General features: G+C 69.9%; 34 protein-coding genes and 1 pseudogene (2 of these 35 running past the window's edge). 21 read left to right on the forward strand and 14 right to left on the reverse strand.

The annotated features are described in order from the left end of the window. From JW592_RS13090 to JW592_RS13115, 6 genes are all read right to left on the reverse strand, one after another. On the reverse strand, positions 1 to 1,473 hold the 5' portion of the coding sequence (locus tag JW592_RS13090; protein WP_209265207.1) for a SagB/ThcOx family dehydrogenase. It extends 258 nt beyond the left edge of the window; the window shows 1,473 of its 1,731 coding nt (coding positions 1–1,473); its start codon is at positions 1,471 to 1,473; its stop codon lies off the left edge, out of view. A gap of 64 nt (positions 1,474 to 1,537) precedes the next feature. Further along, positions 1,538 to 3,514 carry a TOMM precursor leader peptide-binding protein gene (locus JW592_RS13095; RefSeq protein ID WP_209265208.1) on the reverse strand — a complete coding sequence of 659 codons (1,977 nt, stop codon included), beginning with the start codon at positions 3,512 to 3,514 and terminating at the stop codon, positions 1,538 to 1,540. Further along, the gene (locus JW592_RS13100) at positions 3,511 to 5,883 is read right to left on the reverse strand and encodes a YcaO-like family protein (protein WP_209265209.1); all 2,373 of its coding nucleotides are present in this window, start codon (positions 5,881 to 5,883) and stop codon (positions 3,511 to 3,513) included. Before JW592_RS13100 ends, JW592_RS13095 begins: the two co-directional genes overlap by 4 nt. A gap of 226 nt (positions 5,884 to 6,109) precedes the next feature. Continuing rightward, positions 6,110 to 6,535: a sensor histidine kinase gene (locus tag JW592_RS13105; protein ID WP_209265210.1), complete on the reverse strand. Its 426-nt coding sequence runs from the start codon at positions 6,533 to 6,535 to the stop codon at positions 6,110 to 6,112. Between the two features lie 82 nt (positions 6,536 to 6,617). Further along, entirely contained in the window at positions 6,618 to 7,130 is a 513-nt protein-coding gene (locus JW592_RS13110) for a Rossmann-fold NAD(P)-binding domain-containing protein (RefSeq protein ID WP_209265211.1), read from the reverse strand. Between the two features lie 153 nt (positions 7,131 to 7,283). Next, on the reverse strand, positions 7,284 to 8,204 hold the full coding sequence (locus JW592_RS13115) for an NAD-dependent epimerase/dehydratase family protein (protein WP_209265212.1): 921 nt from the start codon (positions 8,202 to 8,204) through the stop codon (positions 7,284 to 7,286). A gap of 573 nt (positions 8,205 to 8,777) precedes the next feature. Here JW592_RS13115 and JW592_RS13120 point away from each other — a divergent pair. After that, positions 8,778 to 9,734, forward strand: a complete 957-nt coding sequence (locus tag JW592_RS13120) for a helix-turn-helix transcriptional regulator (protein WP_209265213.1) — start codon at positions 8,778 to 8,780, stop codon at positions 9,732 to 9,734. A 184-nt stretch (positions 9,735 to 9,918) separates the two neighbouring features. Here the strand turns inward: JW592_RS13120 and JW592_RS13125 are convergent, their stop codons facing one another. Beyond that, positions 9,919 to 10,878: a quinone oxidoreductase family protein gene (locus tag JW592_RS13125; RefSeq protein WP_209265214.1), complete on the reverse strand. Its 960-nt coding sequence runs from the start codon at positions 10,876 to 10,878 to the stop codon at positions 9,919 to 9,921. A gap of 198 nt (positions 10,879 to 11,076) precedes the next feature. Between JW592_RS13125 and JW592_RS13130 the strand changes: the two genes are divergently transcribed. Then, positions 11,077 to 11,697 carry a TetR/AcrR family transcriptional regulator gene (locus tag JW592_RS13130; RefSeq protein WP_307805397.1) on the forward strand — a complete coding sequence of 207 codons (621 nt, stop codon included), beginning with the start codon at positions 11,077 to 11,079 and terminating at the stop codon, positions 11,695 to 11,697. Positions 11,698 to 12,152: 455 nt separating this feature from the next. Here the strand turns inward: JW592_RS13130 and JW592_RS13140 are convergent, their stop codons facing one another. After that, positions 12,153 to 12,809, reverse strand: a complete 657-nt coding sequence (locus JW592_RS13140) for a maleylpyruvate isomerase family mycothiol-dependent enzyme (protein WP_209265216.1) — start codon at positions 12,807 to 12,809, stop codon at positions 12,153 to 12,155. 72 nt (positions 12,810 to 12,881) lie between these two features. On the opposite strand from JW592_RS13140, the gene JW592_RS13145 reads away from it, so the two are divergent. Further along, the gene (locus JW592_RS13145) at positions 12,882 to 13,235 is read left to right on the forward strand and encodes a hypothetical protein (protein WP_209265217.1); all 354 of its coding nucleotides are present in this window, start codon (positions 12,882 to 12,884) and stop codon (positions 13,233 to 13,235) included. Positions 13,236 to 13,299: 64 nt separating this feature from the next. Here JW592_RS13145 and JW592_RS13150 read toward each other — a convergent pair whose 3' ends face one another. Then, complete coding sequence (locus tag JW592_RS13150) at positions 13,300 to 13,911, reverse strand: HAD-IA family hydrolase (protein WP_209265218.1); 612 nt, start codon at positions 13,909 to 13,911, stop codon at positions 13,300 to 13,302. A gap of 497 nt (positions 13,912 to 14,408) precedes the next feature. Here JW592_RS13150 and JW592_RS32740 point away from each other — a divergent pair, with 497 nt between their 5' ends. Genes JW592_RS32740 through JW592_RS13160 form a run of 3 tightly spaced genes read left to right on the forward strand, consistent with a single transcriptional unit; the run spans position 14,409 to position 15,924 of the window. Beyond that, entirely contained in the window at positions 14,409 to 14,579 is a 171-nt protein-coding gene (locus JW592_RS32740; RefSeq protein ID WP_229375960.1) for a hypothetical protein, read from the forward strand. Continuing rightward, positions 14,576 to 15,052: a GNAT family N-acetyltransferase gene (locus JW592_RS13155; protein WP_229375929.1), complete on the forward strand. Its 477-nt coding sequence runs from the start codon at positions 14,576 to 14,578 to the stop codon at positions 15,050 to 15,052. The genes JW592_RS32740 and JW592_RS13155 overlap by 4 nt, the downstream gene beginning before the upstream one ends. Beyond that, entirely contained in the window at positions 15,049 to 15,924 is an 876-nt protein-coding gene (locus JW592_RS13160; RefSeq protein WP_209265219.1) for a PaaX family transcriptional regulator C-terminal domain-containing protein, read from the forward strand. Before JW592_RS13155 ends, JW592_RS13160 begins: the two co-directional genes overlap by 4 nt. A gap of 127 nt (positions 15,925 to 16,051) precedes the next feature. Here the strand turns inward: JW592_RS13160 and JW592_RS13165 are convergent, their stop codons facing one another. Further along, on the reverse strand, positions 16,052 to 17,059 hold the full coding sequence (locus JW592_RS13165) for an NAD(P)/FAD-dependent oxidoreductase (protein WP_209265220.1): 1,008 nt from the start codon (positions 17,057 to 17,059) through the stop codon (positions 16,052 to 16,054). A 98-nt stretch (positions 17,060 to 17,157) separates the two neighbouring features. Here JW592_RS13165 and JW592_RS13170 point away from each other — a divergent pair, with 98 nt between their 5' ends. From JW592_RS13170 to JW592_RS13200, 7 genes are all read left to right on the forward strand, one after another. Then, on the forward strand, positions 17,158 to 17,781 hold the full coding sequence (locus JW592_RS13170) for an XRE family transcriptional regulator (protein ID WP_209265221.1): 624 nt from the start codon (positions 17,158 to 17,160) through the stop codon (positions 17,779 to 17,781). A 117-nt stretch (positions 17,782 to 17,898) separates the two neighbouring features. Next, positions 17,899 to 18,792, forward strand: a complete 894-nt coding sequence (locus tag JW592_RS13175) for a class I SAM-dependent methyltransferase (RefSeq protein WP_209265222.1) — start codon at positions 17,899 to 17,901, stop codon at positions 18,790 to 18,792. 335 nt (positions 18,793 to 19,127) lie between these two features. Then, the gene (locus JW592_RS33345; RefSeq protein ID WP_209265223.1) at positions 19,128 to 20,885 is read left to right on the forward strand and encodes a Hint domain-containing protein; all 1,758 of its coding nucleotides are present in this window, start codon (positions 19,128 to 19,130) and stop codon (positions 20,883 to 20,885) included. An 83-nt stretch (positions 20,886 to 20,968) separates the two neighbouring features. Then, positions 20,969 to 26,896 (forward strand): hypothetical protein, encoded by a 5,928-nt coding sequence (locus JW592_RS13185; RefSeq protein WP_209265224.1) that lies wholly within the window; start codon positions 20,969 to 20,971, stop codon positions 26,894 to 26,896. After that, positions 26,893 to 30,429: a hypothetical protein gene (locus JW592_RS13190; protein WP_209265225.1), complete on the forward strand. Its 3,537-nt coding sequence runs from the start codon at positions 26,893 to 26,895 to the stop codon at positions 30,427 to 30,429. The genes JW592_RS13185 and JW592_RS13190 overlap by 4 nt, the downstream gene beginning before the upstream one ends. After that, the gene (locus JW592_RS13195) at positions 30,426 to 31,916 is read left to right on the forward strand and encodes a ComEC/Rec2 family competence protein (protein ID WP_209265226.1); all 1,491 of its coding nucleotides are present in this window, start codon (positions 30,426 to 30,428) and stop codon (positions 31,914 to 31,916) included. Before JW592_RS13190 ends, JW592_RS13195 begins: the two co-directional genes overlap by 4 nt. After that, entirely contained in the window at positions 31,913 to 43,276 is an 11,364-nt protein-coding gene (locus tag JW592_RS13200; RefSeq protein ID WP_209265227.1) for a LysM peptidoglycan-binding domain-containing protein, read from the forward strand. The genes JW592_RS13195 and JW592_RS13200 overlap by 4 nt, the downstream gene beginning before the upstream one ends. Before the next feature lie 283 nt (positions 43,277 to 43,559). Here JW592_RS13200 and JW592_RS33585 read toward each other — a convergent pair. The 3 genes and pseudogenes from JW592_RS33585 to JW592_RS13210 form a co-directional block, all read right to left on the reverse strand. Continuing rightward, positions 43,560 to 43,717 (reverse strand): annotated as a pseudogene (locus tag JW592_RS33585) (DUF1801 domain-containing protein); the annotation flags it as partial. A gap of 232 nt (positions 43,718 to 43,949) precedes the next feature. Beyond that, the gene (locus JW592_RS13205; protein ID WP_229375893.1) at positions 43,950 to 44,726 is read right to left on the reverse strand and encodes an ABC transporter ATP-binding protein; all 777 of its coding nucleotides are present in this window, start codon (positions 44,724 to 44,726) and stop codon (positions 43,950 to 43,952) included. Beyond that, positions 44,723 to 45,811 carry an ABC transporter permease gene (locus JW592_RS13210; RefSeq protein ID WP_209265228.1) on the reverse strand — a complete coding sequence of 363 codons (1,089 nt, stop codon included), beginning with the start codon at positions 45,809 to 45,811 and terminating at the stop codon, positions 44,723 to 44,725. The genes JW592_RS13205 and JW592_RS13210 overlap by 4 nt, the downstream gene beginning before the upstream one ends. A gap of 171 nt (positions 45,812 to 45,982) precedes the next feature. Here JW592_RS13210 and JW592_RS13215 point away from each other — a divergent pair, with 171 nt between their 5' ends. Then, positions 45,983 to 47,203 (forward strand): sensor histidine kinase, encoded by a 1,221-nt coding sequence (locus JW592_RS13215; protein ID WP_209265229.1) that lies wholly within the window; start codon positions 45,983 to 45,985, stop codon positions 47,201 to 47,203. Beyond that, entirely contained in the window at positions 47,200 to 47,838 is a 639-nt protein-coding gene (locus JW592_RS13220) for a response regulator (RefSeq protein WP_209265230.1), read from the forward strand. Before JW592_RS13215 ends, JW592_RS13220 begins: the two co-directional genes overlap by 4 nt. A 391-nt stretch (positions 47,839 to 48,229) precedes the next feature. Here the strand turns inward: JW592_RS13220 and JW592_RS13225 are convergent, their stop codons facing one another. Further along, a complete protein-coding gene (locus tag JW592_RS13225) occupies positions 48,230 to 48,838 on the reverse strand; it encodes a GNAT family N-acetyltransferase (RefSeq protein WP_307805399.1) in 609 nt (202 codons plus the stop codon). 383 nt (positions 48,839 to 49,221) lie between these two features. Here JW592_RS13225 and JW592_RS13230 point away from each other — a divergent pair, with 383 nt between their 5' ends. From JW592_RS13230 to JW592_RS13255, 6 genes are all read left to right on the forward strand, one after another. Beyond that, complete coding sequence (locus JW592_RS13230; protein WP_372446502.1) at positions 49,222 to 50,889, forward strand: adenosine deaminase family protein; 1,668 nt, start codon at positions 49,222 to 49,224, stop codon at positions 50,887 to 50,889. A gap of 413 nt (positions 50,890 to 51,302) precedes the next feature. Next, positions 51,303 to 52,682 (forward strand): MFS transporter, encoded by a 1,380-nt coding sequence (locus tag JW592_RS13235; RefSeq protein WP_209265231.1) that lies wholly within the window; start codon positions 51,303 to 51,305, stop codon positions 52,680 to 52,682. 551 nt (positions 52,683 to 53,233) lie between these two features. Next, positions 53,234 to 54,733 (forward strand): cryptochrome/photolyase family protein, encoded by a 1,500-nt coding sequence (locus tag JW592_RS13240; protein WP_209265232.1) that lies wholly within the window; start codon positions 53,234 to 53,236, stop codon positions 54,731 to 54,733. A gap of 820 nt (positions 54,734 to 55,553) precedes the next feature. After that, a complete protein-coding gene (locus tag JW592_RS13245; RefSeq protein ID WP_209265233.1) occupies positions 55,554 to 56,627 on the forward strand; it encodes a DNA polymerase III subunit beta family protein in 1,074 nt (357 codons plus the stop codon). Between the two features lie 22 nt (positions 56,628 to 56,649). Continuing rightward, positions 56,650 to 57,159: a hypothetical protein gene (locus tag JW592_RS13250; protein ID WP_209265234.1), complete on the forward strand. Its 510-nt coding sequence runs from the start codon at positions 56,650 to 56,652 to the stop codon at positions 57,157 to 57,159. A gap of 335 nt (positions 57,160 to 57,494) precedes the next feature. Continuing rightward, a protein-coding gene (locus JW592_RS13255; RefSeq protein ID WP_185015900.1) for a hypothetical protein crosses the window boundary here: on the forward strand, positions 57,495 to 57,671 show its 5' portion. 198 nt of this gene lie beyond the right edge of the window; only the first 177 of its 375 coding nucleotides appear in the window; it begins with the start codon at positions 57,495 to 57,497; its stop codon lies beyond the right edge, outside the window.

The raw sequence follows: 57,671 nt of genomic DNA on the forward strand, positions 1-57,671 counted from the left end.
CTGCGCGACGGCGCCCGCCTCGGCGTTGAGCAGCCGGTGGCCGCGCGGCCCCGCGGCGGCCACGACGGCGTGCGGGCGGGCCAGTACGACCAGGACAGCGGCGGCCTGTTCGAGGTTGTAGTTGTTGAGCGTGTAGCTCCGCTGGAGGAAGGGGTGCGGGGCCGGTCCGGGCAGCGGGACCAGGGCGTGCGCGGCGGAGTCGTACAGGTGGAGGCCCGCCGGTGCTCCGGCCACATGCTGGGCGAAGACGGCGAGCCGGGTGAGCGCGGGCGCGGGGCAGGACGACGCCCGGCCGCCGTCCCCGTCCGCGCGCAGCTGCCGCCCGGCCGCGGCTGCCTGCAGCAGCGCGGCCAAGTCGGCGGCCGACAGCGGGCGGTGCGCGGAGAACCGGCCGAAGCTGCTGCGCCGGGCGGCGAGTGCTTCGGCGACACCCGCGCCGAGCGGCGAAGGGGCGGGGAGCGGAACCGGAGCAGGCGCGGACGCGGACGCGTCCGGCTGCTCTCCGGCGGGCGGGTCCGGCTCCTGGCCGGCGGCCTCGGCGAGCGCCTCCGGGCCCGGGGGCGGTCCCGTGTCGTACGTCGCCGCCAGGTGGGCCGCCTCGGCGGCGGGGAACCGCAGGACGGTACGGGACCGTTCGGGCAGGGGCGCGGCCACCCGTGGCGCGGGAGCCCGTGAGGGGGCGGGCCCGTCGCTCCCCGCCTCGGCGGCACCCCGCCAGGGCAGCGGGACCACCGCCAGCACGCTCTCGGTGACGGGATCGAGACCCAGCAGGCGGTCCAGCGCCGGCTCGTCGTACCACAGGCGGGGGCGGAGCCCGATGCCGCAGGCCGCCGCCCAGGTCTGCCAGGTCCGCAGCAGACAGCCGAGGTCCATGGTCACGCAGTGGTAGCTGAACTCCCCGTACTTGAAGGCGTTCTGCCAGAAGCGGACGGTGACGAGGAGGAATTGGCGGCCCGCGGTCGGCACGCCGCCCAGCGCCTCGCGTACCCGGGGCGAGACGTCGCCCGCGGCGAGGCGGCGCAGCGCGTGCGCGGGCTGGTTGTAGTGGTACACGCCGGGCAGCGGGCCCGCACCCGGACCGCACACCCAGTAGATCTCGCACGGGTACAGGCCACCGCCCGCCGCGCTGCCGCGCGCCCACGCGGCGTGTGCGTACGCCTCCCGGCCGCCCTGGCCCGGGTCCGCAGTGACCTGGAGCCGGCGGGAGAGCCAGCCGTAGGAGTGGCGGAGCATGCCGCCGAGCAGCGGCACGGTGAAGCCGGCCCCGGCCCCAGCCCGCGGCTCCGGGGGCCGGGCGAGCAGGGCCACCCCCAGTGGGGCCGCGGAGTGCGGCACCTCGTCGGGGAGCGGGAAGCCGGGTGCCCCGGGATAGATCTTGTGGCTCCGCGGCTGGTCCTGCCAGTCCGGCTCGAACGGCTCGGCTTCCATCGGCACCGAGGCCCGCCGCAGCACCGCATCCAGATAGCGGGTCACCGGGAGGGTGCGGTCTGCCGCTCCTCCCGGACCCGGTCGTCGGCACTGGGACACCTTCTCCCCCTCACATGAACGGGTGCGGAGCCGGGTTGAGCTCCGCCGCCGTCAGGTCGTCGGCACGCAGCCCGGCGCTCCGCAGCGCGGTGCGGGCCCTGGGCATGCCGGGGGCCCGGTGCCGCCGGGCCCCGAAGTCGAGCGGGAGCAGCCCGGGCACCAGTACCCGCACCACTCGGGTGGCGACCGCCCGCTGTTCCGGTCCCGTCTGATCGACGACAACCGTGTCGAAGCCCCGCGCGGCGAGCAGGTCCCGGCAGTGGCGCACGGCGGCGGACAGATCACCGGCGGGTGGTGCGGCTCCGTCCCGGAAGGCCGCAGCCGGTGGCCGTGCTCGGTCGTCCGGGCCGAGGAGGAACGCGGCGTGCCGCTCCATTTCCGGGAGACCGTACAGCGCGGCGTGCTCGGACAGTTCGCGGACCAGGGAGAAGTCCCGTGCCATGGCGCGCAGCCGGTCGCGGTTGTCCACCGTGCGCTCGGGAAAGCCCGACAGATAGCTGGCGACCTCGCGTACGGCCGACTCGGCGGCGCGCTCCGGGTCGAGCGCGGCGGCGGAGGACAGGCACAGCGCCCCCGGCCCGCCGTCCTCGCGGGTCGCGACGGCGGTCACGACGGGAACGGGCAGATCGATCCGGTTGTCGAAGAGCCGGAGCCGATAGCCGCCGCGCCGCATCCGCTCGGCGAGGTGCAGGGTCGCCGGGGACCGGCGGTCGTCCACCGCGATCCGCGGCAGCCGGGCCCGCCCGAGCCAGGCCACCAGGAACGCGTCCCGCTCCACGAGCTCCAGCAGCCCGTGCAGCACGGCCTCCTCCACGCACGAGCCGCCCGCGCAGCCACTGGAGGTCCCGGCGGCGAAGAACGGGCCGGGGCCGGCCGACCGGTAGTGGACCAACTGCTCGGGAACCAGCACCGGCCGCTCGTCCCGCAGCGACCAGCCCCACAGCCAGGGCAGAACGAGGTCCTCGTCGTACGGCGCGAAGTGCGGCGGCGCGCCGTCGAAGAACGCCGCCGGCGGGAGTCCGCACTCGCGCGGGTCCACGGACGGGTGGCGTAGCGCCGAACGAGCGGCCCGGATCCGCCCGGGTCCGCCCTCGCGCAGCCCCGCCAGCCGCTCCAGCCCCTCGCACAGGGCCAGGGCCGCGCTGTCCCGGTAGGTGTCGGCGTGCCCGCTCCAGTGGACGTCCATGAGGCGGGGTGTGCCGCGTACCGCGAAACGTCCACCGGCCGGGGCGGTGTTGGCCGCTTCCCGGTCCGGCCGTACCCCCGTGCCGAGTGCGCCGCAGACGGGGTTGGCGAGTGCGTCGGCGGCCCGCTCCGGCACCGCTTCGGCGGCGCTCAGCAGCCGGGCGGTGCCGGGGCGCGGTACGAGACCGGGCCGCAGCCGGACGGCGCTGCGCGCGGGGTCCACGGCAGCCCGCTCCCCCGCCCCGCACCGAGGACACGCGGGGTCGGCCAGCAGCCGGGCACGCTCCACACGGAGGGTGTCGAGCGCGAGCCGGTGCACGGTGCCGGTCGGGGGCGGGGTGCCGGTACCGGGCGTGATCGGCTCCTGACGGCGCATCGTGTCGAGTGCGGCTCTCGCCAGGTGGGCGAGCATGTCGAGGGCGAAGGAGGTCAGATACGGGTTCGGAGCCGCCGCATGGACGCGGGCCTGAGGCCCGAGCTCCAGCGCGTCGCGCTCGACGGCGGGGCGGAGGGCCTGCCAGCGGGTCGCCACACAGTGGAAGCACGGATGGCCCGGCAGCGGCTGCGGCGGGCCGAGCGGCCCCAGCAGGGCGTATGCGCCGTGCAGTTGGACGGGGACGAGTGTCGCGCCGGGCGCGGGGGCGGGCGGCCGGTCCGGCTCCGCGTAGGCGTCGCGCGTACCCAGCAGTCGTACGTGGACGGACAGCGGCTGCTGCGCGGTGTCGTGCAGACGGGAGGCCAGCGCGCGCTCGACGCGCAGCCGGTCGGCCTCGGGCAGTCCCTCGGTGGTGGCGGTACTCACGCCGGTGCCTCCCGCGGCCTGCGCAGCAGGACGCGTACGGTCTCCACGCCGCCCGCACGCAGGTCGGGAGGGGTCGTCAGCACGACGAGGGCTTCTTGTCCGCGCTCCGCCGACATCCGCCCCGACAGGTGCTTCCCGGCCGTCGGCTCCTCCGCGGCTGTCGCCGCGGCTCCCGGTTCGGCCGCCGCTTCGGCCCCCGGTTCCGCCGCCGGTTCGGCCGCCGGTTCGGCCGCCGCCAGCAGCGCCGGTGCGTCGAAGCCCGGCATCAGAGGGTCGCCCAGGTCCGTTCGATGGCCGTGCGCCGCGAGTTGCAGCGTGCCGACCAGATCGCGGAGGGCGTGTGCGACGGCTTCGGCGCGAGTGGTGCCATAGCCGAGCGCTTCGGCGGCGTGAGCGGTGGGTCCGTCGCCGGCGAGGGCGACGACCGCGTGTGCGGGTGCGGCGCCGGGAAGTTCGAGAAGGGTGACCTGCCGGTCGAGGTGGGCGGCGGCGCGGAGCAGGAATCCACAGTCGTCCTCGGCTGCGGCGTCCGCGGGCGGCGTCGGAAGCACCCGCGGCGCTGCTTCCGCGCGCAGCGCCGCCACGACGCCCTCGCGGGCGAGCGCCGACAACAGGCCCCGGCGGGCTGCTGCATCGAGGGTGGCGCCCGCTCCGGCACCGGCACCGCCCGGTTCGAAGCGGCCGTCCGGGTCGAGCGCGCCGCCGGGGTGCACGGCCGCCGCCGGGACGGCGACCGTCCGGCCGTGACCGGGGGCCGCGTCCCGCGTGGGCTCCCACTCCCACGCTCTCAGCCACGGCCCCTCGGCTGCGCGCTCGTCCGGCCCGCCCGGTGCCACCGCGCCGTCGGCGCCGTCGGTGTCGCGGAGGCCGCTCCAGTTGCTCAACTCGGCGCCGGGCACCCGCTCCACCGCCCCGTCCGCGACGTACGGTGCGGCGCTGCGCGGCAGGCCGTGCGCGTGCAGCAGCCTCTCGTACACCAGAGCGGCCGAGTACCGGGCGGTGGTTCTGGCGTCGGCCTGGCTGCCGAGGGCGAAGGCGGTGACGGAGCGGGGAGGTACGGCGGACGGCCCGGGCGCCGCGACCTCGATACAGGCGGCGCGTACCGGTGACTGCGGCAGCGCGTCGTCGGCGTAGCGCCGGAAGACCCCCGCGTACGCGCCGAACAGCACCCCCTCCCCCGCCGGGTCGGCCCCGTCCCGGGCTCCGGAAGCGGTCCGTCGGCCCGCCCCGCCCCGTGCCGTCCTCGGTGCCCGGCCGCACGCCGCACAGTCCGGGTGCGCGAGCAGCGTCTCCCGCGAGGTCGCCAGTGTCGTACGGTCCTGGAGGACCAAGGCGCCGGCGCACTCCGCCGGGAGGGCGCCCGTGCGGTAGCGGAAGACCTCGAAGGCGAGCACCGTCCCGAGCATGCGCCCGAGCTGCGTGGCCGGACCGGTGGCCGACCGCTCCGTGTGCACGGCCCGCAGCAGCGCCGCGGCGTCGGTCGGCTCCAGGTTGGCGGCGAGCCGCAGCACGGCGCACTGCCAGCAGCCCGCGATCTGCCGGCCGCCGCCGGCCCCCTCGTCGCCGTCGCCACCGCCGCCGTCACCGCTGCCGCCGTCACCCCCGCGTCCGTGCACCAGGGGCCCGAGCACGGCGCTACCGTCCAGCACCGTCAGCGGCAGCAGTGCCGGGCCGCCGTCGAGCGCCGCGCGGTTGCGGCGGACGAGCTCGCCGTAACCCGTACCGCACGCGACCACGACATCCGCTGCGGCGGCCACCTCCCCCGGCCCGCCGCCACCCTCCGCTGCCGCAAGCACCTCCACCTCGGCTTCGCACCGCGCATCGCGCAACGCGTCCCGCTCCAGCAGGAGTTGGCGCGGCGGCTGCTGATACGGGCCGGTGAGCGCGACGGTCCGCAGCCCGTTGCGCAGCAGGGTCACGGCGCAGCTCTCCGCCACCGGGCCGTGGCCCGCGATCAGCACGCGGGTGGCGCGGAAGCGGGCGAAGGCGGCGGTCGCGCCTCCGCCGAGCCGGTGGTCGAGGTAGCCGAGCTGGTCGGCGAAGCGGTCCCGGACGGCCTCGGGGAGCCGAGAACTCCCCTGCCCGGACGGGGAGTCGTCCGGCCTTACGTCCTGCGCCACCCCGCGCGCCAGCAGCGTCCGCACCATCGCGGTGACGGTGGCGCGGCGCTCCTCCGGCAGCCCGTGGCACAGTTCCGCCAGCGTATGGGCGCCGGTCAGATGCGGTGCGAGGCGGCACATCCACCGGTAGGCGGTACGACCCTTGAGTACGAACCGGCCTTCGGGGTACTGGAGGAGGACCCCGTCGTCGGTCGCCGTGAACAGCGCGTCCGCCCGCAGTCTGGGGCGTACGTCGTGGGTGGGGTCCACGTGGCGGCCTCCCGCGCACTGCGCGCACACCGGGCACGGCCGCCCTCGCGCGCACGTTGATCGTACGGATGGTGAGCAGGGACGGTACCCGGTCATCCGGCGCGGTGTCAGCGAAGATCGGAAGAAGGTCGAAGATCCGAGCAGCGACCCCGATGCCTTGCCCCAGTTGGCCCGGAGTTTGCGCAGGTAGGAGCGGGCCGTACGGCCCGGCCGAACCCCGCGTGCGTCAGCCGTCCACTCCTGAGCCCCCGTGCTCCCGGGGTACGTGGAAACGGTGACGGTGACGGCCAGGCCGCCCTCGGGTCCGGGCAGGGGCGTCAGTTCGGCGCCGTGTGCCTGCGCGAACGGCGGCCACGATGGGGGGCATACCCCAGACCGTGCCCCTCCCGGCACCGCGCGGCGCGAGCCGCTGGAAGGGCTGGTGGAGCGCGGGGGTGCGGCTGCGCGGTATCGGCTCTCCGCTGTTGGCGACGTGCAGCCAGGGCCGGCCGCCGCTGGTTCCGGCCGCGACGTGGATCCAGTCGTCGCCGGGGGTGTAGCGCCGCGCGTTGTCCACCAGGTTGACCGCCGGCCGCTCCACCAGCGCCGCGTCGCCGTGCACCGTTGCGGGTCGGGTGGCGACGGTCGTGCGCGCGCCCTCCCGGTCGCGCACGACCGCCGTCGCTGACCACCCCGTCGTCCGGGTCGTCGTTCTTGCCGGTGAGCTTGAGCTTCGCCTTCGGCGTGCCGTCGCGTCAGGCCATCAGTGCTTCGCGGAGCGTCGAAGGCTTGAGTTTGAAGGTGCCGCGGATATCGCTGTCGTCCACGATGAACGGGCGCTCGGACATGTAGCTCATCTCGGTGAACTCCCGCCACAGCGGATCGGTGAAGGACAACAGCGTCAAATCCCGTTCGGTGAGCGGCTCCAGCCGCGGTTCGGCGGCTCCGTGCAGTTCGGCGAGTTCGGTTGCGGCCTGACGCAGGGCAGTGGTGATGACCGGGGCATGCCAGGCCCTCCCCCAGGCCCGTTCGTCACGGCTGACCGCCACCAGCGCTGCGGCGACGTCCTCGGTGCAGGAGAACGAATGCGCCGCATCGGGGTTGCCGTGGACGAGGGCCAGTTCGCCGTCGCGGACTCGGGGTGCGACCAGCAGTGTGAACGCTGAGACTGCGCCTGGGCCCAGGTACTGGCCTGCTCGCACTTCGGTGGCCCGCAGCCGCCCTCCATCGTGGGCCTCCTTGGCCTGCCGCCACAGCTCGGCCCTCACCCGGCCTTCGCAGGGGCGTCGTGGGGGCAACCGCTCATCTGCCGGGGGTAATTGGGCCTGGACACAGCTCTCCGGACCAGCACTCTTGGGACTTCGCCCGTACGCTCCGATCCGGGAGGCCGGAGCCGCACAGGCGGGGAATTGCGGCGGGAATCAATGGGCGGTGGGCTGACTCGGTTGGAAATAGTGCCCCTGGTCGAGATCCTCGAGCAGGCCGATCTCGGTCGGAGCCCAGCCGGTGACCTCTCGGGTGAGGGTGTTGGAGACGGGGCTGTCGGGCTTGAGGAACATCCCGACGAACCCGAAGTGCTCGTCGACTTGGTCCATCGGTACCGATCGTGTCGGAATGCCGAGGTGGCGCCCGATGGCCGCGGCGATCTCGCGGATCGCGATACCCTCCTCAGCCACGGCGTGCAGGTATCCCGTCGGTGCGGCCTCGATCGCCAGCCGGAAGAGCCGGGCGGTGTCCCGGACGTGTACTGCAGGCCAGCGCAACGACCCGTCACCTGGGTATCCCGAGAACCCGGCCCGGCGAGCGGTCGCGATGAGATGCGGGACGAAGCCGTTGTCCCCCTTGCCGTGGTTGGTCGGAGCCAAACGCAGGACAGCGGGCCGCGCCCCCTGCTCGGCGAGCGCGAGCGCGGCGTCGTCCGAGGGCTGTCGCACGGCAACCAGCGCGTCGGGCGAGGGGCGATCGTGCTCAGTGGCAGGCACCCCGTGCCGCGACAGTCCCACGGTGCCGGAAGCGACAGCGATTGCCCCGCCAGAAGCGAGCCCCTCACCGAGCGTCTGGATGGTCGTGACGTCGGAGGCGACTGCCTCAGCCATCCCTCCGCTCAAGGAACGCTCGACCGGAAATGCGAGGTGGACTACGGCGTCGACGCGGGCGGCGGCGTCGCGCAGCACGTCGAGGTCCTCGACGGTGCCGCGGACGCTCGCGGCGCCGGCGGCCTCGACGGCGGCTGCCGACTCCTCCGAGCGGGCCAGCCCGGTGACATGGTGTCCGGCTGCGAGGAGCTCGGGTACGACGGCGGAGCCGACCCAGCCGGATGCGCCGGTGACAAGAACGCGCACGAGAAGAACCTCCATACAGTGGTAGTGGTCGCTCACCGCGGTAGGGAGACGGACGCTCCACTTGATCGCCCGTCTCCGCCCTGTCTTCCAGGGCCCGAGTCGTGGACCGATTGCCTTCCCCATCGGCTGCTCCCGGAGAAGCGGGCGAGGCCCGCCGCGGCGCGACTGCCCAAGGTCGACGGGGCGTCTCCTCACCGGCGCGTGACGGGAGGGGTCACGCTTACTGGCCACAGCGGCGAGTGCCCCACTCACCTGTCAGTTCGTCGAAGCGGATGGCGTCGAGGATGCGGCCACTCCGGCCGCACATCCGGACGCTGGTCCATTCAGGCACAGGATTCTCCTCGTGGGGCGGGGCTGCCTGGGAAGCACCGTGGGGGAGGCGCTTCGTCACAAGCATCACGGCAACGTGCGGTGACAACCACGGCGCATCTATCGTCGGACTCAGAGACCGTGGACAACCCGCCGTGGCCGCCCGACACTGAAGGAACCGGAGGACCGAGCCGTACCGTCCGGATCGGCGTCCGAGCCCTTGGCCAACGCCTCGCCCCGACCTGCACCCCGGAGCACACCGCGATGACCGACCGAACTGAACTCGGCCACTTTCTGCGGGCTCGCCGTGCGGCCCTGCGACCGACCGACGTCGGGCTGATGCCAGGTGGTCGCCGACGTACGCCCGGTCTGCGCCGCGAAGAGGTGGCGATGCTCGCGAACATATCCACCGACTACTATGAGCGGCTCGAGCAGGCCCGCGGCGTCAATCCGTCGGAAACCCTGCTCGCCGCGCTCGCCAGGGCGCTGCGCCTGTCGACCGACGCACGCGATCATCTCTACGCGGTTGCCGGGTATCAGCCGCCCCCGGGCCTGTCCCACGACGGTTACGCCGATCCCGGCCTGACGCACATCCTCGACTCCCTCAAGGACGATCCGGCCCAGATCGTCGATGACCTCGGCACGGTCGTCATCCAGAATCCGATGGCCGTCGCTCTGCTCGGCCCGCTGGTCGACCGCCCCGGCCACGAGGCCAACGGCGCCTGGCTCTGGTTCGTGCGGCCCGAGCATCGCGGTATCTACGCCGAGGAGGAGCACGAGGCGATCGGGCGCACCATCGTCGCCGACCTGCGTGCGTCCGTCTTCCGTCACGGCCACCACCCGGCTGGGCAGGCCCTTGTCGACGAACTCCGCGAAAAGAGCACGGAGTTCGCTGCGCTCTGGGAGCTCGGCGAGGTCGCCACCGTCAGGTCGACCCGCAAGTCCGTCCTGCATTCCCAGGCCGGCCGGCTGGATCTGCACTGCGACATCGTCCTCAGCCCGGGCACCAGCAAGCGGCTCTTCCTCTACCGGCCGCGACCCGGCACCGAAACGGCCGAACGCCTGGAGTTCCTCCGGCCGCCGCCTCGCCCGGGCGGAGAGAGCCGGTCCGGAGCGGGTTCCGCTGCTCAGCTCCCCGGCGGGGCCAAGGCGCTCTCCCCCACCGGAGCGGGCCGGATGAGCCGCGTCCCGCCTTCCTCGGGGCAGAGGATCTCCATGTGACCGCGGAGCTGACCCCCACCCTCTTCCCCGACATCGACGCATCTGGCCAACCGGCCACCGCAGATCAACCGTTCAAGGAACGGACGTCCGCGCCGGACGTACCCGACTGCCTCGACGGCTTGGCCGTCCGGCCGTGGGACACTCCGGCGGTACCCGGGCCTCGGGGCGGGTACCGGCGGCGTGGTCACAGGAGGATGACGGTGCGCTCGCCCGGTGCGTCCTGGTGGGCCCAGGCCGCCTCGACCTGGTCGAGCGGGAACGGGTGCGGGTGCACGGTCATGCCGCCTGCGGCGATCGCCGCGACGAGTTCGGTGAGCTCCCGCTGCATGATCTGCATCTCCACCGAGCCGAAGCCGCTGCCCAGGATGCGGAACGCGTTGGAGCGCAGGGTGTGCCCGGACAGGGTGATCGAGTCTCCGCCCACGCCGCCGATCTGCACCCAGTCGAGCAAGCGGGTGTGCTGGGTGCGTGCCCCGAGGACGGCACGCATGGCGAGTTCGGTGGGTGGGCCCCAGATGTAGTCGAGGACCACGTCGACCTCCGCGGCGGCCTCGGCGAGCGAGGCCGCGGTGGCGTCCTGGTCGGGGGCGAGCTGGACAGTATCGTCCGCGCCTTCGGCACGGAGTTCGTCGAGGCGGGTGCGGTTGCGGCCGGCGGCGATCACCCGCCCGGCACCGAGGTGCTTGGCCACCTTGACAGCCATCGATCCGGCGTTGCCGGTCGCGCCGTGCACCAGGACCGACTGCCCGGCCTGGAAGGGCACACGGGTGCGCAGCACCAACCATGAGGACATGGCGGGGTTCATGGTCGCGGCCAGCGGTGCGGGAGCGGCTCCGGCCGGGACCGGGATGGCGGCGGCCGGATCGATGACGATGCGTTCGGCCAAGGAGCCGGCGCCCATCACCATGACGTATCCGAGGCTGCCGTCCGCCCGGCGGACGACGGCGTCGGCACCGGCCAGCGCGGGCAGTGTCCTGGGACTCGTGTAGTGCTTTCCGGCGGCGATGCCGCGAGTGGCGGGGTGCACGCCGACGGCGAGGACTTCCACCACCTCTTGGCCGGGGGCGGCATCGGGGGCGGGGATGGAGCGGAAGTGCGGCGGCTCATCGTAGGACTCTACGAGCGCGGCATTCATCATGGACATGCGAGCTTCCCTGGCGTCGATTGGCGGTGAGGGGGCTGCGGCTCAGCTGGGACGGAACCGGCGGGTGAACCGTAAGATACGGAGAAGTATCTTATGTGTGAGGATAGGGGCTCACGTTAAGATACGCAAGCGAATCTAATCGTCCGGCGGGACGCCGCGAGAATGGATGTGTGGGCGCAATGGATACTGGGGGCAGCGGTGAGTGAGCGGCGTACGGAGAGCACTCCCACCCGACGCAGGGGTGCCGCCCTGGAGAAGGCGATCACCGACGCCGCCTGGGAGGTCCTGGTCGAGCAGGGCTACAACGGCTTCACCTTCGAGGCCATCGCAGCGCGTGCCGGCACCAGCAAGCCGGTGCTCTACCGGCGCTGGCCCCAGCGCGAGGACCTCCTCATCACCACACTCGCCCGGCACTGGCGTCCACTCGACACCCCTGACACCGGGAACCTGCGCCAGGACGCCCTTACTCTCCTGCGCACGGTCAACGCCGAGCGCGCCCAAGCACTGGTACTCATGCAGATCCACCTGGCGGACTACTTCCGCGCAACCGGCACCAACTTCAGCGACCTACGCAGCCGCCTCCTCACCGCAGACCAGACGTCTCCCTTCAAGCGGCTCGTGGACCGCGCCGTCGAGCGCGGCGAACTTGCGGAGGTGCCGCGAACCGAACGCATGGTGAACCTGCCCTTCGACCTCGTGCGCCACGACATGCTGATGCGCATGGGCCCGGTGGCGGACGAGACGATCGTCGAGATCGTGGACACGGTGTGGCTGCCCCTGCTCGACCTGCCGCCGCACGGTGCGCACGCAGGACGTTGAGAAGGCCGAGGCCGAGGACTGGTCGAAGGCCCGGCGGTAGCCTGGACTACCGGGAGCCCGCCAGTGTGCGGCTTGTCGAAGGACTCCTCCAGGTAGGCGGTCTCGTGCGGCTGGTAGGGCTCCAGGGCGACTGGGCCGGGGACAGACCCCGCTCGCCCGCGATCTCGTGGACGCGCTCGGCCACTGCCTGATCCTCGTCGCGGTAGAGGATCCTGCCGCCCTCGTCGGTCTCGGCCCGCGCCGTGGCGGTGTCCCGGGTCCGCGTCAGCCCCGGCTCCAAGCACCATCTGATCGTCGCCCGCCACGGAATTCCGCTCACCAGGACGCTTGCCGGCGGCAACGGGCACGATGTCGCCGGATCCCGCTTCTTCTGGGCTGTCTGTTCGGCTGATCCGGCGTCTGACAGCAGTCGGCAGAAGCCACTCAGGTCCGGAAACGGGATCGCAACTTGTTCTTCAACCTGAGCGCAGTCGGGCGCGCAGGACTGCCGCACCGTCCCCCTCAAGGTCCTCGCAGGCCGCTGCGCGGCCTGCCATCGCCATCACCAGCGAGAGGGTCGACCCCCGGAGCAGATCCCCCGAGCCGGCGGTGAACGGCCCGTCTGTGGCCTCGACCCGCAAGCCCGCAATCGCAGTCTTGCTCGCGACGGTGAAATCGCGGCCGGCGAAGAACCGGGCCACGGCGGTCGTCGTGGCCACCGGCGGCGTCCGCGCAAGACCCAGTGGCCGGCGGATGTCCTCGCCGTGGACGACTATTTCGCCCAGCCAGGCCGCAGTATGTCCTGTCGGTCCGGCGGGCCCGGCGACAACTTCGCGGAATCGCCGCAGGGTCTCTTCGGGTGCAGCACCACGGTGCTTGGCGAGTCGTCGGTCGTTGTGCAGATCGGGGTTGAAGCGCGCGGCCAGCATGCTCAGCAGCCAGCGCCACATCCTCGTACTGGCACCTGCGGTCAGATGGGCTACGACCTCCTCCACGGTCCAGCGTTCACACAGTGATGCTTTCGCCCACTCGGCCTCGCTGAGCCCGGTGAGGTCTTGAGCGAGCGCGGACCGCTCGACGTGTATCGCCCTTTCCAGCGCTTTCCGGGTTTCCAGCACGTGTGGTTCAGCCATGGGGCGGCCTCCAGAGATCGGTGTTCTCCATCAGGGACTCCTGCCGCCGCCCAAACTCATCGACCGCACCCCGTGGCGAGCCCTTTTCGACGTTCCATTATCGAAACGGGGCTGGAACAGCTGCTCAACGCGATGGCCTACGCGGACCAGCGCACCGGCACCGGCACCGGTCGCCGCCATGCACTGCGCCTCGCGGCCGCCGCGGTGGTCGCCACGGCGGTTACGGGGACGGGAGTCCTGATCGCCACGGACCTTGTGCCCGGCGTCAAGACGATCCCGGGAGTGAAGGACTCCGCCGGGCGGACCGGGGTGGGGATCGCCTGCACCGAGCGCGGATCCTACGAAGGCACGTACCTGATCTTCGACCCGGCCTCGTATGAATTCCTGGGAGCCAAAGACCGTGCCGGCGAGCGGTTCGCAACGTGATAGCTCGGCCTCGCCGGGAGCGACCGGCCCGGCCCGCGTCATCCGAGCAGGTCGCGGGCTGGAGTCAGGGCCCAGCGTCCAGATGAGCTGCGATGCGCCTGATCGTCCCGGCATTGTCCTCGAACAGATGCGCCTGCATGCCCGCCGCCTGGGCGGCCTCAACATTGGCTGCGACATCGTCCACGAAGAGACAGCGCTCCGGCCGCACCTCCAAGCTGGCGCAAGCAGCTTCGAAAGCACGCAGATCAGGCTTCTCGATGCCGAGTTCGTGCGAGTAGACGATCTGCTCCACCAGCTCGTCGAAGTGGTACAGCGCCGTCTCCCGCTCCCTGGCCCCGACGAAGCTGTTGCTCAGGATGCCCAGCCTGCATCTTCCCTGCAGCCCCCGCACATAGGCGATGAGCTCCTCGTTCGGCGTCCCCAGATACTCCGTCCAGAGATCAGCCATGAAGGCGTCAGCCTGGGACGTTTCTAGACCCAGGCGGACCGCTACCTGTTCATACACCTCCCGTTCGCTGATGCTCCCGACACTCCCAGCACGCCACACGTCGCGCATCCGCTCATACACGCTGCCCAGCGGCAGCCCCAGCCGCTCTTCCCACCGTCGCACCCACCCCGTCTCCCGCGTGATCTCCAGTACGCCGCCGATATCGAGAATTACGCAGGTCGCGGTCACACGCCCCCCCCCTTTCGCCCCGTCCGGCCAACGAGCACACTCCTGTGATCCACGGAAGCACTGTTGCCCTTCCCCTGGGAGCAAAGGCAAGCAATCTTGGAAGCCCTGTGACAGCCCTGTCGCGAGCCGCTGACACGATCGGCCGCATCAGCAGGTGCGATCAAAGCCCGTGAGGCGAGAAACGATCGAAGCCACCCCAGGGGACAGAAACACGCACGGAGGGCAGCAGATGCAGGGACTGTGCTGCACCGCCGCCGTCTTGCCCACCCCAGGCTCCCCGAACACGCACCCGGTCCCGATTCCCCGAGCTGCGACCGTGTGCCCGACCGTCTGCACACGGCGATGCGGAGCCCGCGCCTTCGGGAGTGGATCTCTGGGCAGATGCGATCTGGCCGACTCCGGTCGATTCTCTTGCCATCAAAGCTATCACGGCCAGAACGGTCGTTAATTGAGTGATAGCTTTGAGAAAGGTTGCAACGGCAAGAGGGGGAGTCCGCATGGGATTCGACGCAACAGACACCGGCACCGGGTACGTGACAGTCCGGCGGGGCATACCGGAAGGAGCCGAGCGGCGGGCGGCCGAGCTGTACTGGGACGCCTTCGGCGTCAAACTCGGCCCTGCCCTGAACCCGCAGGACAAAGCGGTGTCTTCCTCACCGCCCACCTGAACGCCGACCGCGCGGTGTGCGCGCTCCTCAACGGGCAGCTGGTCGGCCTCGCCGGCTACCACCTCGGCGGCCGGGCCCTCACCGGAGGCTCGGCCGCCGCCGTGCTGCGCACGTACGGACATCTGAGGGGGCTGCACCGGCTCCTGCTCCTCGCCTTGTTCGAACGCCATCCGGCCCCCGGGCAGCTCCTCATGGACGGCATCGCCGTGGATTCGGGCGTACGTGGCCGCGGCGTCGGGAGCCTGCTCATCGAAGAAGTGGCCGCAGTCGCGGCTGAACAGGACTGCCGGGAAGTCCGACTGGACGTGATCGACACCAACCCGCGCGCCAGGGCCCTGTACGAGCGGCGCGGCTTCACAGCCGTACGGACCGAGCACACGCCCTGGCTTCGCGGGCTGATGGGCTTCGGCGCGGTGACCACCATGCACCGCACTGTCGGGGCGAACGGGCCGAGAGGACTGAGCACATCATGACCGAACACATCGAGATCCCCACCCGCATGCTCGTCCACGCGCTGATCCGCGAGGACGGCACCGTCCGCGCGGACGAGCTCTACACCGTCGCCAACACCCTGGAGATGAGTGACCAGCAGGTGCGGCTGTGCGTCAAACGTCTGGTTGCCGAAGGCCGGTTCACCCACGAGGGCCGGGGTCGCAAGGCGGAGCTGCACGCCACCGCGGACACCATGCGTGCCCTCGCCCCCAACGCGGACTTCCTGCGGCACGCGTTCCAGCAGGACGCCGGGCTCGCCCCCTGGGACGGCGTCTGGCACCTCGCCGCCTTCGCGGTGCCCGAATCGGCGCGCACGGCCCGGGACTCGCTGCGCGACACTCTCGTCCACCTGGGCGGTGCCCCGCTCCAGGGCGGACTGTACGTCTGCGCCAACGCCTGGGAACCGTACGTCGAAGAAGCGGCCCACCGCCTCGGCGCCCATGACGCGCTCACTCTCCTCACCACGACGGACCTGCGAAGGGGCGCCACCCAGGAGCCCGCCGAACTCACCCGCAATCTGTGGCCTCTACAGGAGATCGCCGAGCGCTACCACCGCCTCAGCCGCCTGGTGAAGCCCCGCCTCGCCCGGCTCACCGGTCACGACCGGCTCTCCCCTTCCACACTCCTCACCATCGCGGTCGAACTAGCCGCCGAACTCACTCGCGCCATGGAGCCCGACCCGCTCCTCCCGCCCCAACTCCTGCCCCAGCCGTGGCCGGGCACCCAGGCCCGGGAACTCATCGCCCGGTGCTGGGCCGCGCTGCACCACCAAGGACACGGCGAAGCCCGCCCGGCACTCTTCCGCCTCTACGCCGACATCACCAGAGAAGTAGCAGAGCGTGCCGCGCGCTGAGAATGGGTGAGGCACCCCGATTCCTCTTCCGGCAGACGGGCATCAGATCAACATTGTGCGCTTTGATGCGTTCCGGCCGGTGCGCGTTCGGGCGTACGCCGGCACCTGCAGCAGCGGGGCTTGCGTGTCAGCCTGTGGTCTTCCGCGTGGCGGCGAGCGCGGCGTCGGTGTCCGCGGCGGCCAACGCTGCGTTGATGTGGGCGCCGGCCAGGGCTCCGGCCGCGGCAGAGGCGCCGACTTGGGCGGTGAGGTCGGTTGCGTTGCCGGCCACCCACACGCCCGGGATCTCGGTGGTGCCGGCCATCGCGGATGTGAAGCGTTGGCCCATGTTGTCGGGCAGGTCTTCCATCGGCAGCTTGAGACCCTCCAGACCCTCGGTGCGGGCCTGCATCCGCGTGGCCACCGCCAGGATCCGCCGCTCCACGACGCTGCCGTCGGTCAGGCGGACGCCTGCGAGGGCTCCAGCGTCGTCGTTGACGACTTCCTTGACCTCGGTCTCGATGATGCGGACGTTGCGGGCGGCGAAGCGGGCGCGGGTCTCCGCGTCCAGCTCGGTGCCGTTCGTGAAGAAGGTGAGATCGTCGGTCAATTGGCGAAACAGCCAGGCATGGTGGACGGAGGCGGGGCCGATGGCGAGGATGCCGATGGGCTCGTCGCGGACCTCATAGCCGTGGCAGTAGGGGCAGTGCACCACGCCGTGGCCCCAGTGCTCGGCCAGGCCGGGCACCTCGGGCAGTACGTCACGCAGGCCAGTGGCCACCAGTACCCGGCGTGCCGTCAGCGTACGGCCGTCGGCCAGGGTGACGGTGAATCGGAGGTCGCCGTCCGCCGCGGGCGCGGCGGGTTCGGCCGCGGCCACTTCCCCGAACACGACCCGGCCGCCGTATTCGCGTACCTGCCGGCGTCCGCACGTGAGGATCTCGGTGGGCGGGGTGCCGTCCAGGACGATGAAGCCGTGCATGGCGTCGGCGGGGGCGTTGCGCGGGGCGCCGCTGTCGATCACGACGACCGAGCGGCGGGAGCGGGCCAGCATCAGCGCGCCATTCAGCCCCGCGGCGCCGCCGCCGATCACCACGGCATCCACCGTCTCGCTGGGCAGTGCGTCGCTCTCGTAGCAGAAAGTCTGGACAGACATGTCGCCCCCTTTCGTCGTACGTGGCCCCCTGGCTCCCTGCTGGACCACCTGTATTCGACGTTAAGCCCGTGTTGCATTGAAGGCATACCATATTGCCTATGACGCAAGAAGATGGGCAGCTGGACAGCCTCGTACGCAAACGGATCCGCGCGCTGCGCGTCGCGCAGGGGTGGTCACTGGAGGAACTGGCCAGTCGGGCCAACCTCAGCCAGTCCTCTCTGAGCCGCATCGAGAGCGGCCGGCGCCGACTCGCCCTGGACCAGCTGGTCACGCTCGCCCGCGCTCTGGACACCACCCTGGACCAGCTCGTGGAGAACGCCGCCGACGACGTCGTCATCAGCCCGATGATCGACGGCACGCGCGGCCTGATGCGCTGGCCCATAAAGGGCGACCCCGGCATGAGCGTGATGCGTCAGCGGATGACCGAGCCGCCACCCGACAACCCGGCCCGCATGCGCGCCCACTCCGGCCGCGAATGGCTCGTCGTGTTGTCCGGAACCGCCATCCTCATGCTCGGCCACCGGCGCTTTCGTATCGAAACCAACCAGGCCGCAGAGTTCCCCACCATGATGCCGCACGCCATCGGCGCCGACGGCGGACCGTGCGAGATCATGGGGATCTTCGACCGCGACGCCCGCCGCGGCCACCAGAGAGACGCCGGCACCGGCACCGAAGCCGACTGCGACGCCAGTCAGGCCCCTGCGAATAGCGGGCTCCGGTGAGCCGAAGACCCCCGGCGCGGTGGGCGATCTTGCGTGGCGGGCAGCGCATCGAGTCCCCTTCTTGCGTTTTCCGCAAGCACTCGTGCCGCAGACGCATGACCATTTTACGGTGCTGCCATGACCCGAGCGCACCAGCACACCTCCCACCATGGCGAAGGCGGCCACCACCCTGACCACGGTCCCGATGTCCACCACGCACACGGTGACGCCGGCCAGGCGGAGATCCTCGATCTTGATGCCGAGGTACTCGCCGAGCACATAGCGTCCATCACCGCCTGGCTGCCGCTGAAGAGTGAGCCGCACCAGATCGTGGACCTGGGCTGCGGCACCGGCGCGGGCACCTTCGCACTACTCGAACGTTTCCCCGACGCACACGTCACCGCCGTCGACACCTCGGCCGGACATCTTCGCCTCCTACGCGAGAAGGCATGCGCCCGCGGAGTGGAGGGGCGCGTACGGACCGTGCAGGCCGACCTCGATCGAGACCACTGGCCCGACCTCGGCAGACCGGATCTGGTGTGGGCCTCGGCCTCGATGCACCATATGGCCGACCCCGACCGCGCCCTGGCGCACGTCCGCGAACTGCTCGCCCCCAGGGGCCTGTTCGCCGTCGTCGAGCTCGCGGGCTTCCCCCGCTTCCTGCCCGCCGACGCACCCGAGAACCGGCCCGGTCTCGAAGAGCGCGCCCACGCCGCGACCGACAGCTTCCACGCCGAGCACGTTCCGCACCGCGGCGCCGACTGGGGACCGATGCTCACCGCCGCCGGCTTCACCGTCGAGGACGAGCGCACCATCCCCGTCAACATCGAAAGCGGGCGCAGCGAAGCGATCGGCCGCTACGCCCACGGCAGCCTGCAGCGCATCCGCGGCGTCGCCGCACCCGCCCTCAGTCGCGAGGACCTCGCCGCCCTCGACGAACTCCTGGACAGCGACAGTCCGAACAGCCTGCTGCACCGCGAGGATCTCGCCGTACGCACCGAGCGCACCGTCTGGGCCGCCTGCCGCGCCTGACCTCGGCCGCCCGGGGTTGCCTGCCAGGCAACCCCGGCACCCGAGTTGCTTGCCTCATACGAAACCACCGCCTGCGCAACACCATGTGCCTCGTCGGGCTGAGCAATCATGCCCGCGCACCGCCTCGACCAGCGCAATCGCCGCGACGGATGCAACTGACCCTTGCCCCTGTACGCGACCGGGCAGCCCTGCCTGCGTCCATCGACGGATTCCGCGAGGGCCTGCGCGGGGCCACGGCACGCGCACACCGATGGGCACCGAAGAGCACGCCGAGGCATCGGCCCACGGGTCCGGAACCGCACTGCTCCAGTTGCGGTAGTCACCGCAACTCGACCGTGTTCACCGTCGGCAGCGCCTTTCCTGAAAGCTGGGAGGCAGGTGCCACTCTGGCCGTGTTTGAGCGTCGGCGGATGAACGGGAAGGGTCCGGGAGTGCTGACACCTGATGATCAGAGAGATTTCTTCCATCTTCTTGAGTCGGTAGGAAACCGCGAGAATGTCATTCTTGATTTCTCCGACGAACGCCAGTTCCGGTCCGCACTCGCAATCCACAATCTCGGTGGACACACGCCGGAGAGCCGACCTGGCATGCACATGGCACTAGCTGAGAGACGCGAACGTCATATCCTGCGGAATGGCGCCGGAGGCGAGCAGCTGCCGCAGGACCCACCCTTTGAGACCGGTGCATGGGTTGATGAAATCAGCCGTGTCACCGGAACTCCCCTAGTGGCAGCATCCGGATTTTCAAGCGTGGTCGGCGGCGCATTCCAACTCAATTCGACGATCGCACTGTTCAATTCTCAGGACAAGGCCCTACTGGCTTCCGGTTCCGGGACTCAATTCAATGAGGGTCGGCCTCTCGACCTGTACGCGGAACCCCTTCCCGACCAGCACCCCCAACCGCAGGTAACGGCTACCATTTTCTACTCGTACCAGCAGAATCCCGGGGATCCATGGGTGACTGCGTTGACACAGCGCAGTATTGACGTCGGCGTAGGTGTCGCCCCAGAGGTCACACACCCGAACAGGCATCAGTCCGCGGTCACGAGCGAATACATTCGTATCGCCCTCGGACGCGGCGCGAACAACCAGAACGATGTCGACTACTGGTATTGGTACCACACCGACTCCACCACCTACGCGCTGCCCTGGTACGGGAGCGTGACTCTGCCTGCCCGCCCGCGAGCGCTGGTATATGGTGTCAACCCTGTGATTTTCGGCCGCCTCCGTCACGGGAAAGGCGGAACCGGTGGCTGCGCAGAACTACCGGAAGCCTCCAAAAGAAACATTTTCGACAATCTGCACGTCAGCGGCAACACGCTTTCATGGACGCTGACTCCGCCGTCCGACCAGCCACCTTGGGACTCCATGGGCAATCCGCTGAAATGGGGGGACCTGAAATGGGTGAGTGGTGAGGCCGACTACCTGTCGCTGCAGCTTGTCATTTACCTCGAGGACCAGACGGTTCCGGCTACCGCAACGGTACAGAGCGCGGACGGACCTTCCCCTGCTCTCGACGGAGTCACCTACATTCCGCCGATTCAGTTTCTGTGGAGCTGCATGGTCGCGGGAACCCCGGTTCTCCTCGCGGACGGTTCTACCATCCGCATCGAAGACGTGGTCCGTGGCTCGGTCGTGCAATGCGGTGACGGCCTCGCACGTCGGGTGAGCTCCACGACGATCTTCCGCTTCAGTGGCGATGTTGTGCGCCTGCTCACCGAGGACGGCAGCGAAGTGGCGCTGTCCGGTAACCATCCAGTGGTGACGGCGGACGGAATCGTGCAGGCGCACGAGCTCGAGCCCGGCGTCGCGCTGCGCGTACGAACGGGCACCGCTGTTCTTCGAAGAGCGGACCGCGAGCCCTATGAAGGGCTTCTCTGCAATCTTCGGCTCACGGAGTCCGCGGAGCCCGATCCGGTGGAGAGCACAGTCTTCGCGGGTGGCATCGAGGTCGGTGACTACGCATTGCAGACATCGCACGACTACGCCCACAGGACGGACCCTGACCGGATTCTGGCCATGCTCGATCCGCGCTACCACCCGGACTTCGAGAACCATCTGAACGAGACCACAGCGGCGGCTGACCGCAGATGATGATGTCCCCGGGCGAAACGCCCACGGTGATCGCCGCGGATTATGACAGCGATGCCCGGAGAGTCGATGCGCAGTGGAGCGTCGTGCCAGGCGCCACGTGCTTCACCGTGGCTGTGCTGAAGGGCGGCCGAGTTCTCGCCCAGGAGCGCTCCGTCTTCGGCGTATGCGGCTCGGTCACACTTCCGGCACCCCTCGTTGCCGGAACCGTCCACCAAGTCGTGGCAGCCGTCGACGACGGGACCCCGGGCGCCTGGGGCACACCGTTGACACTCGTCATCGGCCGTCTGCAGTCGCTGGCAGCCGACTACGACGGCGCGCTTGCGGTATCGGTGCGCTGGAAACTGCCGGAGACGGACCTCGTCAACGGAGCGCGCGTCACGGTAGCCGAGGACACCGGAGATCCGATCGCGCAGGAGCTGCTGTTCGGCACCTCAGGAACGCTGGCGCTGCCGAAGGCGCTCGATTCCTCCCGCACATACACGCTCAGGGCGAGCGCGGCATTCGGCACCTCGACCGGTCCTGCGATGAGCGAATCGCTGGTGACGGTCGCGCCGACCCTCAAAGCTGTCGTCTACGACCGGGACGGGAGCCGACTGCGGGCAGTCCTCGACACGCCTGTTCCGGGCGATTGCCTTCCCGGAACAATCCTGTACGGAGACGGCGAGCCCGTCGCGCAACAGGTCGGTACGTCTGGCTTCGTGGTGCAGATCGCGCTCGACGCGGCACTCGACCCCTCAAAACACTGGGTAGTGCGGCCGTTCTGGCTCCAGGACACCGTACGCGGTCCACTCGGCCCGGCAGTCGAAGTACCTGTTGTGGGACCAACCGTCACGGATATCCGCTGGCACGGGGACAAGCTCGCGCTTCGCTGGGAGAACCAGCCGGGCCCGCCGTATCCGACAGGCGCCCAGATCGATGTGAGGGCCGCTGGCGAGATCGTGCGCGGGGTCTCCGGCCCCGGGGCCACCAGCTGCCAGTTCACTCCCACTCCGCCCCTGCTGGCAAGCTCGGCGTACACCGTCACCGTGGCCAGCCTGCGTGGCGTCGCTCAGGGAGCCGCGAGCACCGGCATGCCCGTGATCGCGACCGGCACCGCGCTCGGGAGCGCCGACTACGACGGCCGGTTCCTGACCGTCGCCTGGAACGCCACAGCCCCTCCGCACAGCAGCGTGGCCACTCTGCTGGTGACGCAGTGCGATGCGACCGTCGCCGAGGCTCCGGGCGGCGACGGCGCCCTCACGGTGGAGGTGCCGCTCAATCCGGCCGTCGCTTACTCGGCCGCGCTGCGCTGGAGCGCGTTCCCCCTTCCCAGCCGGGGACCTGCCGGGCCGGCCGCCCCGCTCATCTCGGCCGCACCGGCGGTGAGCACGGTCGAGGTCGCCGTCGACAAGATTCGGGCGACGATCGCGCCTCCGCCGCAGGCCGCGGGCATCGCCCGCTACGCAGCCCTGCTTGAGCACGAAGGTGTCGTGGTAGCACGCTCAGCTCCGGTAGAGGCGGGCGAGACACCGATCGTGGAAATTCCCTACGAGGAAGGGATCGTCACGACAGGGCTCGTTGTTCGGGCGCAGGGGCTCGGACCGGCGGAGGGCGTCCAGGTCAGCGGCCCGCTCGGCCCGTCCTCACCCGTCATCGCGACCGCTCCCGCGATCCGCTCGGCAACGCTGGACGGAACATCGCTCACGGTTTCATGGGCGTTGCCCGACGTCCCGGTTGAAGCTCGTACCAGGACCACGCTCGTCGTCACGCCCAGCACCGGAGAGCCGGCCGTCTTCCCAAACCTGCCCGGCACCTCCGCTCAAGTGACCGTTCCATCCGCCCTGATCAGTCCTACGACCGCGCTGACGCTGTCGGTCACGGCGACGGGCCCGACCGGTTCCTCACCGGCCGCACGGACCGCGCTGATCTCCACGCTGCCCTCGGTGACCACTGCCACCTGGGACGGCCGCAGGCTGTCCGCCGCATGGGCATGGGCGGAGGGAGCAGTTGGCTCCGCCGTCGCCACCGCGTACCGGCTCTCGATCGTCCGCGCCGGAGAGTTGCTCGGTAGCACCGTCGTCGCCGGACTTTCGGGGACGCTCACTCCGACCACGCCGATCGACCCGGCAGCGTGTACGACTCTCCAGGTCGACGCGATCGCCGGTGTCTCGGAATGCCTGGCTTCCACTGGGCCGACCCTGCTGACGGACGCTCCGGTCCTCCAGTCCACGGCTGTGACCGACGCCGACATCGCGCTGACATGGACCGGTCCGACCGCACCCCGCGGCGCCGTCACCGGACTTCAGGCCGTCTTCACGAGCCCTGGTCGGCCACCGCAAACGGCCGTGGTCAGCACGGAGCAGCCACGGGTCCCGATCCCTCAGGTGACAAGCGACCCTCTGGTACCGGTGTCCGTGGGGCTGCGGGCCACGGGGAACTGCACGGAGGGGCCGGTCGGCAACAGGCTCACGGTTCTGCGCCAGGCGCCGACGATCACCGCCGTGCAGACATGCGCGACCGGAAGTGTCGAGGTCTCGTGGTCCCCCGTCCTCGGCGCGTGCGAGTATCTCGCGACGCTGTACAGGAACGGCACGCCTGCCGCGACCGCCGCCGTCGCCGGAACGACCGCGCTCCTGTCCACCGAACAATGCGATCCCGGCGCGCGTTGCACCGTCGCGGTCACCGCACGTGCCGGTGGCGCCGCCGGCCGGGAGTCCGCCCGTGCCACCGTGATCCTGACCGCACCGGTTCTCTCAGTGCCCGAATTCGACGGCCGCAGCCTGCAGGTAACCGCGACCGCACCCGGCGGTGCGCCCTTGCCCGACAGCTACGCGCTGACGCTTCTGCGTGACGGCATCGAGGCCGCGCGTGCCACAGTCCCGGCGCCGGCGGACGGTAGAACGCTCACCCTGCCGTTCGGCGGACCGGTCGAGAACGCGGCTGCGTACACGCTCACCGCACGCGCGATCACCGGTCAGGCCACAGGTCCGGTCGCGAGCGTCGGTGTCGTCCTCGCCACGCCCGAGGTCACTGCGGTCGAGTGCGATTCGAATCTTGCGGTGAGGGTCAGTGCTGACGCGCTCCGCGCGTCCAACGTGGCACTGACCGCCGGATTGTGGGTCAACGGGGTCAGGGCAGCAACGCGCCCGGTCGCCACCGACGGCGTCGCCACATTCGATGTCCCGGCCGCCGGAACCGTGACGGTCGCCGCGCGCGTGAGCATCGACGGTGCGACCGGCCCGTGGTCGGGGCAGGTACGGACACCGACCACGAGGCCGACGATCAGCGCTGCCCGCTACGACGGCGACCGACTCGAAGTTGTCTGGACGCCGCCGGGGATGTCGGTGGTCACGGTGAAAGGCACCGGGCCGGGCATCGAAGCCGAGGTACGGGGCAGCACCGCGGTCCTGCCGTTCTCGGCCGCGTCCGAGGGCTCCTACGCGGTCGCGGTCACTCAGCGCGCTGGCATTGCCGTCGGGCCGCCAGCCACGCTCCCACTCGTCACGGCAGCGCCGACCCTGGCACTCACGGCCGACGAGACCGGCCGCGTCGTCACGGCGGCCTTCACCACGCCCACCGGGACCGACGGACTGGTGCCTCTGCTCATCACCAGCGGCGCCGCCACAGCGCTGCCCGAGGTCGACGCCGCGTCCTCCCCCACCCGGATCGTTCTGCCGGAGGGCACGCCGCGCGGCTCGTCGATCGCCCTGCGCGCCCGGGTCGTCGCCGCGCTCGGGCCACCGGGTCTGCCCGCCCCGGTCGTCCACTCGACGCCCCGGGCCCGCCTCGACTTCACTGCCGATGTCCTGTCCGCCGCCTGGGAACTCCAAGGCGACCCGCGCATCGACGGTGCGCTCGTGACCCTCGCGGTTCAAGGCCAGGAATGCCGGCGGTTCCGCGTCAGCGGAAACGCCTGGTCGACACGGCTCGATCCCGTACCCCTCGGAGCCACCGTCGCGGTCGCCGCGGCCGCCGGTGCCGGGACCGGCCCTCCCACGAGCCCGCTCCCGGCGCTGCTCGCTCCCCCGGTCATCACCTCCGTCACGTTCGACAGCCCCGCGCTCAATGTCGTCTGGACCGCGCCGGCAAGCGGACCGCGGCCGACCGGCTACCTGGTCACGGTCTCGGACACCCGGAACGTGCTGATGGAACGTGTGTGCACCGACACCGACACCGACATGGTGATGCCTTCGGTCCCGGACGAGAACGCGTGGGTCACCGTCCGGCCGACCCTCGGGGACGTCACCGGCCCGGTCAGCGAACCCGTCCCCGTGCCGCTGGCATCGCCTTCGGTCACGAGCATCGCCGTCGATCCCCTGACGGGGGCGGCCGAGGTCGCCTTCACCCCGGTCACCCGTCCACCGGCCGAAGGCTACGAAGTGCAGCTCTTTCGCGGCGGTGCCCCTCTCGGCGCTCCGGTCCACACCCCGGCTGCCACGGCCGTTCTCCCGGCTGACACGATCGCCGATCCGTGGGACCTCAGTGTTGCCGTCCGCGCACACGCAACGGTCTCGTCTGTCGTGCTGATCGGTCCCTACGGCCTGGCGACGGAGCTTCTGACCGCCCTCCCCGAGCGGCTGACGTGTGACTACAACGGTGTCAGCGCCCTTCTGACGTGGAAGGCACCGAGCTTCGGTGCCCACAGTGGCTACCGCGCGAGCGTCATCGAGAGAAGCCGGCAGGAGACCGCAGCCAATGCCGATCTCGACGCGAGCGCGCGAGCAGTCCGCCTCCCGATCACGTTGTCGGACGACACGGGCGACTGGCAGATCGCACTCCAGGTCCGGCGGGGGTACAGCACCGGTCCCCCGGTCAGACAGCCGCTGTTCAGTCCCGGAATCTACCTGCGCAGCGATGGCCAGCCGCGTGTGTGCCGCGCCTCGACGCCTGCTGTGAACCCTGCCCCGACGACCGCCTATCTGCCCGAGATCGGGCCGCTCAACGGTCTGCCGATTCCACCAAGCAAGGGTGGCGACAAGCCGGCACTGCACATCACGGCCAACGACGACCGCGTCAGCAGTACAGCTTTCCCTTACGTGCTGACGATCGGTGGTGAGGCTCTCGGCTTCCCCGGCTCCGAGCCGATCCGTTCCGGCGTGTGGCGCGCTTACACGGAGCTGCTGGCGAGTGCCGAGCAACGGGGCGCCACCCCGTGGGGAATCGTCCAGCTCCAGCAGGTCCTCTCGAGGCTGATGCCCCAGACTTTCGCCGAAACACTGCTGTATGCCTACGGCCTTTCCCCTACGGGCAGTTCCGCAGATCTGCGGCCGGGCATGGTGCTACGTGTCGGCTCTGCAGAGTTCGACTTGATGCCCTCCGGCCGCACGCCTGCCTACGCGTCCGGCTACGCCAACGGCGCCGGCCTCGACTACGAGGTTGCCGACTACCTCGACGGCGCGTCCCAACCGGGCGATGCCGCCTGGCTGCTCGGCTTCGACTCCTTCCTCTCTTGGCTCACCGCCAACGGCGTGATCACCGTCTCCCCTCCGGAGTGCGCGGACGGGCAGCAGTCGGGTGCCGCCGAAGCCGCCGACATCTACCATCCGACCTTCCGGCAGCCGTTCTACCGCCTGTTCTTCCCCGCCCAGGTGCAACCGACCACACCGCCGGCGGACACCCGGCCGCAACGCCATTTCACGATCGCGGCCGCCGCGAGCTATAGCGCCATCACCAACAGCGAGCCGGTGCCCGGCCCGGGTGTCGCGGTCGCGTACTTCCGTGGGCGAAGTGTGCTGAAGCTGGCGATCCGCGTCACGATCGACGGCGCCCAGCACGTGGTCCCGGTGGGCACCACCGTCGGAAACATCCTCGACCGGTTCGGCTGCCGTCCGCCGCGCGCGGCGACCGAGTTGCTCGGCCTGACGCTGGAGCGAGCGCTCGGGCCGTCGGTGCTCGACCCTGGCGGCTACAACGTCGCCGGTCATGAACGGGTGCGGTTGGACTACGGAGGACTGAAGACCTTCGACCAGCGGGACGCGCTGTCTCTGCCACTGCTGCACGGCGACCGCCTGTCGTTGGGCAGGCAGCCGTGACGCCCGTTCCGACCTTCGAACAGGTCGTCTCCGTGCCGCGGCTGTACGTCCTGTCGAGCGTCGGCGACGCCCCGGTACCGTTCTGGGCCGGATACCTCCCTACAGACCGCGTCGCGCCCGGCGAGACCATGACTCTCGATCAGGCGTGGCAGGACGCCGGGGGCTGCTATGTGTTCCTGGGTGCCGAGCCGACGTCGCTGATGGCGTTCTCAGGCTCCCTGGCCGGGATGCTGAAACGTCTGTCGCCGAGCGGCCACGTACGCATCCTGTGGATCGAGAATCCCAACGATCTGGACTCCCAGTGGCGCTATTGGCCTGTGCAGTGCGCATGGAGCGGTCAGGGTCCGTCGATCGCCTGGAACGTGCTTCGCACCGCCGTGCTGGCTCTCGGTGAATACGCTGTGCAACTCCCGCGAGGAACGGGTCTGTGCCAGGCTCCGGGCAGCCTGGGGTCCGGAGTGGCGTTCACCGCACTGATCATGGCCGCGCCCGGCGGATCGTTCGCCGCTGACCCGACCACCAGCTGGCTCCCGTTCGCCGGCCCCACGGTGGGCTGCCTGCGGGCCGCGATCACCCTCCAGGGCGGAGACGGTGACGGGCTGGCCGCACTGCGGACGCAGCTGTGCTTCGCAGCGCCCCGGAACGACGGGTGCAGCGGGGACGGCGTCGACACACTCGGGATGAGCGTGATGGCGCAGGGGGCGGCCGCTGTCCGCCTGCACCTCAGCTTCGATCCCACGCACCCGCTCAGTGCCGCACGCAGTAGGCTCGGCTTCTTCGACGACCAGGGCGCCGGCCCCGCGCCGATGCTGCCCGCGACCCTGCGTACCAGCAATGGCCATGTCACCACACTCACCCCGAGGGCTGCCGGGCCACCACTGCGCCCGGCGGCGCTCGCCTTCGGGCGCTCACCACTGACGTGCGGCGACCGCAGTGCGTTCACCTACCACCTATGCCCCGAGGGCGCGTTCACTCTCGAGGTCGACGGGCCGCCGGGTGCCACCGGGCATCGCGTGATGTTCGGTGGGTCGGCGCAGGAGTACGTACTGCTCCCCGCAGGTCAGGGCACGGTCTTCTTCGCCCCGGGTCGGCCGGCGATGGTTCCCGGTGCCGCGCCGCAGCAGCCCCCGGACAGCTCCGACACCCCGCTGCTGAACGACGCGGCCGTCACCTCGTACATGACCGTCCTGCCGACCTCCTCGGCCGCGCCTGGACTGCCGTACTACGCACAGCCGCCCCAAGCCTCCCTTCACGACGCGCACTCTTCAGTGCTGCCGACGGGTTTCCTCAGCTACCTGGAACTTCCCGCTGCGACGTTGCCGTCATGGGCCGCGGGCACAGGGCATGCGCCGGAGACGGTCCCGGCAACGCTACCGGCCGGTGCCGACGCTTCCGAGCAGGAGCTTGCGCTGCGTGTCGACGCCGCACTCGCAGCTGCACGCCGACGCACGATCGGCATCGCCCCGACGGGGCACCGCGACCCGGGAGGCGGCACGGAGGCGGTCACCCCGCAGGGGCTGCTGGTCACAGTCCAGAGCCGGCAGATCGATTCGCTCGTCGTCGCGAACATGCCCGCCACGCCCCAGCCCCGGCTGGAGCTGACATCGCTGGGTCCGCAGATGCGGACGGCGTTGTCGTCGGCCGAGCTGTTCATGGTCGTCGCGGACCCGGACACGTACTTGTCCGACTCATCGGTCCCCTACCTGCTCGATGAGGTCGGCCTGCGGACAGCGACGGCCCGCGGTGTGCCGGAGGGGGTCGTCGAGCAACTTCGCGCCAGAGTGATTCCCGGCGGGGTACCGAAGCGGTTCGAGGACGAGCATGCCTTCGTTTCCGAGATCCAGTCGATCGCTCCGGACCACGTGGCGCTGCTCACTCAGATCGGCGGTCTGCTGCGAGCGGTGATGTCCGGCTGGGCAGTTGACCTGGCGCCCCGCGCTTGGCGTGGCCAACGGTCCATGCCGACACCCGAGGACGCCCCCACGATCATGCTGCTGAAGTTCGCCCACCGCAGTCTCGAAAAGCTGGTCGACGACACGGGCGCATGGACCTGGCGAGAGGCCGCACGCCTTCCGGTGACGGGGGAACAAGGCACACAGGCGGAATTGCGCTCGATCTTCACCACCGCCAGGGCGCGCATGGAGGACCCGACCGTGCAGCGCGACGACCCGTACGTCGCCTTCTACCGGGACGTCGTCGCCGACCCCGGCTGGAACGGGGTGCTGTTCGTGAACGCTCCGGTTGAGGCCGGCCGACTGCCCGAAGCACTCCAGTTTCTCGCCGGTGGCGTCGATCACAGCGCTTTCTACGCTCATCACATCGGCTTCTCGGCCACCCCTGTCAAGATGGAGGGGGGCTCGGTTGCTCTAGGGCAGACTGCTGCTTTCGGGCTGATCGACTACCGGGATCCGTATGACCTGACCCTTGATCCCAGCGATCCTCATCCGGTGCCGTTCGCTTTCAAGACGCTCCGGCTGACCGCTCGTTTCTCGAACGCCGCACTGGCCGGCTTCACCGCTCGCGTCGAACTGATGGTCAACCAACTGCTCGGCGCGGAACTGACCAAGCTCGAACCCGCACACGGCAACAACCTGGTTCTGGCCGGCAGCCTCCTCACCACGAACAATGGGCCTCCCACGTGCGACTTCACGCTTGAGGGGGTCAACAGGTACGGCGCCGGCGCGACGGTGCTCGACACCATCGACATCTCGTCGGTGTCGGTCCTGGCGCGTGAGGGCTCCGCCGGACCGGGAGAAGTCACCACGCGGTTCCTGCTCGGGGGCAAGCTGCGGATGATCGAGTTCCCACGGTTCGACCCGTTTGGCTACGGACCAACCGTCGGGAAGGAGTCCTGCGACGGCTGGCTGCGGTTCGACGGCCTCGCGGTCGACATGACCACGCCACTCGAACCGGCCACCCGTCCTCGGTTCTCCACCGACCTCACCGCTATCACGCTCGACGCGGCTGAGAGCAACGCACGGGCGAACTCGCTCGTGTCGCGCTTCCCGGTGCGTCTGGCAGGATTCGCCGCATCCGACACTCAGCAGCGGCCCGAGGACCTTGGATACGCCCCTGTCGACGCTCAGTTGGAACAGCAGCCGCTTCCCGGGCCATGGTTCGGACTCCTGTACGTACTCGATCTCGGCACCCTCGGTGACTTGACGGGTGGACAACCGCTCACGCTCGATCTCCTGGCCGCATGGGGCCCCGCAACCGAGCCCGGCGCCTGCCCCGCATTTCTCGGTCTCAAGCTCCCCGGCTACGCCAACGGCTCGTTCTCCTGGCCGTTGCAGGGCGTACTGAAGCTCGGATTCCGCTCTCTTCGGTTTGAAACCGCCGAAATCACTCCCGGCGTACGCAGCTATGCACTTCGCCTGCACCGCCTGGGCCTGTCAGCACTCGGCCTCTCGTTTCCTCCTGGAACCACGGACCTGGTGCTGTTCGGCCCGAGCAGCGACGAGAAGCGCAACGTGGTCGGCTGGTACGCGGCGTATGCGAATGACAAGCACACCGGGGGGGAGCTGCCGCGATGAGCTACATGCGCTTTTGCGTGATGGATGTCGGCCAGGGTAGTGCGAACTACATCGAGCTGCGCGAGGACGACGATTCCCTGACAGCTGCGGCGATCGTCGACATCGGGTCCGAGCAGTGGAAGACCAAGGCCGGCAAACCGGCGGCGGCCTGGGTCTCCGAGCAGCTGTCGGAAATGGACGGCAGCACTTCACTCGACGCGGTCATCCTCTCTCATTCGGACTCCGACCACGTCAACCTGATCCCGTCTGTACTGGAGCACTTCGCCACCCCGCGGGAAAAACCGAAGGCAAGAAAGGTGTTGACGATCAAAAAGGTGATCTTCGGCGGAGTCTTCAGTAAATACCAGAAGGGGAAGCAGCAAAACTTCCTCTACCAGCTCGACGCCTACCGCCCCAAAGGCAAGGACAGCGTCCTCACCCAACTCGACAACAACTTCAGCTCCTTCAGCGGGAAATCGTCCACCTGGACACCGCTGGCAACCATCGGCGGCAAGATCAAATTGTGGGCCCTGAGCGCGAACACCGATGCAGAAAAGATCCCGCTCGTTGGACGCAAGCGCCTACGCGCCGAACTGCCGGACGGAGGCTTCGCGATCAACACCCGCTCCATCGTGGTCGTCGCGGACTTCGCAGGCAAGAAGATCATCGCCACCGGCGACGCGACAGGACTGACGCTCGCCCACTGCAACGAACTGCTCGACCGGCAAGACGTCAAAAAGCAACTGGGCGGCGCCACGTACATGATTACCCTCCCGCACCACGGAAGCGACACCACTCTCTACGACCTGACGGGATCGGGCGCAGAGTCCGACGCGGGCAAGTGCGTAGTCCAGAAATTCACAAAACTGGTCAATGCGGACACAATTTCCGCCAGTGCCGGCGAGAAGAGCACATTCCGGCATCCTGCAGCGCGAGTGATCAAAGATTTCGGCGGCAACCTGCTCAGTGATCCCCAGTACATCGACAATGCTCTGCAAAATACGAACCAGCACTTCTACACCGCCTACTTCCCTGAGCGCACGCTCTCGGTCTCGTCCGGTGCGGCCACATCGCCCCACTCCCGGTGGCCCGTCTCCGAAAGGTGGTACACGGCCCGTACCACCGAGAACGTATACACGACCGATTATTTCGCCCCACCCACCGGCAGACCGATCCCGGACGCTTTTCCTTGGGAGGCTCGCGAGGAGAAGAGCACCGTCTTCAAACCTGTACCTCCGCGAGCGATCTCATGGGCGTTCTTCGTCATGGGGGATGGCACCACCAAGATGGAAGTCGCAGTCGAGCGCACCGGTGCACACGCCGAGTACTGGGCAGCAGTCGAGGCGGTGCACGGGCCTCTGCCGTCCGAAGGGATCGTTGTCCTCCCCTCCGCCCCGCTGCGGGATACCGACTCGGCTGAACCTCCACCTGCACCTCCGCCGGCGGAATGCCCCCCGCCTCACACCCCTCCGCCGCCTGGACCGTCCCGACTGCGTCAACTGCCATGAGCCCCGCCGATGCCCTTGACGACGTCTACGCAACTCTGCGCGCCAATCTGCAAGGCGAAGCTCCCCACCAGGTGATCGACCTCGCTGCGGCCGCCCAGCAGCCGGCGCTGACGCCGCTGGGCGAAGTGCTGGCGCAATTGCGCGTCGCCGGACCCTGCGAGCTCACCGAGACGGCACTCAACCGCACCCGTGACACCGTCTCGCTCACTGGAAACGGACTCTACGGACTCCCGGGCTCCGCGCTTCCGGAAGTGCCGGTCCGTGCGACGCTCACCGCAACCGCCACCGACACACGCGTGGATTTCCAACTCGCCCTGGCGATCACGGCGGAGAACTGGACGGTAGGAAGCACGTTTCCCCACCTACCGCCCGCACTGATCTCCCCTGACGACGTACTCGGCATTTCGTGGACCGAAGCCTCACCCCTGGCCCAAGTCGCCGTCAAGGCAGCCGTGATCGTCGCTCGCAGCGGTGCCGGTGCCCTGCGGCTGTACGGTCGGCTGCTGCCGACAGGGCCACTGGCCGAATACGCCGGGTGGTTGTCGCCGTGGCCGCTGGACCTGAGCGGAACCCTCGTGCTCAGCGGCGAGGACGACAACGACCCGTCGCCCAGCCTCGACCTCCGCGCACTGGCGCCAGGTTCAAACCTGACATTTCCCCTGGTGACCGTGCACGATCTCGGCATCGGTCTGCGTACGGTCAAAGGGCTCAGCCCGGAGGTGTCCCAGCGCGAGTCGTTCAGCGAGATCGATCTGCTTGGCACCGTGCGCCTGGCCGATGCGGTCACTGTGACTCTGCAGGCACCCCTGCAGGTCTCCGAGTCGACCTGGCTCCTGAGTGCCCAGCCGCAAGACCGCCCCCCGCTCAGCGGGGGGCTGGCAGCCATCACCGCACTCTTCGACCTGCCGGCCGGGGCGTTGACAGTGCCCCCGGCCATGCACGGATTCGACACCTTCCGCCTGACCGAGGTCGAGGCGGTGGTGTGCCGCCAGGACGGCTCACTGGTCCCTGACCGGCTGCGGACTCTTGCGGTCACCGTCGAATCGCCGGAGCCGTGGCGGCCACCGGTCCCCGGCCTGCGGCTGACCGACGTCGGCACGCGCTGGCTGCTGGCGCGGCCGCAACTCGGCGACGGGACAACCACGAATGTCCTGTCTGGCAGCGTCTTCGGCTCGATCGTCTTCGGGGACGGCGAGGAGGCGCCCACGCTCGACCTTGCCGGAACACTCCCCCATTTCGTGCTCACCGGAAGCCTGCGTGAGGACACCCCGATCGATGTGGCGACCGCGTTCCACACGCTGCTGGGCCGGTTCGCCCCACCCGTCCCTGACGGCTTGAAGATCACCGGGCTGAGCATCCTCGCCGACCCGTCGGAGCAGACCTACGGCGCCTCGGCGACGCTCAACGCCGACTGGCCACTGCCCTTCTTCAACGGCTTGTACCTGACGGAGCTTCACCTGCACTTCGCTGCACAGCAGTCGGTGGTCAGCGGCGGGATCGGCGGCCTGCTGACGCTCCGGAGTCAGACCCCGGCCGGGCCCGACAGCGACCCCTTGGCCGTACTGGCACTCGACGCCGAACTTCCGCCCGGAACCGGCTCCGGCTGGGTGTTCTCCGGCGGCCTGGCACCAGGACCGGCGCCGACCGTCGGAGACCTGGTCAGAGTAACGTGCGGGGGCACTCCTCCGGAGGCGTTCGACGCCCTCCGCGTCGAACGCCTCCAGGGGCGGATCGATACGGGCCACGGCACCTGGTCGCTGGCCGGTGCGCTGGCCGCTCGGTTCCCCCTGAAGATCCTCGACACGAGCGTCGACGTGGCGGCCGGGGCAGAGATCGAGCTGGCGGCCGAGGGAGAAGGCGGCCCCACCGGTCGGGTGAGGGCCAACCTGCAGATCAACCGGCTGGCGGCTGAACTGACGGGCGACATCGGCATCAGTGAACCGAGTTACGCCCTCAAACTTCGCTTCGGGGAGGTGTGGCTGCTGGCGACGGCTTCCTGGCGGCAGCCCCACGGCGAGTACGAGGCCCACCGCGTCGTGACAATCGAACTGGGCGGTATCACGCTCGGTGAGATCCTTGAGCAACTGGTGCATCTGGCCGCGCCCACGCTCGGCTTCCACCTCGATCCGCCGTGGAACGAGTTGCTCGCGATCGACCTGTCGCGTTTCAGGCTGACGATCGACCCGACCGAGTCGCTGGTCGAGCTGGTCTACACCGTCGATGCCGATCTGATGCTGCTCCATCTCGACACCCTCGGGGTGTGCTTCGACACCAGGACGAACAGTGTCGACCTGACCGTCTCGGGTGAGCTGCTCGGCAGACCGTACAAGGGTGCGGACGCGTTGACATGGGACGTCGCGCACGATACGCCGCCGGACATCCCCGGGAAGGGATCTCATCTGCTCGAGCTCCGGTACCTGGCGCTCGGCCAGCGGATCCGGCTGCCCGGAGCCCCGCCGGCCACGGTCAGTGAAGCGATCGAGCGGCTGGGCGCAAACATGCGCCCGAAGCCTCCCACGGACCTGTCTCCGGTCGGCGACGGGACGATGGCATTCGACCCTGCGGCAGGCTGGCTGGCGGCCCTCGACCTGTCGGTGATGGAAACCGTCGACCTCGCATTCGTTTTCAGCGACCCCGATCTGTACGGCCTCTCGATCGGGCTCCGCGGCGACCGCGCCGGTTCTCTCGACGGTCTGCGGTTCGAGGTCCTGTACAACCGGCTCGCCACCGGCGTCGGCGTGTTCAGAAGTGAGCTGTCCCTGCCGGAGGCGTTCCGGCACATCGAACTGGGCGGGGTGTCACTCACGCTCGGCGTCGCCGTCGTCGAGATCTACACCAACGGCAACTTCCTCATCGACCTCGGCTTCCCCCACGACCGCGACTTCGGGCGCTCGTTCTCGGTCGAGCTGTTCCCCTTCATCGGGCGCGGCGGGATCTATTTCGGCGCACTCGACGGCACCACCTCCCGCCGAGTGCCGGCCATCGTCGGTGGCACCTTCTCGCCAGTGCTGGAGCTCGGCATCGGAGTGGCGGTCGGGGTCGGCAAAGACATCTGTCTCGGCCCGTTGTCGGGCGGAATCTACGTGCAGGTCGAGGCGGCCCTTCAAGGAGTACTGGCCTGGTACCGGCCAGAGAGCCGCACGAGCACGGCCTTGTACCACCACGTCCAGGGCCTCGCGGCGGTTCACGGCCGGCTCTACGGCCGGATCGACTTCACGGTCATCAAGGCGTCGGTCTCGATCGAGGCATATGCCCAGATCAGCGTAGTGCTGGAGGCATACCGCGCGACCAGCATCGTGTTCGAGGTCGGCGTCGACGCCGAGGCCGAACTCGAGATCCTCGGTATGTCGGTCTCCTTTTCTTTCAGCGCCACCTACCGCGCCAGTTTCGAGATCGGCTCCGATACCCCGCCGCCCTGGGCACTCGCCGACGAGCAACCGATGCACGCGCCACTGCTCCGCTCACCGGCCCGAGTCCCCGCCGTGCAGCGCGCCATCACAGCCGCACGATCCGAGGAGCAGCGCGCGGAGGCGGCGTGGGAAGGCGCCGTGCGGGTATTCGCCGAACCGAGGACGGTGTCCGCGTACCTGCTGCCGGTCTTCACCCTCGCCGACCCTCCGGTCGACTGGGCGGACGAGGTTCGCCCGTCGGCAAGCCGGGCCACGACCCCCGAATGGCGCGTGGCCTTCTCGCTGTTCGCCGCAGACGGATCTCCGGCCGGCGCCCGCACCGCGTACGCTGCCGCCGCGCCGGAGTCGGTGCCTGATGGTCCGCCGCCCGCTGCCGTATTGATCGAAGCGCTGCTGCGCCGCGCGCTGACGATGGTCCGGGACGGCCAACCCGGCACCGTGACCGCCGGCGCCCTCGCCTGGCTCACGGACAAACTCGCCGACCCGGGATGGACGCAGGACCCGTTTTCGATCGACAGCCTGAAGACATTCTTCAGCCGCAACATTCTCCTGAGCGTCAGCGGCGCAGAGAGTGTCGGTGTCCCGTCTGCCGGAGCCATGGCACTGCCCGTACCACCGTTCGTGTCCATCACGACGACTCCAGGAGAGCAGCGCGACCTCACGCTCCACAACCGGGTTGGGCCGCTCTACTCCTGGGACGCGGGCCGCTACATGGCGAACTTCTCCGCGACTTCGGAGGAGACCGGTTCCGAGCCCACCGATGACGACCCGGCCATGTACCAGTCGATCGCCTCGCGCACCTTCTGCGACTGGTGCCTGATGGTCACCCGTGAGGCGGTCCGGCAGGCTGCCGGCACCCTCGTCGACCGGCCGGTGCCCATGGTGGACGCGACACTCGACGCTCTCGCCGCAGACGAGGAACTCCTGCCGCGCGACACTGTCACCTACATCGTTCGCCCGGGCGACACCGTCGCTGCGGTCGCCGCCCATCTCGGCGCGACCGTCGCCGAACTGACAGCGCTGAACCCGGCACTCAAGGACCGGCTGCGCACGGCAGCGCCAGGGGACCAGGTGAACGTGACCGTCGGTGTCACCGGCCCCGCGCTGGCGATCGAGAACGCCGAGGTGCCCCTGGCACCGGGCACCGTTGTGGACGTCAAGGACGTGCGCGTCCACGTCCGTGCCCAGGACTCGCTGAACACGCTCTCGACCCGGTTGTACGGCGTGGCCGACCCCACGCGCCTGATCGCCGACGCTGCGATGCTGCATGCGCGTGTGCTGCTCGCGGGTGCCGGCGTACCAGTGCCGGCCCGTTCGGGACCGGTGCCGCGGACCACGGACATCGATCTTGTGGCGGGGATCTTCTACGTGCGCTACTTCGCCGATCTCGGCGCTCCCCACACCGACTGGTACGCCCAGGCGGTGGCGGACCTGAACGCGGACCGGCTCCGGCCGCTGCCGCTCGGCGAGCCTCTCCCTCCAGGACTCGTTCTGGCCGTACCGGACGGGCCGATGAGCACGGCCACGTCCCGGTACACCACCGTCCGCGGCGATACGCTGCTGCGGATCGCCTCCGCCCTGTCGCTCGCCCAGTCACCGGACGCCTACGACGATTCGCGCTGGACCCGGTTCCGGTCCGAGGTCGAGCCGGACGGCGGAATCACCGTGCCTGCCTGTCAGACGGCCGTGCTGCCGGGCGAAACGCTCGACCTCCTGGCCTCTCGCCTCTGCACCGACACCGCGTCCCTGACCAGTTGGCTCGCCGACGCACCGGTGCTCGAGCCTCTGTCGGTGCTGACGATCGCCTCGCTGCCGTTCGCAGCTGACGCCAGCCGTCCGGATCTCGCATCGATCGCCGCCGCAGCCGGCCTGACGGTCGCGGAACTCGGCAGCCGTCCTGAGGTGACAGGGGCTCACGGGCTGTTCACGCCCGGCACGCCGCTCACCCTCAGGCAGTTGCCGGCGCAGTCCGTCGAGCGGCTCGTGAACGAAACGTGCAGCGGTGCGCGACTCACGGACATCTCGCACCAGGTGTCGAGGTCGCTGCTGCAAGGGGTCCGGCTACCGGCGCCCGTGACCGAGGAGGGCCACGCCCGTGCGACCGGGCCGCTCACCGCGCTCTCCGAGCTGAGTGGCCAGCAGCTTCCGGCGCCGCCGCTGGACGGCACCACCTCGCTCAGCGCGACCGTGGCGAAGAGCGACCCCACCGATCGCGGTCTGGACTGGCTGCTGCTGAATCCCGGCTCCGCAGCGGAAACGATCCACTACGCATGGACCAATGCCGAACTCGCAGCCCAGTACCCGGCGTCGAGTCTCACGATCCGGCCGGACAGCGGGCCTGACCCGATCCCCCCCGCTGGCGAGGTACCGCGCACCTACGGTCTCGACCACCGGGTCGAGCTGCGGGGTGCCGAGGCCCTGTCGATTCCCGGGACGTCCGCCACCGTCGGAGGCAATCCGACACTGTGGCCATTCCCCACCGCGATACTCGCCAAGGCCCGAGCCGGTGACACCAAGCGATTCGAACTCTTCTCAGCTCCCCACGCCACCGGGGTTTCAGAGCACCTGGCGGTCACAGGCTCGACATTCGCCACTCGGGCCGCGCTGTCGATGCGTGGAGTACCAGGGGCTCCGCATGTCTACGAACTGCTCGACGCCACCGAAGCCGATCGCGACCTCCTGCTGGAACTAGCTGCCACTAGCGTGGCGGAGGCCCCAACCGCCACCCAGGTGACGCTGGCGGTCGCGTCAGTTCCGGGTGCCGCAGACCCGGTCGGCCTGGCTGTGATGGCCGCCGAACCACAGGCGACCTTCCTTATCCGCACCGATACTTCGACCGATACCCCACTGGCCGGTCCCCCGGCGCTCGTGACCGCGAGCCTGTCCGAACCCGCTGAATTCCTCACCCTCCTCTGGCACGGAACCAGCGCACAGCCGGGCACATTCCTCCACCTCGAGACGGTGCAGGGCGATGGCCTCCCGCCAGGCACGGCAGCCCAGGACGGGACCGTCACGCTGTGGATCATCGGCATCTCGCACCTCCAGCAGGGGGCCGAACCCCACGGCCGCCCTCTGCTGAAAAGCAACAACTGCGTCCTTCTCGGACCGGGCCTCGATGTCCCGGAGCAGGGGCTGTACCTCGAAGCGCACGATGTCCGCAACCAGCCCGCAGAGCTCATTCGCCAAGCGGTCCTCCCGCCCGGCGCCGCGGGGATCACCCTCACGGTCCCGCGCCCTGAGTCACCGAACGATGCCCCGCCGCCGCTGGACGCGCGCCAGCTGCGCCTCGCCCAGCGGTTCAGCCTTCTGACGAGCAGCCTCTCCGGCACGTACCGGACGGCGCGCACGGCGCCACCGGTGCCCCCCTTGCGCGAGGACGGAGTGTCCCTGCCGCTGTGGGTCCGGCACAGGCGGGACCGAGCCGCGAGAGCCCCGCACGGAAGCCTCACGGACACCCCGACAGAACCCGTGCGGCACTGGCGCTACGAGCAGGTGGTGCCGGTGGCGTCCTTCGGCCCGCCCTCGGTCGCCCCGGACGTACCCGGGTTGCCGTCGCCGACGAGTGATCCGTACCGCGGTTTCGGCGCCGACGGTACTGTCTCGGAGGTGGAATTCGGCATCGGTTTTCAGGATGTGCTCGGTAATACCACCGCGGAGCCGTTCGGAAAGCGCGTGACCGTGCGGGCCGGCTACACCGACCCTGTCATCGGGCCGCGCTCGTGGCCGGCGACGACCGCCACATGGAGCGTCGCGCGGCCTGCTCTTGAAGTGATTCTCTCCGTGACGGTCCATCCCCAGCCGGCAGCAGGGCTCCCCGGCCCCGGTACCGCGCCCGGCCCGGCGGCAGAAACCGCGTCCTGCCAGGCGAGCCGCTTCGCCCAGATCTATCTGCAGCTCATCCAGCCGACATTGAGCGCTTCGCTCGTCTCCCCACTCGCGGCCGATGCGGGCAGTGCGAGCAGCCCACAGCACAAGGACGTCAGCGTGACGGCGAGACCGGTGCGGGAGGGAACAGGACCACTCATCCGTTACGCGGCGGCCTGTTATCTGTACGCGAGCGCTGCCGCAGCACTCAGGCCGGTATCGGCGCCCGGCTCGGCCACTTTGGCAGAGGTGATCACCGATTTCGGTACAAGCGCGGAGGCGATCGCCACTGTCAACGCGGATACGGCGCTGAGTTCCCTGGTGGCCCCCGGCCAGCGCATTGCCGTGGCCGCGACCGCCACTGTGCAACTCGGCGACACCGCCTCCTCGATCATCGCCCGTGTACCGGCGGAACTTCCACAGCCGACGCCCGAGCGGCTGCTCGCCGCCGACGCAAACGCCGACGGGCCGGCGCTCACTCCAGGAGCTGTCCTGACGGTTCCGGCCATCACGTTCACGATCGGGAGCGAAGCGTCAGGACTGACACTCTCGGAGATCGCCGGACAGTACCGGACGAGCCCCGCCCAGCTTGCGCTCGACAACCCGTACGCGCCGGTGCTCGCCGCTCACTTTCCGCTCACCGTGCTCGGTCGCACAATCATCGTCGGCCCGCAGGGTGCGTCGTTGGAAGACGCCCGGGCCGAGTTCGCGCGCAACGGGCTGGATACGACGATCGGCGAGATCGCCGCGGCAAACAGCAGCGCACCCGGAATCCTCACTCCGGGCTCCCAACTGCGGACGGCCCACGCGGTGGCTGGGGAGAGCAGCACGCTCGCCTCCCTCGCCGGCGACCGGATCGCCCAAGTGGCCGCCGCCAACGTCGACCGTCGGCAGTTGTATCCGCCAGGGACTGTGCTGACGCTGGGAGAGTGGGACCCTGCCCCGCTCGTGCCGAGCGGGGCGGAGACACTCGCGCAAACCGCAAGAAGACTCGGTACCCGTCCCGGCGCGCTGCTCGCCGCCAACACCTCGCTCGTCCTGTCGGCCACGCGGGCGCTCGTGATCCCCGGTGCAGTGGCGCTTCCGGATGACGGGGTCAGCGTTCCCTACACGATTCTCGCCGACGACACGCTGACGGTCCTCGCGCGGCAATTCGCCACCGACGCGTTGTCCTTGGCGCAAGCCAACCGCAACATGCCGGCGATTCTCGTCCCGGGCAGGACCGTGACTGTGGAAACCGGCGCCGGGGAGTGCTCGACGACGGTTTCCGGCACCGACACGCTCGACACGGTCCATCGGCGCCTTCACGAACAGGACAGCCGGATCGACTTCGCCGGTGTAGTGACTGCGATCAGCGACGTCGTCGGCTTCCTGGGACAGGGCGGTCTTCTCGTCTGTCCGGTTGCTTCCCTGCACCCCAAGACTGGCAGCTCTGTCGCAGCGATGAGCGCCGGCGACATCGCCGCCGCATACGGGACCGACCAGGTGGCGTTCGCACAGGCCAATGCTGCACTCGTCGCTGTTCTCGCGCCGGGGGTGACACTGACGGCGCCTGGTGGCGACATCGAGGTCACAGTCGCCGACGACACTCTCAATGCCGTCCTGGCCCGCTTCTCGGCGCGGGGCATTCAGGTTGACCTCCCGCAGTTGCTGAAGGCGAACAGCGACATCAAGCTCTACCGGGGCGGCGCCCGCGCGCTGCTGCCACCCCCACCGACGACGGTCTCGGCGAACGTCGGTGACGCCGACGGTCCGTTCGCGACGCCCGCCTTCCCACTCACCTGCATGGTGCGGCTGCAGCGCGATCTCGCGGCGGTTGACTCTGATCTGAGAACTCCTGGCGGAGACGGTCCGGTCGAACGCTCGGACTCCGCCGTACCCGCACCGACCGAGGTCTCCGACGGACAGCCGCGAACGCTCGACGCCTTCGCCGAGAGCTTCCTGACAGCGCTGCCGAACCTGCGTCTGGCGACAACGGCCCCGTCCGGGGAAGAACCGGAACTGTGGGCCGTGGATTTCGGTGCGCACGGCATTTCCGCAGTCGAACTGAAAGGGCCGGTCACCTACCCCGGAGTTCCGGGCTCGGCACCGCGCTGCCTTGCCCTCCGCCCGCTGTATCCGGACCCGCAAAGCCGTATGGACGTGCCGCTTCCGGTGCTCTCCGAGACCGGGCAACTCACAGAATCGGCTCCGACCAACTTCAGCGATGTCGATGTCGAGCCCTGGGCACGGCGGCTGCTCTCCGACCTCGACCTGTTCCTGTCCCCGGTCTACGCGACCAACATGCACGCCCACCCCGCGTCGAGGCAGGACCTCAAAGCCCTGCTGGCTCTCCGATGGCGCCTCGGCCGGGCACTTTCCGCCGGTCTTTCCCCGGTACTCGTCGGCACGGACAGCGGCGATGCCGCCTCTGGTGCCGCGGAGGCCGCCGATCTGCTCAGCCGTGCAAGTGGCACAAGCCTTGCCAGAGCTTACGACGTCGCACTCGCGGTGCAGTACGACACCACCGCAACCACTCCGTACCCCGAAGCGCCGCAGCCCACGGCTCGACTCCACGCCACCGTGCAGGCGGGTGTCGATCAAGGCGATGCCGACCTGACACTCACCGGGACGTGCATCGGCCTCGGGGCGCCCGCATCGTTCGCGACGTTCTTCGTCACGCTGGCCGACCCGTCCCGCCGAGCAAGGATCGACACACAAGGGCTCCACTACATGATCAGCTCCCTCGAGCAGGACGTGCGGGTACTGCCGTCCACCGACGGCGCTCAGACCAGCCGATGGCTCACCTTTGTACGCCCGCTCACCGGTGCCTACGCGGTGTCCGCCGTCCGGGCAGAGCTGGACCCGCCGAGGTTTCCCGTCCCGCTGCGCCGGCGTCCTGGCGCGCCCCTGATCGTCGCCCAGACGGCGGACCCCACCTCGGCGGCCGGGTCCCCGCCCGCTCTCACCTCTGCCGCCCTGTGGACGTTCGCGCTCACCTACTCCCACGAGCACGCCGCCCAGGACGAGGTGTTGCTCACCGTGAACTTCAACACCCCGAGTTCAGCCGTGTGCGAGACAACGGACGACGAAAGCGACCTGGCCGTCGCCCTCTGGAGATACGCCGCCGTCGCCGACCGGGTCCGGGACGCCATGCACGCCTTCGCCCAGGGGCTGTCCCCATCCGCTCTCGACGGAGCCGGCGCACGCGACCACATCGCCCACAGCGCCGTCGAGCTGATCGAGCCGATCGCCAGTGCCTGGGAAGCACATTGGTCACCCCGCTCGCCAAGGCTTGCGGATGAGCTGATGAGCGGCGAGACATACCGCTTCCGGGTCAGGGTGAGCTGGGTGGACCGGGACGCTCACAACGCTCCGCTGCTCGATGCCGTAACTCTTGTGCTCGACGGCCAGACCCGGCCGTCTCCCAACGGCACCTGGCCCGAGGTCGCCTGGCGCACCGCAGACGGCACTTTCCGCCCTCTTGACCAGGCCGGGCAGGGATGTGCCAACGGAGAACGCCGCTACCTGTCGGAGGACCCGGTCCCCCGTGACGGTCCTCCGACCCTTCGCATCCGTTGGCCACACCTCAATGTCGCCACGACGCAGAATGGCAGAGCGAGTGTGGTCGTTCGTCGCAACGAGCAACTGACCGACGGCACGGCGACGGACTCCGCTTTCGTGATGCGCACGGCGACGGTCACTGCACCTGAGGTCGCCACGCCGTCGCTGGTGGTAACACAGGCTTTGCCCCTCACCGGCGCAGACCTCGGCAGGGCGCTCACGGCGGCGATCGGTGACCTGTTCGGTACAGCGGAAGGCCCCCCTGTGACCATTCAGCTCGCCCACGGCCACCAACTCGTCGGAACCGTGCGCAGTTGGTGGCCCGTCGGGCTGTACCCACACCAGCCTCTCGGACCCTCGATCGGGGCCACCGTCGCAGCCGCCGCCGACGCCTGGGAACAGTGCGCTCATCCCAGTCCGGTTGGCGCGGCCTGGTCGATCGCTGTGAGTCTGTCATCGAATGTCCCGGGTTGTGAGAGCCGGCCGCTCCTCACCCTCCAGCGCCTGATCTACGAGGTTCCCGGAGGCGAGGGTTCCCCATAGGAGCAACTGCGGCGGAGGTCGGAGCAAAGGCGTAGGCCAGCCGACATCGCACCGGAACACCGGAGCCCGGGCCGCTCGAACGACCGACACCCGGACCACCCGCGGGAGCCGGCCACGCCCCTCACCTGTAGGGGGATCACCGAACCACCGGCTGCGCCCCGCGCGGTCACGGCTTCCGGGCGACGACGACCCCGTTGGCGGCCGGTGCGGTGAGAGTGGGGCGCCGGGGCCGTTCCGGCTCCGCCGACAACGCGACCGGGCGTTCACCGGGCGTGCGGGCACCTCAGCCGACCACCTGCTTCACGAGCGCGGCGATCCGCGCCTCTTCCTCGGCCGTCCCCTCGGTCAGCGCGACACCGGCGGCCCACATCGTCCCCTCGTCCCCTCGTCCAGCTTCGCCTGGGCGCTGAAGCCGAGCGTCGCGTAGCGCGCCTTGAACTTCGCCGTGACACGGGCTGCGGACAACTTGTGTTCACGGCGCATGGACTCGATGCGGGCCACGGTCTCGCCTGGTGTCCGGGTGGGTTGGTCACGTGGGGTGCTGGGCCGGTCATGCAGACCCCAGCACCCCGTGGCGGCGGTAGCCCGCCGCGCCAATCAGCGCTCTCCATCCGTTGCGCCTCGCGCCGTGGATCGTTGCCGCATCGGCCTGTCTGCGTATCGCGCACAGGGCTCAGCCATCAACACCTCCAGCAGTCGGCACAGCTGTCTGCTGCCCCTCCAACTGCTCCAAGCGCCAACCCGGCGAACCTGTGCGGTCAGAGCACTGGCGAGTGATGGCCGGGAGGCGCAGGCGTCCGTCGTGGATTTCGGCGATCTGGTCGACGGTGGTGAGGTGGGTGCGGTCGTGGGTGACCATGACGGTGGCGGTGGCCTGCTGGTGGGTGAGGCGGGTGATGAGATCGATGACGGCGACGCCGCGTTCGTGGTCGAGGGCGCTGGTGGGTTCGTCGACCAGGAGGACGGTGGGGTCGTTCATCAGGGCGCGGGCGATGTTGACCCGCTGGCGCTGGCCGCCGGAGAGCTGGTGAGGGCGGCGGCCTGCCTGGTCGGCGAGGCCGACGGCGTCGAGGAGTGCCATCGCGCGGTCGCGTGCGGTGCGGGGTTTGCGGCCGTCGATCTGGGCCATGACCTGGAGTTGTTCGGCGGCGGTGAGTGAGGGCAGCAGGTTGGGCTGCTGGAAGACGATGCCGATCTTGTGGCGGCGCAGTTCGGTGAGTTGTCCGCGGGTGAGGCCAACGGTGGAGGTGCCGTCGATGGTGACGGTGCCGGCGTCGGGGGTGATGAGGGTGGCGGCGACGGCCAGGAGGCTGGACTTGCCGGAGCCGGAGGGACCGACCACGGCGGTCAGGCTGCCCTGGGGCACATCGAGTGTGACGTGGTCGAGAGCGGTCAGGCGGGTGTCGCCGTCGGGGAAGGTGAGGGTGATGTCTGTCAGGTACAGGCTCATCGTGTGCTCCCCAAGGCGGTCAGCGGGTCGACGGAGGTGATGCGTCGGATGGACAGGGTGGCTCCGAGAGCGCCGAGGAGGATCATCACGGCGGCCGGGATCAGGACGGTGGCGGGTGTGAGGAGGAACGGCACGGCGGATCCGGATACGAGTGCGCCGAGGGCGGCGGCGATGCCGATGCCGAGCAGGGTGCCGCCGGCGAGGAGGGCGACGGCCTGGCCGAGGGCGTCCTTGAGCAGGCTGGCGGTGGAGGCGCCCAATGCCTTCAGGACGGCGACGTCGCCGCTGCGCTGGATGGTCCAGACGGTGAAGAAGGCGCCGATGACGAGGGCGGAGATGGCGAACAGGAAGCCGCGCATCAGCTGCAGGGAGCCGTTTTCGGACGTATAGGAGCCGATCGCGGACAGCGAGTCCTCGGTGGAGACCGTCCTGGTGCCGACCTGCTGGTCGATGGCCTGCGTATCGGCTTCGGGGGTGGTGCTCAGGGCGATGACGGAGGCCCTCGGGCCCTGGCCGCTGCCGGTGGCCGGCGCTGTCTCCTGCCAGATGCCCAGGCTGGTCCACACGACGGGGGTGTGACTGAAGTAGGCGTCGCCCTTGACGGCAGCCACCTCCAGTTGCCGGCCTGCCAGGGTGAGGGAGTCGCCGACCTGCACGCCGAGGTCGTCGGCGGCTGCGGTGGACAGCACCACCGCTCTGTCACTGATCTTGTCGCTGTCGGGGGCGAGGCGGGAGCCGAGCTCGATGCCGAAGGCCGAGACGGCGGTGTTCCTACCCCCAGCGGTGGCCTTGGTCGTGGTGATCCCCAGTGGTTCGGCGCTTTCGACGCCGGACGCCTTGGCCCACTGCTGCCACTGCGCTTGCGCGACGGTGGAGTTGGAGTACGACAGGTCCTGCCCGCCGCTGGGGGCCTGGAAGGCGATCTTGTCGGCGGGCAGTCCCGTGATCGCGGAGATGTTCTGCTGACCCAGTCCGGCCGTCAGCCCGGACAGCAGCCCGACCAGCAGGGTGATCAGCACGATGACGGTCCCCATCAGGGCGAAGCGCCCCTTGGCGAACTTCAGGTCTCTCCAGGCGACGAACACGGCCGTGATCTGTCCTTTCCGCGGGGAAGCGGTACGCCTCCACCGTCGCGGCCCACCCCCTGTGTGCGCGTCTGGCGCAGGACGGCACTTCGCGGACCAAAAGACGGCACACGGGTTCTGACTTTCGATGGAGGCCCCCGCGACGTCGGCCTCCGTAACCTGGGACGCACTATGAACACCGTCGCCCCTGCCCTGACCCCGACCGCCCGGGCCCTGACCTGGTGCCTGCACCTGATGGTCATCGGACTGCTCGCCCTGGCTGCCGGCCGGGCCGTGACCGGCGACCGGCTCCACGTCGGATTGATCATTGCCACGGCAGCGGCGTGCGGCCTGGTGTACGCGGCCGGGCCCGTGCTGCCGGGCGTACGCGGCTCGCGACGGGCCGCCGGGCTATGGCTGGCCGCGGTGGGCGGTTGCTGGCTGCTGTTGCTGGCCCTGTCCCCCGACGCCGTGTGGGTGGCCTTCCCGCTGTACTTCCTCCAGCTGCACCTGCTGCCCCGCCGCGCCGGCCTGGCCGCCGTGGCCGCCACCGCCGCCGCGGCCATCGCGGGCTTCGCCGCCCACCAGCACTCCTTCAGCCCCGCCATGGCCATCGGTCCCGCGCTCGGCGCCGCCGTGGCGGTCGCGGTGGTGCGGGGGTATCAGGCTCTGTACCGGGAGAGCGAACACCGCCGCCAACTGATCGAGGAGCTCACCACCACCCGCGCCGACCTGGCCGCAGCCCAGCACACCGCCGGTGTGCTGGCCGAACGCGACCGCCTGGCCCGCGAGATCCACGACACCCTCGCCCAAGGCCTCTCCAGCATCCAACTGCTGCTGCGCGCCACCGAACGAGCTCTGCCCCACACACCGCAGAACGCCGCCCACTACGTCGAACAGGCACGGCAGGCGGCCGTCGACAACCTCGCCGAGGCCCGTCGCTTCGTCGCCGCCCTCACCCCACCCACGCTGGAAGGCACCACCCTGGCCGACGCCCTGGAACGTCTGTGCACCACGACCTCCGCCCGGCACCGGCTCACCGCACGCTTCCGCCTCACCGGTGAGCCCACCCCGCTGGCAACCGCGCACGAGGTCGCGCTGCTGCGCATCGCCCAGTCCGCCCTGGCCAACACCGTTCGCCACGCCGAGGCCACCACCGCCGACGTCACCCTCAGCTACCTCGGCGACCGCGTTACCCTCGACGTCGTCGACGACGGATGCGGCTTCGACCCTGCCCGCCTGCCCGCCCCCGACCCCGAGGCCGGCGGGTTCGGGCTGGTCGCCATGCGCACCCGCGCCCAAGCCCTCCAAGGCACCCTCACCGTCGAATCCGCCCCCGGCCACGGCACCGCTCTGGCCGCCCAGCTGCCCCTCACCCCGCCAGCCGAGACCGAGCCCGAGGCCCGCCCGTGACCGACGAAGTCCCCATCCGCCTGCTCCTGGCCGACGACCACCCCGTCGTACGGGCCGGACTGCGCGCCGTGCTGGAAAGCGAGCCCGGCCTCGTCGTCATGGCTGAAGCCGCCACTGCCGAGGACGCCGTCACCCGCGCCGCAGAGGGCGACATCGACGTCGTCTTGATGGACCTGCAGTTCGGCAAGGGCATGGGCGGCGCCGAAGCCACCGCCCGGATCACTGCCCGGCCAGGAGCCCCGCACGTGCTGATCGTCACCACCTACGACTCCGACGCCGACACCCTGCCCGCCATCGAGGCCGGCGCCACCGGCTACCTCCTCAAGGACGCCCCGCCCGAGGACCTGGCCGCCGCCGTACGCACCGCAGCCGCCGGACGCACCGCCCTGGCGCCCACGGTCGCCGACCGGCTGATGAACCGGCTACGCACCCCGGGCATCCACCTGACCCGGCGCGAGACCGAAGTCCTCGCCCTGGTCGCCGACGGCCTGTCCAACCATGCCATCGGCGACCGCCTCCACCTGACCGAAGGCACCGTCAAGTCCCACCTGGCCCGCATCTACGCCAAGCTCGACGTCGACTCACGCACCGCCGCCGTTGCCACGGCAACCGACCTCGGCCTCATCCGCCGCTGACCCGAACGCACGGACGTTGGAGCTGCCGCGAAGCAGATGCAGCACCGGGCGTGCAGCCGCCGCGGACGACTACGGTTCCCACGAACGGAGCGGGCGGTCGCCCGCGGCTCAACTCAGCCGACGCGTCCCGCAAGCCGGGCCATGACCTGGCCGGACTCGGCTCGCCACCGGCCAGGGTCTATGCGCTGGCCTGCGGGCCCCCGCGTGATCTCCAGGAGTCCACAGGGCCCCTGGTGATCACGCAGTTGCTTCACCCGTTCCCGGTCCGGCCCGGTCCGGTCCGGCCCGGCCCGGTCCGGTCCGCGTCAGGATCGCGACCGCCGCCCGCACTGCGATTCCCGGAGAGGGAACCCGCCCGAGTGCGCCCCGTCGCCAGCAGGGATTCCAGAACTCAGCGCGGGTTCTTGCGCATGCACCATGTGTGGGGGCCGCCGTCGGGGAGGGTGACAGCAGCCGTGACCCGGAAGCCGAGTCGCTCGTAGAACCGCACGTTCCGCTCGCTGGAGGTCTCCAGGAACGCCGGGTACCCGGCGTTCCTTGCCTCCTCGAGGCCGGGAACCAGCACCGCGCTGCCAAGGCCCTTCCCCTGCGCTTCGGGAGAGACGGCCACCGTATTGAGGAACCACGCCGGCTCCTGCGGCCGGTACGGGGAAACAGCCTGCTCCGCGGATTCGTAGGCGGCCTGCCGGTCACCGGCCAGCTCACCGAGCACCGGGCCGACCTCGGCGAAAGCAGGCGAGGGATCCTCGTCGGGAGTGGTCCACACGGCGACAGCCCGCCCTTCGTCGGCGACCCACACGCGGCCGTACACCATGCCGATTCGGGTGAGACAGATTTCCTGGAAACGCCGGACCCGTTCCTCATGGCCTTCTGCGGCGATCACGTGCCGGGTGAAGGGGTAGTCGGCGAAGGCTCGGGCAAGTGCGTCGACCGAGGTGGAGATATCGGCGTCGGTGATGGGACGTACGACAGGGACGTTTTCACGGTGTGCCGTGTTCACCGCATCATCTTGTCAGCAGGCGAATGTTTGAGCCGCCCGGCCCCGTTGACGGCCTGGACACCCGGTTCCGGGAGCCGTCAACCTGCCGCAAGATCGCGAAGTCATTCTGGGCGGGGTGTTAGAAGAGGTCGGCCGAGGTGCCCTGCGTGAGGTTCTCGAGGATTGTGCGCAGCCACGGGCTGCGAACTGCAGGTAGCCGGACCAAGGTGTGCTGGAACATTCTCCAGTCGGCCCGGGCTTCGTGGTCGTCCGAGAGGTGGTCAACAGCCCAACTGGACGGGGTGACCTCTGCTGGTAGTGGGCCACGCGGTCAGCTATGGGCCCGTGACACGGTCAGTTGACCGCCGACTCCCGCCGCTCCGAGGGAACCCCACGATCGAGTGATGTCACTGCGACCGCCTTCACGCAGCGCCCGGTCCGTTGATCATGCTGGGGTGACTTATCGATCCCGTATCGGCCGCCGTCGGGTGCTGTACCCGACAGGCGCCGCCGCACTCTGCCTGCTGACCGCGCTGTCCGCGCTGCCGGCCGCCGCCCAGTCCGACGGGGCCCGGTCCGACAAGGCCGGTCCCGCCGCCCGGCCGCCCGCCACGCCCGCCGAGGCGCGCACCGCCGCCTATCTGGAATCCGCCCGCAATGATCCCGGCCGGCTGCGGGACTTCTTCCGGAAGCTGCCCAAGGGCGGCGACCTGCACAACCACCTCTCCGGCGCCGTCACCACCGAGTACCTCATCGAGCTCGCCGCGCAGGACGGGCTGTGCATCGAGAAGAAGACGATGACCGCGGTGCAGCCGCCGTGCAAGGACGGCGCCCGCCCGGCCGCCGACGCGCGCACGGACAAGGCGTTCCACAAAGAGCTGGTGCGGGCCTGGTCCATGGAGGACTTCCCGCAGGGCGAGTCCGGGCACGACCACTTCTTCGCCGCCTTCGGCAAGTTCGGCGAGGTCACCTGGCGGCACCCGGGCAAGCTCCTCGCGGAGGTCGCCGAGCACGCGGCCCAGCAGAACCAGTCCTACCTGGAGACGATGGCGACCCCCGCCTCCGACGGCGCGAAGAAGCTCGCCGAAGAGGTCGGCTGGGACCCGGACCCGGCACGGATGCACCGCAAGCTCCTCGCCGACGGCAAGCTGGACCGGCTGGTGGCGCAGGCCCGGAAGGACGCCGACCGTACAAACGCCGAGTTCCGCACCGAGGCACGCTGCGACACCGCACACCCCCGCCGCGCCTGCACGCTGCCCGTCCGGTGGATCTCGCAGGTCTCCCGCGGCAGTTCACCCGAACGCGTCTTCACCCAGATCGCACTCGGCCTGCGGCTGGCCGAACGCGACCCCCGGTTCGTCGCCGTCAACCTCGTCCAGCCCGAGGACGGCCAGAGCGCACTGCGCAACTACCGGCTCCAGATGCGGATGCTGAACTACCTGGGCGAGCAGTACCCGAAGGCCCACATCACCCTGCACGCCGGGGAGCTGTGGCCCGGGCTGGTCAAGCCGGAGGATCTGTCCTTCCACATCGGTGAGGCGGTGAACGTGGCGAAGGCCGAGCGCATCGGCCACGGCGTCGACCTCGTCCACGAGAACAACTGGCAGCAGCTGGCCCGCACCATGGCCCGCCGGGAGACGGCCGTCGAGGTGCCGCTCACCAGCAATGCACAGATCCTCGGCGTGAAGGGTGACGACCACCCGTTCAACACCTACCGGGCCTACGGCGTGCCCGTCGTCCTGTCCACCGACGACCCGGGCATCTCCCGCACCGACATCGACCGCGAGTTCCAGTACGCGTCCACCACCTACCGGCTGCGCTACCCCGAACTGAAGGACCTGGCGCGGGCCTCGCTGGAATACGCCTTCCTCCCCGGCCGCAGCCTGTGGCGCGGCAATCCGACGCGCGACGGCTACCAGCCCACCTCGGCCTGCGCGAACGAACGCCCCGGCACCGGCAGGCCCGCCGGCGCATGCGGCCGTCTCCTGGCCGACAGCCCGAAGGCAGCCGCCCAGTGGCACCTGGAGTCCGCCTTCACCACCTTCGAACGCACCCAGGTGAGCAAACGCTGACCCCGACCTCGTCACCCACCCCGGCCTCGGCCCCGGCCCCTGACAAGGAGCCGGGGCCGAGGCCGGTACGGTCCGAGGCGCGACAAGCGCGGATACCACGGAACAGGGTCTCCGCCAAGGCGCGAGCCACGAGAACCGGGCCGGGACCGGGCCGAGAGCCCAAGACGCATCTTCCGACGGAGGGCGCCAGAACGGGCGCCTGCGGCGTCTGGATACGCGTTCTCTTCCGGTCGGACCGGGGCAACCGGGCGACCGGCGACCCCAGCCATAAAAGCTAATGATTTGCTTTAGCTGCGAGCGAACCTTACGGTACTTAAAGCTAATGGATTGCTTTTACCTTCGGAAGGGATCCCATGCCCAGCGTCCTGTCCGATCCGCCCGCGATACCCGAACCACCCGCATGCCGCTCCCCCATGACTGCCACGACCTGCGCGGAAGACGATGCGGGAGCGGCGAGCCGTGCGAGAAGCCGCAGGGCTGCTTTCGCGCTCGACACGTCGATCCTGGCGGCGCTCCTGGCCGCGTCCAGCGCCCCGACGCCGCTGTATCCCCTCTACCAGGACCGGTGGGGCATCTCCGCACTCGTCGTCACGGTGGTCTTCAGTGCCTACGCCCTTTCTCTGCTGCTCGCCCTGCTCACCACCGCAGCGCTCTCCGACCACCTGGGGCGGCGCCCAGTGCTGACGGGAGCCCTGCTCGTCGAGGCCGCCGCCATGGTCGTCCTGGCATCGGCGGACAGTGCGGCGCCCCTGATAGCCGCCCGGGTCCTGCAAGGGGTTGCCACAGGCGCGGCCACCAGTGCCGCGGGAGCGGTGCTACTCGACCTGGACGATCCTCGTCGCCCAGGCCGGTCGGCCCTGACCAACAGCATCGCCCCGGTCGCCGGAATGGCAACCGGCGTCCTTGCCGCCACCCTCCTCGTCGCCTTCGCCCCCGCCCCCACCGTCACCGTGTACGTACTGCTGGCCGCCCTGTTCGTCGCCCAGGCGCTCGCGGTCACGTTCACCGAGGAGACGGCCGCCCGCCGTGCCGGTGCGCTGCGGTCGCTGCGCCCACGGCTCCGTGTCCCGGCCACGGCCCGCCCCGCCCTGCTGGCCGTCGGCACCGGGGTCGTCGCCATCTGGGCGCTGGGCGGCTTCTACTCCTCTCTCGGACCGGCCCTGGTGCGCCTGGTGGCGCCCGAGGCGCCGCAGGCGGCTCGCGGCATGGTCTTCTTCGCTCTCAGCGCCAGCGCCGCGCTCACCGTGTGGACGCTGCGGCGTACGGCGCCGTCCACCGCGGCGATCGGCGGCTGCGTGACCGTGCTGCCCGCCACCGCGCTGACCCTGGGCGGCCTGCACGGCGCCGGACTGCCCGCCGTCTACGGCGGCGCGGCCCTGGCCGGCGTGGCCTTCGGCGCCGTCTCACAGGGGGCGCTGCGCATGATCCTCGCCTCGCTCGAGGAGGCCGACCGCGCCACGACCCTGGCCGCCTACTACGTCCTCAGCTACCTCGCGATGAGCCTGCCCGCCGTCGCCGCGGGCGCCGCCACCCAGCTGTACGGGCTCGCGACAACCTCCCACACCTATGCCGTCGTCAGCGCCCTCCTCGCACTGGCAGCCCTGGCGGCTCTTGCGACACTCGCCGCTCCACGGCGTAGGGCAGCACCCATCCCGCAGCCGACCACCTCGACGGACAACAACGGCACCGTCATCGCCCCCGCGACAGTCCAAGACATCGCACCGAGAGCCGATCAGCGCCACAGGCGCCCGTCTGAGCAGTCCGCGGCTCCGGGGTCGGTACCCACCCGCTGAACGGGCGGTTTCACCGGCTGAACGGGTGGTTCGAACGGGTAGCGGACTCACCGCCCCCGCCGCGTATGCGGTAATCGCCTGGCGGCGTCCGGACGAGGCCACCACTCCGCCCCAGCGGCCTGCTCCTGCCAACTGCCGCACCGCTGCGACATGCATGGTGGCTCTGGCGTGACGGAGCCGGGAAACGACCCGGGTGGCTCTCGGAGCAAGCTGCTGAAGGAACGACAGAGACACGGACGGACGGCCAGCGGGTGAGAGGCCGCCACAGCGGAGGCGACCGACAGGAACGGTATGACGAAGCTGAACGGACTCGGCCGGCGATCGCCGGAAAGCGTCGTGGGGCGAGGGATGCGGAGCGTGAGACCTGGTGGCGTCCAGGGGCACCGGGGACCAGGCTTCCAAGCGCGCGACGGACCGGGGCCGAGGACAACCGCGCCTGCCCGAGAGTGAACGGCAGCCGATCACGTGCCAGCAACCGCTCCTCCATCCGGCCCACGGCCGCCGGGCATTCCGAGTACGCACACGGTGGCACCGCGACGAGGGAACACATCATGCACTGGCTTTTCGGGGATCAGCTCGGCCCCCACTTCCTGCGCCCCTCGATGGACAGTGGCCTCACACGCGACACGCCCCTCCTGATGATCGAGGCGCGCTCAGTGTTCCGGCGCCGCCGCTTCCACCGCGCCAAGGCACACCTCGTGCTCTCCGCAATGCGCCACCGGGCAGCCGAACTCGGCGACCGGGTGACCTACGTACGTGCCGACACCTATCGGGAGGGGCTGGCACAGGCGGCGGCCAACGACACGGTCACCGTCCACCGGCCGACCTCGTACGCAGCCGTGCGACTCGTGCGTTCGCTGCCCCGAGTCGCCATGGGCCCGGCGCGCGGCTTCCTGGTTCCCGTCGACGACTTCACGGCGTGGGCAGACGGCCAAGGCGGCCAACGGCTGCGCCAGGAGGACTTCTACCGGTGGGTGCGGCGCGGGCATGATCTGCTGATGGACGGAGACGCTCCGGCCGGCGGCAGGTGGAACTACGACCAGGACAACCGGGAGCCCCCTCCGCGCCGAACTCCCACCCTGTCTGTTCCCGCCCCGTACCGGCCGCAGGAGAGCGCGATCGACGACGAGGTCCGGCGCGATCTGGACCAGTGGGAGAAGGATGGCGACGTTACCTTCGTCGGCCGCGACGGGCCCAGAATGTTCCCCGCCACCCGACGGGAGGCCCGCACCGCCCTGAAGCGTTTCCTCGACCACCGGCTGGCCACTTTCGGGCCGTACGAGGACGCGATGCTCGCCGACGACCCGGTCATGAGCCACAGTCTGCTGTCCTCGTCGCTCAACCTGGGCCTGCTCGACCCGGCGGAATGCGTGGACGGGGCGGAGGCGGCATGGCGGAACGGACAGGCACCGCTGAACAGCGTGGAAGGCTTCATCCGGCAGATCGCCGGCTGGCGCGAGTACGTGTGGCAGCTGTACTGGTACTTCGGGGAGGAGTACCGGCACTCCAACGTCCTGCGCCATACCGACCCGCTGCCCGGCTGGTGGCAGGAGCTGGAGGCGGACGCGGTCCGCGCCCGTTGCCTGCGCACCGTACTGGCCCAGGTGCGGGACACCGGATGGACACACCACATCCCCCGGCTCATGGTTCTCGGCAGTTACGCCCTCCAACAGGGCTGGGACCCGCAGGCCGTCACGGACTGGTTCCACCGCTGCTTCGTGGACGGATACGACTGGGTCATGGCCCCCAACGTGGTCGGCATGTCCCAGTACGCCGACGGGGGCCGGATGACCACCAAGCCGTACACCTCCGGGGGCGCCTACCTGAACCGGATGAGTGACCTGTGCGGGCCCTGCTCCTACCGTCCGGGCGACCGGGTCGGCGAGCACGCCTGTCCGTACACCGTGGGCTACTGGACGTTCCTCGACCGGCACAGAGCCCGGCTCGAACGCAACTACCGCACCGCAAGGGCGGTACGGCAACTTGACGGGCTCCCCGACTTCGAACAGGTCCGCGCACACAAGCACAACCGCGCCGACACACCGCCATGAGACACGCATCGGAGCCGATGGGGTGAACGCGTGCTCTGCCAGATGCGATGCACGGCTAACAACACCAGCAGGTGATGCCGCTCCCCGCGGGATCTTGCGGCAGTGCACCCTCCGCGTTGCCCGGCCCAACGGCCGTGAGGGCTACGGGAGTCGGCACGCATCGAGATCGTTGCACTGGGAAGCCGCGAACGATCCAGGAGTGCCTGCAAGCGGTTCTGTGGGACGGCACACAGGCTCTCGCTCCCATCGATCTGCCGCTGTCCGCCGGACGGGTCGTCGTCCCGCCGAATGACCGGTATGACCGGTGATGTGCCGGTCGCCGTCTCCACCGCCGGTCCAGTACGCCGTCCACGCCGGATCGGCGCCCTCCGGCAGCAGCCGGACCCACCGGGCGGCCGGCGAGGTCGGTCGACGAGACCGAAGCGTGCCCGACGAGCGAATCATCGTCCACATGAGCAGCCGGAACACCTGAAACTGCCGGCTTCATCAGAGTCGGCTCGATACGGGATTGCGCGGTGATCAGCGCGGCGTTCGCCGGGGCAATGGCGCCGGCGTGCAGATGAGTCCGATCCACGTGGGAAAGCCGCGAGCCGCGCCGGTGACTACGGTCCCCATGGGAGAGCCGTGAGCGCCCAGCTACTTGCTCGTCACGTCGATGACCGGATCGGGCTGACGTGCAGCTCGCTGCGGCCGCCAGGCCATCCGTTCTCGACGACACGCCGGGCCAGGCGCAGCCTGCCGGTCGCCGTCAGCAGGGCATCGCGGTGGAACAACACGTCGATGTTGACCTTCGAGTTGGTTGAAGCTCAATGATGGCGACGTGCCGAATTCTGAACTGATGCCAATCGGGGTCTTTGCCCAACGCAGTGGTCTGACGCCCAGCGCGTTGCGGTTCTACGCCGACTCCGGGCTGCTGCCCCCCGCCGAAGTGGACCCGGCCTCGGGCTACCGCTACTACGGCGCTGCCCAGGTGGCACGGGCGACCGCGCTGCGTCAGCTCCGCGAGATCGCCATGCCCCTCCCCGCGGTCGAGGCCGTCCTCGACGCCGGGGCCGACGACGCAGTGCGACTGCTCGACGAGCATGTCGCCAAGATCGTCGACGACGCGGCGACGGCACGGCAGAAGGCCGCCGTGATCAAGTCCGCGCTCGGCGGTGACGTGCCCGGTCTGCTGATCGCCATGCTGAAGGGGCCCGTGCTCGCGGATGCGGTGGAGCAGGTCCTGTCCGCGACGGCGCACGAGCCTGGGATGGCACTGATCGCCGGCTTGCACATCGAGGCGGATCATGAGGCGGTCGCCCTGACGGCGACCGACCGGTACCGGCTCTCCACCCGGACCCTGGTGCCGGCGCGGGCGGCGCAGCAGACGTGGGTCGGCACGGTCGACGGCGACGACCTGCGGGCCGCTGTCGCCACGGTCAGGCGCAGTGCGCTGGTCCGCATCGAAACGGCACCGCACGGGATCTGGCTGCGCATGCCCGAGCGGGAGGACTGGCACTGCCGGTTGCTGTCCGAGGACTTCCCCGATCACCGGCTGATGCTCGCGTCCCTGGGCGAGATCAGCACCCGCGCGATGGTTCCGAAGGATCTTCTGCTGCGCGCTCTGGAAGAACACCCCGGCGAACGCGTCGCACTGCACGTCTCCGATCAGGGGGTGAACCTCCGACCCTCGAACGACGAGGACCCCGGCGTTCAGCTCCCCGCCACCGTGACGGGTGGGGCTCTCCAGATCCGGTTCGAGATGACCACGCTCTATCCCGCCGTGAGCACAGCCATCGGTCCCGACGTGCTGCTCGACCTGAGAGGACACGACAAGCCCGTCACGATCCGCTCCGCCGACCGCGGCGATCTCACCACCCTGGCCATGCCAGTCAAGTTCGACCACTCAGCCTGAGAACGACACCGAGGAAAACGTCATGCCTGCCGCACCCGCCTGCCCCGACCCGACCATGCAAGCCATCAGCCAGGCCGTTACCGAAGGCCGAGGGGGCAACACCCATTCCGCCCGCCAGAAGCTCCTGAAGCTGTGGTCGGCGATCGGCGTCACCGGCGACCCGCTGCACCGCTGCTCACTCGCCCACTACCTGGCAGATCTCTACGAAGACCCTGCCCAGGCCCTCGCCTGGGACGTACGGGCCCTGGACGCTGCCGACGCCATGACCGAGCAGCGCGTCCAGGAGCACCACGCCAGCCTCCACCTCGCCGGGTTCTACCCCTCCCTCCACCTCAACCTGGCCGACAACTACCGCCGACTCGGTTCCTTCGATGCGGCCACCGAGCACATCAACGCGGCTGAAGAGCACGCCCACAACCTCCGCCAGGACGCATATGGTGCCTTCCTGCGCTCCGCCCTTGATGAGGTGGCGGAGGCCATTTCCCGGCGGGACACCACCAAGCGGCCCTCCGCGCCCGGCCCCACCGCATGAGGCACCGGGACCCGCCCGTCGCCGTGCGCCACCTCGCTCACGTCGCCGCAACCGCGTCGCGCGTGCGTCCGACTCGGCGACTCGCATCGGCGAATCGCAGGCCGGCCGACGCCATGATCGCCTCGGATTCACACTTCTGCAGCATTTTGGAGACATGGCGACTCCGTGGAAGAGATTCGCTGCTTTACGCAGTCAACGCTCGGCAGTTCCCGACCATGGAGGCGTTCACTGTTTCCACGTGAACTCGCCCAGGATATTCACGACGCCTGGTACGCACTTCCCGCATCACCTTGCATTCGGCGCGTCACAACAATAGCGAGAGCTATCATGTTTACGTGGATGAGAACAGAGCGCTTCGAGTCGTGGACGCGCTGCGGCAGCGTGGCGTAGACGCTCACCTGGCCCGTGAAGGTGTCTACCAGATCGGTGTGCGCGTGGTTCTGCAGGGTGGTCGTGAGGCTGTCTGGGACACGGACGGCACCCTGGGCCTCGAAGCACAGGTCATGCAGAAC

Source organism: Streptomyces spirodelae (genome assembly GCF_017676385.1).
GTDB classification, from domain to species: domain Bacteria; phylum Actinomycetota; class Actinomycetes; order Streptomycetales; family Streptomycetaceae; genus Streptomyces; species Streptomyces spirodelae.

Bases quoted from the DNA above. Each gene is read 5' to 3' on its own strand.
- JW592_RS13120 (WP_209265213.1), top strand. From the start codon at position 8,778: ATGACCGACCGAACTGAACTCGGCCACTTTCTGCGGGCTCGCCGTGCG.
- JW592_RS13125 (WP_209265214.1), bottom strand. From the start codon at position 10,878: ATGTCCATGATGAATGCCGCGCTCGTAGAGTCCTACGATGAGCCGCCG.
- JW592_RS13140 (WP_209265216.1), bottom strand. From the start codon at position 12,809: ATGGCTGAACCACACGTGCTGGAAACCCGGAAAGCGCTGGAAAGGGCG.
- JW592_RS32740 (WP_229375960.1), top strand. From the start codon at position 14,409: ATGGGATTCGACGCAACAGACACCGGCACCGGGTACGTGACAGTCCGG.
- JW592_RS13160 (WP_209265219.1), top strand. From the start codon at position 15,049: ATGACCGAACACATCGAGATCCCCACCCGCATGCTCGTCCACGCGCTG.
- JW592_RS13165 (WP_209265220.1), bottom strand. From the start codon at position 17,059: ATGTCTGTCCAGACTTTCTGCTACGAGAGCGACGCACTGCCCAGCGAG.
- JW592_RS13170 (WP_209265221.1), top strand. From the start codon at position 17,158: ATGACGCAAGAAGATGGGCAGCTGGACAGCCTCGTACGCAAACGGATC.
- JW592_RS13175 (WP_209265222.1), top strand. From the start codon at position 17,899: ATGACCCGAGCGCACCAGCACACCTCCCACCATGGCGAAGGCGGCCAC.
- JW592_RS13195 (WP_209265226.1), top strand. From the start codon at position 30,426: ATGAGCTACATGCGCTTTTGCGTGATGGATGTCGGCCAGGGTAGTGCG.
- JW592_RS13200 (WP_209265227.1), top strand. From the start codon at position 31,913: ATGAGCCCCGCCGATGCCCTTGACGACGTCTACGCAACTCTGCGCGCC.
- JW592_RS13205 (WP_229375893.1), bottom strand. From the start codon at position 44,726: ATGAGCCTGTACCTGACAGACATCACCCTCACCTTCCCCGACGGCGAC.
- JW592_RS13215 (WP_209265229.1), top strand. From the start codon at position 45,983: ATGAACACCGTCGCCCCTGCCCTGACCCCGACCGCCCGGGCCCTGACC.
- JW592_RS13230 (WP_372446502.1), top strand. From the start codon at position 49,222: ATGTCACTGCGACCGCCTTCACGCAGCGCCCGGTCCGTTGATCATGCT.
- JW592_RS13235 (WP_209265231.1), top strand. From the start codon at position 51,303: ATGACTGCCACGACCTGCGCGGAAGACGATGCGGGAGCGGCGAGCCGT.
- JW592_RS13240 (WP_209265232.1), top strand. From the start codon at position 53,234: ATGCACTGGCTTTTCGGGGATCAGCTCGGCCCCCACTTCCTGCGCCCC.
- JW592_RS13250 (WP_209265234.1), top strand. From the start codon at position 56,650: ATGCCTGCCGCACCCGCCTGCCCCGACCCGACCATGCAAGCCATCAGC.